This window comes from Paenibacillus sp. JCM 10914 (assembly GCF_001315105.1).
GTDB lineage: Bacteria > Bacillota > Bacilli > Paenibacillales > Paenibacillaceae > Paenibacillus_AQ.
This window is the reverse complement of the sequence record NZ_BAZR01000001.1, coordinates 57,672-115,342: the sequence shown is the minus strand read 5'-3', so window position 1 is coordinate 115,342 and position 57,671 is coordinate 57,672. Positions and strand designations below refer to the sequence as shown.

Annotated in this window: 48 protein-coding genes and 6 pseudogenes (2 of these 54 cut by a window edge); 14 read left to right on the top strand and 40 right to left on the bottom strand. The window is 49.4% G+C overall.

Annotated features, from left to right (window positions below):
- The 10 genes and pseudogenes from JCM10914_RS00565 to JCM10914_RS00520 all read right to left on the bottom strand — a co-directional run.
- Window positions 1-1,499, bottom strand: the 5' portion of a protein-coding gene (locus JCM10914_RS00565; RefSeq protein ID WP_023956143.1) for an extracellular solute-binding protein. 19 nt of this gene lie to the left of the window's left edge; 1,499 of the gene's 1,518 nt are visible here — the first part of the coding sequence; it begins with the start codon at window positions 1,497-1,499; its stop codon lies off the left edge, out of view.
- 112 nt (window positions 1,500-1,611) lie between these two features.
- The gene (locus JCM10914_RS00560; RefSeq protein ID WP_023956141.1) at window positions 1,612-2,529 is read right to left on the bottom strand and encodes a carbohydrate ABC transporter permease; all 918 of its coding nucleotides are present in this window, start codon (window positions 2,527-2,529) and stop codon (window positions 1,612-1,614) included.
- 16 nt (window positions 2,530-2,545) lie between these two features.
- A pseudogene (locus JCM10914_RS00555) lies at window positions 2,546-3,510 on the bottom strand (ABC transporter permease).
- A gap of 1,269 nt (window positions 3,511-4,779) precedes the next feature.
- A complete protein-coding gene (locus JCM10914_RS00550; RefSeq protein ID WP_023956135.1) occupies window positions 4,780-4,971 on the bottom strand; it encodes a hypothetical protein in 192 nt (63 codons plus the stop codon).
- 23 nt (window positions 4,972-4,994) lie between these two features.
- Window positions 4,995-5,207, bottom strand: coding sequence for a hypothetical protein (locus tag JCM10914_RS00545; RefSeq protein ID WP_023956133.1), 213 nt, complete (start codon window positions 5,205-5,207; stop codon window positions 4,995-4,997).
- A 7-nt stretch (window positions 5,208-5,214) separates the two neighbouring features.
- Entirely contained in the window at window positions 5,215-5,469 is a 255-nt protein-coding gene (locus tag JCM10914_RS00540) for a hypothetical protein (protein WP_148300167.1), read from the bottom strand.
- Between the two features lie 120 nt (window positions 5,470-5,589).
- A pseudogene (locus JCM10914_RS00535) lies at window positions 5,590-7,199 on the bottom strand (response regulator).
- A gap of 25 nt (window positions 7,200-7,224) precedes the next feature.
- Window positions 7,225-9,027: a sensor histidine kinase gene (locus JCM10914_RS00530; protein WP_023956127.1), complete on the bottom strand. Its 1,803-nt coding sequence runs from the start codon at window positions 9,025-9,027 to the stop codon at window positions 7,225-7,227.
- 28 nt (window positions 9,028-9,055) lie between these two features.
- Window positions 9,056-10,594, bottom strand: a complete 1,539-nt coding sequence (locus JCM10914_RS00525; protein ID WP_023956125.1) for an extracellular solute-binding protein — start codon at window positions 10,592-10,594, stop codon at window positions 9,056-9,058.
- Between the two features lie 200 nt (window positions 10,595-10,794).
- Entirely contained in the window at window positions 10,795-11,235 is a 441-nt protein-coding gene (locus JCM10914_RS00520) for a zinc ribbon domain-containing protein (RefSeq protein ID WP_023956123.1), read from the bottom strand.
- A 162-nt stretch (window positions 11,236-11,397) separates the two neighbouring features.
- On the opposite strand from JCM10914_RS00520, the gene JCM10914_RS00515 reads away from it, so the two are divergent.
- The 5 genes and pseudogenes from JCM10914_RS00515 (at window position 11,398) to JCM10914_RS00495 (ending at window position 15,012) form a co-directional block, all read left to right on the top strand.
- Complete coding sequence (locus JCM10914_RS00515) at window positions 11,398-11,589, top strand: hypothetical protein (RefSeq protein WP_023956121.1); 192 nt, start codon at window positions 11,398-11,400, stop codon at window positions 11,587-11,589.
- 195 nt (window positions 11,590-11,784) lie between these two features.
- A complete protein-coding gene (locus JCM10914_RS00510) occupies window positions 11,785-12,129 on the top strand; it encodes a hypothetical protein (protein ID WP_036716696.1) in 345 nt (114 codons plus the stop codon).
- 250 nt (window positions 12,130-12,379) lie between these two features.
- Window positions 12,380-12,871: a cation:proton antiporter regulatory subunit gene (locus JCM10914_RS00505; RefSeq protein WP_023956119.1), complete on the top strand. Its 492-nt coding sequence runs from the start codon at window positions 12,380-12,382 to the stop codon at window positions 12,869-12,871.
- Between the two features lie 4 nt (window positions 12,872-12,875).
- Window positions 12,876-14,119: pseudogene (locus JCM10914_RS00500) on the top strand (cation:proton antiporter).
- A 17-nt stretch (window positions 14,120-14,136) separates the two neighbouring features.
- Window positions 14,137-15,012 (top strand): YitT family protein, encoded by an 876-nt coding sequence (locus JCM10914_RS00495; protein WP_023956113.1) that lies wholly within the window; start codon window positions 14,137-14,139, stop codon window positions 15,010-15,012.
- A 72-nt stretch (window positions 15,013-15,084) separates the two neighbouring features.
- Here JCM10914_RS00495 and JCM10914_RS00490 read toward each other — a convergent pair whose 3' ends face one another.
- Both JCM10914_RS00490 and JCM10914_RS00485 read right to left on the bottom strand, forming a co-directional pair.
- Window positions 15,085-15,300, bottom strand: a complete 216-nt coding sequence (locus JCM10914_RS00490; protein ID WP_023956111.1) for a DUF2905 domain-containing protein — start codon at window positions 15,298-15,300, stop codon at window positions 15,085-15,087.
- A gap of 98 nt (window positions 15,301-15,398) precedes the next feature.
- The gene (locus JCM10914_RS00485) at window positions 15,399-16,886 is read right to left on the bottom strand and encodes an alpha-N-arabinofuranosidase (protein WP_036716839.1); all 1,488 of its coding nucleotides are present in this window, start codon (window positions 16,884-16,886) and stop codon (window positions 15,399-15,401) included.
- Window positions 16,887-17,245: 359 nt separating this feature from the next.
- On the opposite strand from JCM10914_RS00485, the gene JCM10914_RS00480 reads away from it, so the two are divergent.
- Window positions 17,246-18,163 carry a transcriptional regulator gene (locus JCM10914_RS00480; protein ID WP_023956107.1) on the top strand — a complete coding sequence of 306 codons (918 nt, stop codon included), beginning with the start codon at window positions 17,246-17,248 and terminating at the stop codon, window positions 18,161-18,163.
- Between the two features lie 76 nt (window positions 18,164-18,239).
- Here JCM10914_RS00480 and JCM10914_RS00475 read toward each other — a convergent pair whose 3' ends face one another.
- The 11 genes and pseudogenes from JCM10914_RS00475 to JCM10914_RS00425 all read right to left on the bottom strand — a co-directional run bounded on the left by JCM10914_RS00475 (window position 18,240) and on the right by JCM10914_RS00425 (window position 30,934).
- A complete protein-coding gene (locus JCM10914_RS00475; protein WP_023956105.1) occupies window positions 18,240-19,418 on the bottom strand; it encodes a sn-glycerol-1-phosphate dehydrogenase in 1,179 nt (392 codons plus the stop codon).
- Between the two features lie 58 nt (window positions 19,419-19,476).
- Window positions 19,477-21,147, bottom strand: coding sequence for a ribulokinase (locus JCM10914_RS00470; protein WP_023956103.1), 1,671 nt, complete (start codon window positions 21,145-21,147; stop codon window positions 19,477-19,479).
- A gap of 52 nt (window positions 21,148-21,199) precedes the next feature.
- Complete coding sequence (gene araD / locus JCM10914_RS00465) at window positions 21,200-21,889, bottom strand: L-ribulose-5-phosphate 4-epimerase (RefSeq protein WP_023956101.1); 690 nt, start codon at window positions 21,887-21,889, stop codon at window positions 21,200-21,202.
- Window positions 21,890-21,997: 108 nt separating this feature from the next.
- The gene (locus tag JCM10914_RS00460) at window positions 21,998-23,089 is read right to left on the bottom strand and encodes a GntR family transcriptional regulator (RefSeq protein ID WP_023956099.1); all 1,092 of its coding nucleotides are present in this window, start codon (window positions 23,087-23,089) and stop codon (window positions 21,998-22,000) included.
- A gap of 104 nt (window positions 23,090-23,193) precedes the next feature.
- Window positions 23,194-24,680, bottom strand: a pseudogene (gene araA, locus JCM10914_RS00455) (L-arabinose isomerase).
- Window positions 24,681-24,897: 217 nt separating this feature from the next.
- A pseudogene (gene urtE / locus JCM10914_RS00450) lies at window positions 24,898-25,592 on the bottom strand (urea ABC transporter ATP-binding subunit UrtE).
- On the bottom strand, window positions 25,570-26,409 hold the full coding sequence (urtD, locus tag JCM10914_RS00445) for an urea ABC transporter ATP-binding protein UrtD (protein ID WP_036716693.1): 840 nt from the start codon (window positions 26,407-26,409) through the stop codon (window positions 25,570-25,572). Before urtD ends, urtE begins: the two are co-directional and overlap by 23 nt.
- Window positions 26,384-27,472, bottom strand: coding sequence for an urea ABC transporter permease subunit UrtC (gene urtC, locus JCM10914_RS00440; RefSeq protein ID WP_036716690.1), 1,089 nt, complete (start codon window positions 27,470-27,472; stop codon window positions 26,384-26,386). The genes urtD and urtC overlap by 26 nt, the downstream gene beginning before the upstream one ends.
- 13 nt (window positions 27,473-27,485) lie before the next feature.
- Window positions 27,486-28,391 carry an urea ABC transporter permease subunit UrtB gene (gene urtB, locus JCM10914_RS00435; protein ID WP_023956087.1) on the bottom strand — a complete coding sequence of 302 codons (906 nt, stop codon included), beginning with the start codon at window positions 28,389-28,391 and terminating at the stop codon, window positions 27,486-27,488.
- Window positions 28,392-28,444: 53 nt separating this feature from the next.
- Window positions 28,445-29,704 (bottom strand): urea ABC transporter substrate-binding protein, encoded by a 1,260-nt coding sequence (gene urtA, locus JCM10914_RS00430; RefSeq protein WP_023956085.1) that lies wholly within the window; start codon window positions 29,702-29,704, stop codon window positions 28,445-28,447.
- A 360-nt stretch (window positions 29,705-30,064) separates the two neighbouring features.
- Complete coding sequence (locus JCM10914_RS00425; RefSeq protein WP_023956083.1) at window positions 30,065-30,934, bottom strand: glycerophosphodiester phosphodiesterase family protein; 870 nt, start codon at window positions 30,932-30,934, stop codon at window positions 30,065-30,067.
- A gap of 195 nt (window positions 30,935-31,129) precedes the next feature.
- Here JCM10914_RS00425 and kduI point away from each other — a divergent pair, with 195 nt between their 5' ends.
- The 4 genes from kduI to JCM10914_RS00405 all read left to right on the top strand — a co-directional run bounded on the left by kduI (window position 31,130) and on the right by JCM10914_RS00405 (window position 34,646).
- Window positions 31,130-31,963: a 5-dehydro-4-deoxy-D-glucuronate isomerase gene (gene kduI / locus JCM10914_RS00420; protein ID WP_023956081.1), complete on the top strand. Its 834-nt coding sequence runs from the start codon at window positions 31,130-31,132 to the stop codon at window positions 31,961-31,963.
- A gap of 38 nt (window positions 31,964-32,001) precedes the next feature.
- The gene (locus JCM10914_RS00415) at window positions 32,002-32,751 is read left to right on the top strand and encodes a DeoR/GlpR family DNA-binding transcription regulator (RefSeq protein ID WP_036716686.1); all 750 of its coding nucleotides are present in this window, start codon (window positions 32,002-32,004) and stop codon (window positions 32,749-32,751) included.
- A 55-nt stretch (window positions 32,752-32,806) separates the two neighbouring features.
- A complete protein-coding gene (kduD, locus tag JCM10914_RS00410) occupies window positions 32,807-33,559 on the top strand; it encodes a 2-dehydro-3-deoxy-D-gluconate 5-dehydrogenase KduD (RefSeq protein WP_023956077.1) in 753 nt (250 codons plus the stop codon).
- Between the two features lie 205 nt (window positions 33,560-33,764).
- Window positions 33,765-34,646, top strand: a complete 882-nt coding sequence (locus JCM10914_RS00405) for a transporter substrate-binding domain-containing protein (protein WP_023956075.1) — start codon at window positions 33,765-33,767, stop codon at window positions 34,644-34,646.
- Window positions 34,647-34,721: 75 nt separating this feature from the next.
- Here the strand turns inward: JCM10914_RS00405 and JCM10914_RS00400 are convergent, their stop codons facing one another.
- From JCM10914_RS00400 to JCM10914_RS00345, 13 genes are all read right to left on the bottom strand, one after another.
- Window positions 34,722-35,351: a 50S ribosomal protein L25 gene (locus tag JCM10914_RS00400; protein ID WP_023956073.1), complete on the bottom strand. Its 630-nt coding sequence runs from the start codon at window positions 35,349-35,351 to the stop codon at window positions 34,722-34,724.
- 212 nt (window positions 35,352-35,563) lie between these two features.
- On the bottom strand, window positions 35,564-35,734 hold the full coding sequence (locus JCM10914_RS29515; protein WP_023956071.1) for a hypothetical protein: 171 nt from the start codon (window positions 35,732-35,734) through the stop codon (window positions 35,564-35,566).
- A gap of 17 nt (window positions 35,735-35,751) precedes the next feature.
- Window positions 35,752-37,926, bottom strand: a complete 2,175-nt coding sequence (gene pulA, locus JCM10914_RS00395; protein WP_231638435.1) for a type I pullulanase — start codon at window positions 37,924-37,926, stop codon at window positions 35,752-35,754.
- Between the two features lie 263 nt (window positions 37,927-38,189).
- Entirely contained in the window at window positions 38,190-39,911 is a 1,722-nt protein-coding gene (gene ptsP, locus JCM10914_RS00390; RefSeq protein WP_023956067.1) for a phosphoenolpyruvate--protein phosphotransferase, read from the bottom strand.
- Window positions 39,904-40,179 (bottom strand): HPr family phosphocarrier protein, encoded by a 276-nt coding sequence (locus tag JCM10914_RS00385; RefSeq protein WP_023956065.1) that lies wholly within the window; start codon window positions 40,177-40,179, stop codon window positions 39,904-39,906. Before JCM10914_RS00385 ends, ptsP begins: the two co-directional genes overlap by 8 nt.
- Before the next feature lie 81 nt (window positions 40,180-40,260).
- On the bottom strand, window positions 40,261-40,986 hold the full coding sequence (locus JCM10914_RS00380) for a glucose PTS transporter subunit IIA (RefSeq protein ID WP_023956063.1): 726 nt from the start codon (window positions 40,984-40,986) through the stop codon (window positions 40,261-40,263).
- Between the two features lie 282 nt (window positions 40,987-41,268).
- Window positions 41,269-42,120 carry a glucose PTS transporter transcription antiterminator GlcT gene (glcT, locus tag JCM10914_RS00375; RefSeq protein ID WP_036716682.1) on the bottom strand — a complete coding sequence of 284 codons (852 nt, stop codon included), beginning with the start codon at window positions 42,118-42,120 and terminating at the stop codon, window positions 41,269-41,271.
- A gap of 174 nt (window positions 42,121-42,294) precedes the next feature.
- On the bottom strand, window positions 42,295-43,815 hold the full coding sequence (locus JCM10914_RS00370; protein WP_023956059.1) for a flotillin family protein: 1,521 nt from the start codon (window positions 43,813-43,815) through the stop codon (window positions 42,295-42,297).
- A 5-nt stretch (window positions 43,816-43,820) separates the two neighbouring features.
- Window positions 43,821-44,354, bottom strand: a complete 534-nt coding sequence (locus JCM10914_RS00365; RefSeq protein WP_023956057.1) for a hypothetical protein — start codon at window positions 44,352-44,354, stop codon at window positions 43,821-43,823.
- Window positions 44,355-44,556: 202 nt separating this feature from the next.
- Window positions 44,557-45,720, bottom strand: a complete 1,164-nt coding sequence (locus JCM10914_RS00360) for an iron-containing alcohol dehydrogenase (RefSeq protein WP_023956055.1) — start codon at window positions 45,718-45,720, stop codon at window positions 44,557-44,559.
- A 151-nt stretch (window positions 45,721-45,871) separates the two neighbouring features.
- Entirely contained in the window at window positions 45,872-47,461 is a 1,590-nt protein-coding gene (locus JCM10914_RS00355; protein WP_023956053.1) for a UDP-glucose--hexose-1-phosphate uridylyltransferase, read from the bottom strand.
- 20 nt (window positions 47,462-47,481) lie between these two features.
- On the bottom strand, window positions 47,482-48,468 hold the full coding sequence (gene galE / locus JCM10914_RS00350) for a UDP-glucose 4-epimerase GalE (protein WP_023956051.1): 987 nt from the start codon (window positions 48,466-48,468) through the stop codon (window positions 47,482-47,484).
- Window position 48,469: 1 nt separating this feature from the next.
- Entirely contained in the window at window positions 48,470-49,618 is a 1,149-nt protein-coding gene (locus JCM10914_RS00345) for a galactokinase (RefSeq protein WP_036716838.1), read from the bottom strand.
- A gap of 194 nt (window positions 49,619-49,812) precedes the next feature.
- Between JCM10914_RS00345 and JCM10914_RS00340 the strand changes: the two genes are divergently transcribed.
- A complete protein-coding gene (locus JCM10914_RS00340) occupies window positions 49,813-50,691 on the top strand; it encodes an AraC family transcriptional regulator (protein ID WP_023956047.1) in 879 nt (292 codons plus the stop codon).
- 123 nt (window positions 50,692-50,814) lie between these two features.
- Here the strand turns inward: JCM10914_RS00340 and mgrA are convergent, their stop codons facing one another.
- From mgrA to JCM10914_RS00325, 3 genes are all read right to left on the bottom strand, one after another.
- Window positions 50,815-51,825, bottom strand: a complete 1,011-nt coding sequence (gene mgrA / locus JCM10914_RS00335; protein ID WP_023956045.1) for an L-glyceraldehyde 3-phosphate reductase — start codon at window positions 51,823-51,825, stop codon at window positions 50,815-50,817.
- Window positions 51,826-51,965: 140 nt separating this feature from the next.
- Complete coding sequence (locus JCM10914_RS00330) at window positions 51,966-52,718, bottom strand: NAD-dependent protein deacylase (RefSeq protein WP_023956043.1); 753 nt, start codon at window positions 52,716-52,718, stop codon at window positions 51,966-51,968.
- Between the two features lie 36 nt (window positions 52,719-52,754).
- Entirely contained in the window at window positions 52,755-53,522 is a 768-nt protein-coding gene (locus JCM10914_RS00325) for an HAD family hydrolase (protein ID WP_023956041.1), read from the bottom strand.
- A gap of 206 nt (window positions 53,523-53,728) precedes the next feature.
- On the opposite strand from JCM10914_RS00325, the pseudogene JCM10914_RS00320 reads away from it, so the two are divergent.
- Window positions 53,729-53,968, top strand: a pseudogene (locus JCM10914_RS00320) (KGG domain-containing protein); the annotation flags it as partial.
- Window positions 53,969-54,210: 242 nt separating this feature from the next.
- On the top strand, window positions 54,211-55,899 hold the full coding sequence (gene ilvD / locus JCM10914_RS00315) for a dihydroxy-acid dehydratase (protein WP_023956037.1): 1,689 nt from the start codon (window positions 54,211-54,213) through the stop codon (window positions 55,897-55,899).
- A 124-nt stretch (window positions 55,900-56,023) separates the two neighbouring features.
- Here ilvD and JCM10914_RS00310 read toward each other — a convergent pair whose 3' ends face one another.
- The gene (locus tag JCM10914_RS00310; protein ID WP_023956035.1) at window positions 56,024-57,412 is read right to left on the bottom strand and encodes a polysaccharide deacetylase family protein; all 1,389 of its coding nucleotides are present in this window, start codon (window positions 57,410-57,412) and stop codon (window positions 56,024-56,026) included.
- 147 nt (window positions 57,413-57,559) lie between these two features.
- Between JCM10914_RS00310 and ytvI the strand changes: the two genes are divergently transcribed.
- Window positions 57,560-57,671: the start of a sporulation integral membrane protein YtvI gene (ytvI, locus tag JCM10914_RS00305; protein WP_023956033.1), read on the top strand. Its footprint extends 1,073 nt past the window's final position; 112 of the gene's 1,185 nt are visible here — the first part of the coding sequence; its start codon is at window positions 57,560-57,562; its stop codon lies off the right edge, out of view.

The following is a 57,671-nucleotide window of genomic DNA, read 5'->3' as shown; positions in this document are numbered from 1 at the left end:
CATTCATTGGCGGCGGTCACCATATCCGTTCCGCCTTCTGCTCTCCATTGGGCCAAGAATTGATCGTAGGCGTCAATCGGCTTGGCACCAGAGATGAATTGCAGTACATTATCATCAAGCAACGTCGTCAATTTCAGCAGATTTTTGGATACGGCTTCAATTGGAGGGGCGGTTGACATCGGATCTACAACGATAATGCCTTCCGCATTTTTCTGGAACGCTTCAAAATGCGCTTGCAGCACGGGTTCCTTACGAACACGCGCCTGCCAGTAGATCGGATACTTCTCTTCGTCGACCCCGGTCAAAAACGCGCTTGCGTTGTTCAACTCATCATTGAAAATCGGAAGAATCGGGTAGTACTTCCCGTCTTTCATTTCATAATGCACACCTTCTTCACCAATGGCGATGCCTTTGAACGTCTCTGGTTCCAGCTTCGCGTTCAGGAAGTCCATGGCGGCTTCTTTGTTCTTGGAGGACTTCAGGATTGCCACATACCAGGTCGTGTTAGCTTTGGCTCCGACGGCCGCCTTTCCGTCCTTGTCTTTCAGGTATGGAATGATGGATGTTTGGGCTTCCGGGAAGTTCTTTTGCAAGGCAGCGATTGTAGTTCCCGCATTCCACCAAGCCAGCTTATACATAGCCGCATTGCCGCCTGAGAATTTCTCGATCGATTTCTGTGCCGTATTGATTGGTGTTTCGGTATCTAGTAGGCCTTCCTTATACAGTTTGTTCATATACTTAATAAATTCTTTCATCTCTGGAAGCTCGGCACGATGCATAATCTTACCGTCCACTTCCTTCCAATCTGTAAAAATACCGAACGTCGTAGCGATATCTCCATAGACGGAGTCTTTGCTTAGTGTGAGCGGTATGACGTTCTTCTTCTCTTTAATTGTCTTCAAGACTGTGTAGAGCTCATCCGTATTCGTCGGCACAGCCAGATCCAACTCATCCAGCCAATCCTGTCTTACCACAAGCTCCTCACCGATGCTAACTCCAGCGCCAGTCTCCGGTATCCCGAAAATCTTACCGTCGATCGTCGCACTACCGAAAGATTCGGCTTTGATGGATTGCTTAATATAACTGCCATGGGATTCGATCAGTTCATCAAGCGGCTCCAGCGCACCGGCAGAAGCCAGGTTATAGAATTGTGCTGCATTCAGCTTCAGGATGTCATAGTTTTCTTTGCTGGATACAAGCAGGTTCAGTTTCTCATCAGCATTTTCCGCAGGCAGCAGCTCATAGTTGACCTCATATCCCGTTCTCTCCTGGATATATTTCGCTACGTACTCCGTCTTCGGATCAAATAATCCATACTGCATGATCATGCGCAGACTCGGCTTATCCTCCGTCTTCCCCTCACTTGCGTTATTAGATGGCGTCGTTGCTGGCGGATTGGCTGACGGTGTATCTGTTGTTCCGCCTCCCCCGCAACCGGATATGGCTAGCGCGAGGCCTAGTACCCCGGCCAACACGGCCGATTTTTTCATTTTGATCATGGATAACCCTCCTTGTAATTGAATCGTTCAATACATCCAGCTACCAGAAACAAATGAAACGCATCACCACCTTTAGAGAGTGAATTCAATCCGAAGAAGTCCGATTGTCCCGTCACCCTTTTACTGATCCTACCAGCACTCCTTTGACAAAGTACTTCTGCAAGAATGGATATACCATCAAGATTGGTATTGTAGCGAGCAATATGGATGAAGCCTGAATGGACTGAGGGGTCGTGTTAATGGCTGCATCGATGTTGTCCTTCAGGAAATCGCCACTGGATGATACGAGCAATTCCTTCAGATATAGCTGCATCGGCTTGATTGCCGGATCGGTAATATAAATCATGGCTGCGAAATAGTCGTTCCAGAAAGCGACGGCAAAAAACAATCCGATTGTGGCCATCACTGGCAGTGACAGCGGCACAATGACCGATATCAGAATCCGGATGTTGCCTGCGCCATCCAGTTTGGCCGATTCCTCCAACTCATCCGGTAAGCCTTCGAAATAGTTTTTAATGATGAGCATGTTATACACATTCACCATGGCTGGCAGAAAGAGCACCGGGAACGAGTTCACCAGATTCAAGTTCTGCATTAACAGGTATGTCGGAATCAGACCACCGCTGAACAGCATGGTGAACACGAAGATCAGCAGCAATCCCTTCCGGCCGCGCAGACGGTATTTGGACAACGGATAGGCTGTCAGCGTCGTCAGAAGCAGGCTGCACGCCGTTCCGATCACCGTCAGAAAAATCGATACTTTCAAAGAATTCAAGAACATCGAGTCTTGAAGCACATACTTATACGTCTCAAACTGGACGCCCACCGGGAACAATCCGACCCTGCCAGATATAACGGCACCTTCGCTGCTCAGCGATTTGGCGATCAGGTTTACAAAGGGAAGCAATGTGGTCAATCCCATGACGATGAAGAAGGTATAATTGAATACCGCGAAGCATTTTTCCGAGAACGATTGTTTGATGACTCCTTGGGTGGTTCTCGTTCCTTCCAGAGCTCTTTTGTGATCCATATATGCCACCCTTCCTTTACCAGATCCCGCGTTGCAAGTATTTTCTGCTCATGGCGTTGCCCACGATGACCAGCGTGAATGATATAACGGCTTCAAATAGTCCGACTGCTGTGGAGAAGCTGTAGTCTTGATTGCCTAAACCTTGTCGGTATACAAAAGTTCCTATCACGTCCGAAACTTGGTAAACCACCGGGTTATACATGACGAGAATCTGCTCCGTCCCTGCCTCCAGCACATTGCCGAGGCGAAGGATGAACATCAGCACAATGATGGGGGCGATGCCTGGCAACGTAATATGCCACAGCTGCTTCCATCTCCCGGCACCGTCGATCTTGGCCGCTTCATACAACATCGGGTCAATCATCGTGAACGCCGCCAGGTATACGATGGTACTCCACCCGGTTTCCTTCCAGCCCGCCGAAGTGATCAGCACGCTCCGGAACACACTGTTATCGAGGAAGAACGCAATCGGCTCCATGCCCATGGATACCAGGCTTTATTGATAATCCCGCCATTGGTCGAGAGGATATCGATGAACAATCCGCCTACGATAACCCAAGACAAGAAGTGCGGTAAATAAATGACGGTCTGCACCGTCCGCTTGAAGATCATATTCCTTAACTCATTGAGCATCAGCGCGATCATAATGGGGAGGGGAAACAAAATAACGATTTTCAGGAAGCTGATAATGACCGTATTTTTAAATACCTGAGCAAAGTCAGGCGACGTGAAAAGCTTCGCGAAATGCTTCCATCCCACCCACGGGCTATCTGCAAAACCGGTGAAGATGTTGAAATCTTTGAAGGCAATCGTGATCCCGTACATCGGCGTATACTTAAACAACAGAATGAACAATATGCCCGGTACCAGCAGAATATAAAGATCCCATTCTTTCCAAATGTCCGATCCCAGCCGCCCCCAATACCCTCGTTTTGGCTTCAATTGTGGATGCGGTGTCGGTGATTCTATCGTGGGTTTCATCGACTCGTCTCCCCCTTTCTATCTAATTAATCTCCTTGGTTATCTAAAATTGTAATTCCGGGCGCGCAGACTGAGTAGGCGAGGATGATTACTATTTATGGTAATCTGATGTTGTGTTGGGGGAGGCATGTAAGCGATTGTGTCATGATGCTGCGGCGATTGTTTCGTGGGTATGTTAGTTGTTAGTCTTCATGTAAATTGAGGTCTTCTTGTATGCTGTTACTGCACTCCGCATGCGGATTGTCCTTCCGATCCCTCTTACCCCCGGATTTCTTCTGAATTAACGGGAATGGTGGGGGAATCCGGGGGTAAAGGGGCACGCTTCGCTTCTACAGCACAATTCCGCCTTCTCCGTTGAAGTAGTTTTACCTACTGCGAGTCCTACTTCGTCGAGTCCTCTTGAGCTAAGCAAGCCCCTAACTTTCAAATCAATTAGTAGGAGGAAACTGGTTAGCTCATTCTGCACTCCGCTTGCGGATTGTCCTTCCGATCCCTCTTACCCCCGGATTTCTTCTGAATTGACGGGAATGGTGAGGACATCCAGGGATAAAGGGGCACGCTTCGCTTCTACAGTACAATTCCGCCTTCTTCGTTGAAGTAGTTTCACCTACTGCGAGTCCTACTTCGTCTAGTCTTCTTAACTAAGCAAGCCTCTAACTTTCAAATCAATTAGTAGGAGGAAACTGGTTAGCTCATTCTGCACTCCGCTTGCGGATTGTCCTTCCGATCCCTCTTACCCCCGGATTTCTTCTGAATTGAAGGGAATGGTGAGGAAATCCGGGGATAAAGGGGCACGCTTCGCTTCTACAGTACAATTCCGCCTTCTCCGTTGAAGTAGTTTTACCTTCTGCGAGTCCTACTTCGTCGAGTCCTTTTGAATTAAGCAAGCCCCTAACTTTCAAATCATTGACTGTTAGTAGGAGGAAATTGGTTAGCTCATTCTGCACTCCGCATGCGGATTGTCCTTCCGATCCCTCTTACCCCCAGATTTCTTCTGAATTGAAGGGAACGATGTGGAAATCCGGGGATAAAGGGGCGCGCTTCGCTTCTACAGTACAATTCCGCCTTCTTCGTTGAAGGTAGAACTTTTGCGGGCTAGATTCTCATGCTTTCTACCCTACTCAAGAGGCAAGGATACTCCCCTCCTACTAGGATGAGAATGTAAAAAAACAAGCCTCTCAGGATTCATCTCCTGAGCAGCTTGCCTGTCTTCCAATCGTGTTCTTTTACGGCTATTTAATATAAGAATTAGCAGCAAGCCTTGCTGCGTTACATTCCCTCCCCCACACCTAATGGGGAAGAACGCACTGAACACTCAATAGCACGCACCAGCGGAGCGAACGAAACGATTCCGGAAAAGCGATAGCGCTTGCCTTTGGAGCCGCGTTTCTTCCTCACATTCCGATCCTGAAATTCGGCGACAACAGCGATTGCAGGAACGGTTCGTTGGCGGTGCGCCACGGCGTGCTCGCCCATCTTGGGTTCTACATAGCAGCAAGCTCTGCTGCGCTCCCCTCCCCCGCACCTAATGGGGAAGAACGCACTGAACACTCAGCAGCACGCACCAGCGGAGCGAACGAAACGATTCCGGAAAAGCGATAGCGGTCGCCTTTGGAGCCGAATTTCTTCCTCGCATTCCAATCCTGAAATTCGGCGACAACAGCGATTGCAGGAACGGTTCGTGGGCGGTGCGCCACGGCGTGCTCACCCATCTTGGGTTCTATATAGCAGCAAGCTCTGCTGCGCTGCGATCTTCCCCTCCCACATACCCAATGGGGAAGAACGCACTGAACATTCAGCAGCACGCACCAGCGGAGCAAACGAAGCGATTCCGGAAAAGCGATAGCGGTCGCCTTTGGAGCCGAATTTCTCCCTCACATTCCAATCCTGAAATTCGGCGACAACAGCGATTGGAGGAACGGTTCGTTGGCGGAGCGCCACCACGTGCCGAAAACCCAAGCTGCTTTCCTTCCCCTCATTCCAATCCCCGAAATTCGGCGACAACAGCGATTGGAGGAACGATTCGTTGGCGGAGCGCCTCCGCGTGCCGAAACAGAGATGTTTGCTGCATTACACCATCTACCCCTTAAATTCCCCCGGGTTCAACCCCCAGTACTTCCTGAATACCTTCGTGAAATAACTGACATCCCGATATCCGACAAGCCGCGCGGCATCGTATACCTTCTGGCCCTCCTGCAGGGCGACTTGGCCCGCTCCATCTTGCGCTCCAGCACATAAGTAGAGAACGCGACACCCATCTCCTGTTTGAAGAGCCGACTGAGATAAGACGAATTCACGTACAGACGATCAGCAACCGTATGCAGCGTAATCTCCTGATCCATCTCAGCTTCCAGCAGGTTCAAGATATCTTTCACGACCTGGTTGCTGGTCGTCTTCCGTTGCTCACTCATGAAGGCGATGATATGCTTGACCGTTCGCTCCAAGAGCGACCACGTTTGCAATTTGGTGTTAAGCAGCTTTACGTTATGAAAATAGGAGATGTCCTCGCCGACGACCTTCTTCACGCTCCAGCCCTGCTTCTGGATCATGCGCGTGAAGAAGCTGTTCATGTAAAGGACCGCCTCCTGAAAATCATCCGACGACTCCGGCCTAGTGAACGCCTCCTCCCACAACCCTTGCAGTGCTTCCAGCGCCTTGCGTTCATCCGCGGTTTCAAGTGCAATCTCCAGCGATTTCTCCAAATTCTGCTGCACGATGACGGCTTGAATATCAAGCCGGGGCAGTTCCCGGTACGGAATAGCGAGATCATGGCCGTACACCACCCGCTCCTGGAGCGCGCGACAAGCTTGAGCATAGAGTAGGCTCATATCTTCAATCGAGCCGGTCGCGCCGCATATTCCCGCACTCGCCGTCAGCTTCAAGACCTCCCGTGTCTGCGAGAGCAGCTTGGATACATCAGCATTCAAATGCAGCATCGCATCGTTCGTATCCTCGGTTTCGTTCAGAACGTACACCAACATCAACATGTTCGCTGAATCTGAGGTGATCCACAGATTAGGATGGGAGAGCAATTCCTTCGCCAGACACTGCATCGTGAATTGCAACAGTTCGGAGTCCCCTTGTTGAAAGCGAGTCTCCTCTTCGGAGAGCGGGTCCAGATCTACCACGGCAATGGCAAGACGATCATCCGTTTCCAGCGGTATGTAGAGCTCCCGGCTCTTGCTCAGGATTTCATCGCGCGTATACCTGCCGTTCACCCACTGAATGAAGAAGAGGTTTTGCAAATGTGGCAGGTTATCCTTCCATTTCTGTTCGAGCAACGCCTTGCGCTGCCATTGCTCCAGATCTGAGCGCAGTTGCTGGCGCGCCTCCAATACGGCTTCCAGGATTTCCTCGTCGCCGGCTGGCTTGAGCAAATACCTCGATACCCCGAACTCCAGCGCAAGCTGCGCGAATTCGAACGTATCGTGACCGCTCAGTATAATCATTTTGGTCAATTGGCTGATATCCTTGCGGCTTCGAAGTTCCCCCAACAAAGTCAGACCATCCATCTCCGGCATCTGGATATCAATTAACATGATATCAGGCTTCTTTCTCCCGACCAGTTCCAACGCCTCGACACCGTTCGAAGCCGTGCCCACCACCTCCAAACCATGTTGTTCCCAAGGAATATTATGGGCTAGCGCATGACGCAGCCTTGGTTCATCCTCAACGATAATCAGATTCATCTCGATTTCCCCTTTTGGCCATTATCTATGAACTTCTTGACGTCTCCAGATTAACTTCCCTACACTTTTCCAACGGAAGATAGATGGTCACGGTTGTGCCCACTCCCACTACACTATCTACCGCCAGCTTCGCCTCATGCCCATAATAGAGCTTCATTCTGCCAAGCACATTGCGCAGGCCAAACAGATCCTTCACATGCTCATCATCCTGTGTGGAGTTTGGCACCCGCCGCGCATCCATCAACTCAAGCTCATGCTGCATATAACGCAGCCGTTCCTCTCCGATACCGGGTCCGTTATCCTTCACGCTGATCACCACCGTTTTCTCTTTCTCGATGTGACTGGAGATCACGACACGGCCTCCCGAGGATTTGCCCTCCATCCCGTGTATTATCGCATTCTCCACCAATGGCTGGAGTAGAAGTTTCAGTATGGGAACGGCTCGACTATCTTCCGAAATCTCATAATTCACTTCGAAGTTATCCATGAAACGAAGCTGCTGTATTCGCAAATAATAGTGAAGATGGACGATGCTTTCTTCGATCGTGAACATTTCCCGGCCTTTGTTCAAGCTCAAGCGGAAAAACTTAGACAGGTTTATGACCATCTCGCTGATCTCATCCGCATCATAATTTTTGGCCATCCAGTAGATGGAATCGAGTGTATTGTACAAGAAATGCGGGTTGATCTGGGATTGCAAAAATTTCAGCTCAGTTGTGGTTAGTCTCAATTGCTGCTCATAATGATCTTCGATTAAGTGCTTCTGCATCACCGCCATCTTGTTGAACGATTGAATCAGAAAGCCGAATTCATCCTTCCGCTTCGTATCTACGTGAATGTTGAGTTCGCCGCTGCTTAGTCGCTTCATGCCTCGGGACAATTTCAGTACAGGCGCAGCAATCCCGCTGTAGACGACCCACGAAATGATGATGGCCAGCAAGATGCTAAGACCAATGATCGCCACCGTGAATAACCGCAGTTGATCCGTCTCCGTATAAAGTTCGCTCTTGGCTTGAACCATTTCCAGACTCCACTTGGAATAATCCGAATCAATCATAACCTTCATATCCTTGTCGGAGATTTCGGTGTCAACACTTCCCGTTTCTACAACGACCTCACCCCTATCATTCAACAGTGAGATCCGGCTGCTCTCGGAAGGCAGCAAGGTCTTCATAATGTTCAGCAGCTTACTCTTGCTGAATGACACCACCAGGAGGTTAGACTGTCGCTCGCTGTTATATAGATCCATCGCCCGAATAAGGGAAATGCTGTCGGTGTTCGTTATCTGACCAAACGTAACCGTGTCCGTGACTGGTGATTCCGACATGACATAAGAAATGCCAGTGCCATTACGCCGTGCTGCTTCAACAAGCCACTCTTGTTCGAGTTCGCCCTCGAGTTTTTTGCCGCCATAGTGCGTGGATATAAACCTATTGGACGCTTGATGATAGATCGTGATTTGGGAAACGAATCGATTAACCGAGACAAAAAGGGGCAACTGATCCAAGATATACGAGAAATCAACAATCGATTGAGCGGAGAAATTCACGCTGTTCTTGTTCAGCAATTCATTTATACCCGAGTCCCCCGAGATTAAAGTGGAGATTTCCTCTACATTCTGCAGTGCCAGATCAAAGTGATTCATCGCCGAGGACAACGCCATTTCCGTACGTTCCACCGCTTGATGATAGAGTATGTCTCTGGAGCGTTCGATGGCAAATAAGCTGATAATGACAAGTGGCAATAGGATCAGCAAAAAATACCCGGTCAATCTGGCTTGAATGTTTTGCGAGAACCGATCCACAATCCAGCGCAACATCGCACTCATGCTGCACCTCCCCTAAGCCATAACACCATCATCGCTTGGCATACCATGCATTCACTTCCTTTGTCATTTCGTCTCCCCCCTCTTCCTTCCACCTCTTCACGAAATCATCAAATGCATCCAGGGGTTCCAAGCCCATGATGATCTTCGTAAACACATCCTCCATATTGCTCAGCTTCTTAGTGTATTTCGTCATGGCAGGTGTAGGAATCCCATAGAAGGCATTCGGTATAATGTTCTGGTTAATTTGCTGCAAATTGTTGTACAGATTGAAATCCCCGAGAGAATCAAGTCGTTCCTTAAACAACAATTGATCCGGCACATCGACCAGAGACTGATAAATCCCACGGTATAAATGCTTATCATGAAGTGCAAAATCCGTTACAATCTTTCCGTCCTTCCAGCGCCATATATCATTCTCGAATCCGAGTTTCAGTGTCTTGTAATCACTAGCGATAAAGTCCAGCATCTGAATAACCGCGGCAGCCTTCTCAGAGCTTGCAGGAATTACGTTATACCCACGGATGATGTCTTTGCCCTCCACGCCCTTCTGTCCATCCGGTCCGGTCGGATATTCAAGCGGAATCCATTCCGCGTTAGGATCCTTGCTCATATTGGCAGCAATCGGTCCTCGTGTATCATACCAGGCAGCAGAGAACAAACCGACCTTGCCGTTCTCCACTTTTTCAAACAGATTGTTCTGCAGGTTAAGCGGAAACTCACGGTCTAGCAGATTCTCCTGGTACAGCCGGGCAAAAAAAGCCAAGGCTTCCTTCGTCTCCGGCATGATGCTGCCATGTATCAATTGTCCATCACGTTCAAACCACGTATTTCGCTGGGTTCCGAATGCACCAAAGAATGGTGAAGTTCTTCCCAGCCCTACCGTAAAGGTTAGACCGATTGTATCATTCAGTCCATTCCCGTCAGGGTCATCTTGCGTAAAGGCGCGAATCACCTCATAATATTCTGCCAAGGTTTTAGGAGGTTCCAAGCCAAGTCGGTCAAGCCAATCCTTTCTGACATACATCAGCTCCGCCCCGGTAACTTCATTCAGGCTCGGCACAGCATAGATGCTACCGCCGTATGTGACCCTGTCCCATACCTCGGCTGGAATCTTCTCTTTCAGATGGGGACCATACTCATCAATCAGTTCATCCAGCGGCATGAACGCTTTCTGCTTGACATAATTGTCGAACCAGAACGGTTCATACGTATGCAGCATATCCGGTAAATTTCCGGAAGACATAATCACATCCAGCTTTTCGTTGTACACTTCAGGCGGCGGTGTGTTGACCTTGATCTCTAACCCGATGCTATCTTCGATGTAATTCAAATACGGGTTGTCATTCTCATCATTGCCGGCGGGAAATGTCATGCCTAAATTAGAGATCACAATATGGATTGACGAATGCTTGGGCGACGGCTCTAATTCTTCGTCTGCAGAGTCTAATCCGGTGCAACCTGCCAACAAAAGCATACTTATGAGAAGCAACAGAACGCCACGTTGTAACAGCCTTACATGTTTTCCTTGGACTCGCTGTTCATCCTCACAGGCCTTGTGCTTGGGCATATGTTCCCCTACTCCTTCCATTTGGTAGACTATGATTACTACATAACGACGGCATCTCGTGATTAAGATCAACCTTTGTAATCATTCTTGACTTATAGCCAGCTTCCTTCATGAGAACAAAAAAGAGTCGCATTTTGAGCAACCAGCCCAAAGCGCGACTCTTATAATGCAACCAAGCAACCAAATCATTTCAGCTACAACTACTTCCGTTCTTCCGGTTCATTCCCATCTGGAAGAAACCTCGCCTCTTTTGTCTCCTCATCATTCGGTTCCGCTGTCACTTGAATGACCTGAAAAACATGGCCGCAATGGGAGCAAGTCGTGGCGTTGACCGCCGCATGATGGCCGCATTCCCTGCACACCTTCTCTTCTGTCAGGTTCAGGATCTGCAATTGATTCTGTTCAATCTCTTGCTTCAATTGACGTATCTGACGGACATAAGGCTGAATGCTCTCTTGATCTGGCGGCCACTGATCGGCCTCGTTCACGGTATAGACCGCCCTCCCAATCTCAAGCAGCTGCTTATCGATCTCATTCTTCTTGTTGTGATTCTGCAGCTTTAACTTATTAATCTCAACCAATGTCTTTGCTTTGTTGCCGGCATCGTTCATGCCCGCCTTGAATTTATCAAAGAAACTCATGTAGATTCGCCTCCATTCACACCAACTTATATATGTATTATAAAACCAAATCTTGCTCACTGCACTCTCTGAGCGTTTGTTTCAGTTTCTTGCCATCGGTTTATTCGTTACATATAACGCATGCTTTTGTGCCAAAATAGGCCAGAAAGGAATGAGACCAGAATGAGCAAAAAGAAAACCGATCACGATGGGCAGTTTCCAGGCGTAGATCCGATTCCTGAATCGGATGCTTCGGATCAAGCAGCCACAGATAAACTGGATGATCTTGTCCTGGGTATTTTGGAAGATAAAGATGTGGACAAATTAGACATGGATCCTGACACTGAAAACTACGACAAGCTCCGTGACGAATGATATAAGGCAACTTTTTTCATTATCAAATCAGGGCTGAGAAGCAGGTTATTAAGCTTCTCAGCCTGATTTGTAGAATATGTAAAAAATTCAATCGTTCTGTAAAATCGTTCAAAAATAATTTATCGTTCTCATTTTGAGAACGATTATTTTTATGTTATAATTAACATAGAAGCTTGGGACGAAGGAGGAGTAACCGTGAAGGGTTTTTCTAAGACAGCAAGAAGCCTTTGGATTATGATGCTTGTATTAATCACGGCTTTCGCTCTCTATATTCCCGTCCAAGAGTATTACGGCAGTGAATCAATGGATGAAAGGTACCTCCACAAGGGTTACCTTCATTTCAATGTTGCTGTTCTAAAAAACACTCAAAACCACTCCAAACCTAAGTCTGCCGGCACTTCCGTGCCGTTGTACTTAATGATGTCGGTCGTTGTTTTACAGCAGATCCCCAGAAAACGTCTGCCGTATCGACCGATCATTCCGCTTCGACTCCGGCTTTTACTTTTATACCCCATTAAATACACGTCAAAGTTTGTTTAGTACGCCCCATTTTTGTGCATTCAAACCAACTGCGGTTTCTTAAATTCGCCATTGTCCCATCTATTTGTCATCCATAGGGCGGTTATATATGATCTTTCGCACCATTCATATACTTGGGCTTACCGAGTCATGTGTGTGATCTTATGAATGAGTATGATTGATTTATTTTGCAATGCAAATTTATGACATCCGTGTGAAATTGGGTTTACAAAAAAACAACTATAAGTGTATCTTAGGAGGATTCTAATCTATGCATGTACGTGAAACAGATCTACCCGGCATTGGCAAGAAATTTGTGATTGATACTCGTGGCGGCGAAAAGTTGGTCATTATTATTCATGACGACGGTCGACGTGAGATGTACCATTACGATTACGAGGATCCGGATGATAGCATCTCCATGATTTCCGTAGACGACGACGAGGCTCGTCAAATTGCTGCTATCGTTGGCGGACTCACTTATAAGCCTAAAGCGCTTGAGACGATTGATATGGCACTTGATGAGTTGATCATCGAATGGTACCGAATCGAGCCACATTATTATGGGGCAGGTAAATCGATCGGCGATCTCGGCGTTCGTCAAGCCTCAGGTGCAACAATCATTGCTACTGTAGATAAGAACAACAAGCAAATCAATCCCGGTCCTGACGTTGTCATAACTCCGGACTCCACCCTGGTTGTCGTCGGCGAACGTCAGCAGCAGCGGCTATTTAAACAAATCTTGATGAACGGACGTGGTTGATGACATGGATCACATGGTTTTAGAAGTAGGACTGGCGATTGGCCTAATCGCCATTGCGGGATTGCTATCGGCTAAACTCCGATTCTCCGTCGTCCCATTTTACATTCTCGTCGGGATGGCGGTAGGGCCACACGCATTTCATTGGGGACCTTTCGATTTCAGGTTTATCGAGAGTGCTCCGCTCATAGAGTTTATGGGTCGGATTGGCGTATTGTTTCTCCTGTTCTACCTCGGTTTAGAGTTTTCTGTCGGTCGTTTGATTAAATCAGGTAAGTCCATCGTTGTCGGTGGCAGTATTTATATTGCAATTAACTTTACGCTGGGATTGTCGATCGGTATTCTCTCCGGCTTTCCAATCGCAGAAACGCTTATTGTTGCGGGAATTGTCACGATCTCCTCGAGTGCGATCGTCGCCAAGGTGCTGGTCGACTTAAGGAGAACGGCCAATCCAGAAACCGAGATGATTCTCGGCATCATTATGTTTGAGGATGTATTCCTCGCCGTCTATATCTCGATCCTCTCGGGTCTTGTATTGAGTGGATCTTCATCCTCGGCGGTGTATTAGTATCTGCACTTATTGCACTAGGCTTCATGCTGCTTGTCATTATCATTGGACGAAAAATTGTGCCCCTGCTTAATCGTGCGCTGAATATTCGCTCCAACGAACTATTCTGCTTAGTTGTATTCGGAGCGTTGTTCCTACTTGCTGGTTTTGCAGAGACCATTCACGTTGCGGAGGCAATTGGTGCGCTGCTGGTCGGACTAGTCTTAGCTGAAACCGACCATCGTGAGAGAATTGAGCATTTGATTTTGCCGTTCCGTGATTTCTTTGGTGCTATATTCTTCTTTAGTTTCGGTTTAACGATTGTACCGTCCGAACTCGGCGGAGCTGTGTGGTTATCACTGATCGCTGTAATTATTACGTTGTTTGGTAACTTCCTTGCGGGTATGCTTGCAGGTCGCAGTGCTGGATTGTCTTCAAAAGCATCATCCAACATCGGCTTGACCATTGTATCCCGTGGTGAATTCTCCATCATTCTTGCCAACATGGGTAAAGCAGGCGGCTTGGCGGCCTTTATTCAACCGTTTGCTGCGCTGTACGTACTAATTCTTGCGATCCTTGGACCTTTGTTAACCAAAGAATCCAAGCATGTGTATAACTTCTTAAACAAAATCTTTAAATTTAAAGATCATAAAGAGAAGAAACCGGTTAAACCGAAGCATAAAGATGAAAGCGCTGGTGTTTAAAGGAGGGTACATTGCCTATGGTTCAAGCCCCGGGTCGGGTAACGAACAGTACACAAGGCTCTTCAGAGCAGGCAAGTACACGAAGACGAATATTCATGGCTGCCATCGGAGGATTGATTGCAGCGTTCGGACTGGATTTATTTCTTGTTCCTAGCGGAATGATTGCAGGAGGAATGACCGGGATATCAGCATTGGCATCGCATGTGACAGGGCTCCATACAGGCATGTTCCTATTCGCGCTGAATATGCCGCTGCTGTTCATCGCCTATCGTCATTCCGACCGGGAGAAGGCGCTCATCGCTACGATCGGGCTGTTGTCCTTCTCCATCTGTTCCGTCTTGTTCTTTCCACTTCCAGCACTAATCGACAGTACGATTGGCAGTGCAGCCATTGGCGGTATATTCGTAGGCGTTGGCATCGGGATCGGGCTTCGTTATGGCATTGTGCTCGATTCGTTGCAGCTTCCCAAAATACCGCAGCCATTGTCGCATTTATTAAGTCGTCTAAAGCCCTCTCATATCCCCATCATCATCAACCTGGTCGTATTAACACTCGCTGGGTTAATTCTGGGTTGGGAGGGGGCAATGTATTCTGCAATTGCTTGTCTGATGGCGCTGGAGGCTGGACGTATTATAACCTCTCGCCTGCCGCTTAAGCGTGAAGTTCAGGTCCATAGCGTAAGCGGACGTGAAATTAGGCATAGCGTTAAGGCCATTATGGGCTATGAACCTCGGCACACCAAGCCGAATGATGAAGCGAGCGCCGAGCGTGCCACTGACGATTCAGGTCCGGAACCAATAGTGTACCAGGTGCATGTTCTGGAAATGCCAAGATTCAAGTCCATTATCAAAAGTTTGGATCCTGAAGCAAGGATCACCACCATTCAGAAATAGGTTTGAACACATGAATCAGCCAGCGAGGGATTTCCCTTGCTGGCCTGATTTTTTTCTATAAAGAATTCGCGATCATTTACGAAACTGTTGGATCAGAAACAATATAAGCGAACCCACTACACTTATGACAAGACAAGTAACGATCGGAAAATATATCTTCATATGGGGTCGATCAACTACGATATCCCCCGGTAGCCTTCCAACAAAACGCCCAATCACAGGCCACAACAATCCAATCACAATCAGAATCCCGCCGATCCACAAGAGAGCCTTGGTTACAGGATGCACAATACCTCACCTCTTATCCTTCATGAACACTTATCTTTGTATCATAAAGGATAGTTAGCTCTGACTGCAATTATACAGAAGAGACGGCAGAACGAAAATTATTGTTTCTTCAATCGGATCACGTTCCAGGATGCCTTGGATATTCTGGCTGTCACTATCCCATCATCAAGCTTGGCCCTGTTAGAATATTGAGGTTTGACTCGCTCCACCTCAGCAGTATTGACTGCCTTCAAATCCTCGTTCTCCAGTACGATAAACTCCAAGAGTCGATACCCCTCGAAGCTCCGTACATCGCACACCAGATCCAACGCTTCCTCAAGGTGACGATTGACTGCAAAGATCGTTATCTCTTCAACCTCTTCGTTATGGACCACCGCACTATCCAAATATGGAACATCGGTAAAATCCTTGGAATCATATTTAGGAGATTCGACGATCGGCAGTAGAGAGACTCCCCGTCCGTATTGCGATGCATGAAGATAAGGATAAAAGATCGTCTGTTTCCAGGCATGTCCGCCATTCTCGGTCATGATTGGGGCAATAACATTAACGAGCTGTGCCATACAAGCGATTTTGACGCGGTCTGCATGTCGCAGGAATGTGATCAGCATACTGCCGACTAGCAGGGCATCCTCAAAGTTATATATATCCTCCAGTTGTGGCGGGGCCACGCTCCAAGGCTCGATTATACGATCCGCATCGTTGGAGTGATACCACACGTTCCATTCATCGAAACTCAGATGCATTGTTTTTTTGCTGCGTTTCTTCGCTTTGATATAATCACATGTCGATTTGACGGTATGAATAAAGTGATCCATATCCAGCGTCAACGCCAAATAATTAGCCGTATCATGATTACGGTTGCCGTAATATTGATGCAGCGATATGTAATCGACAGCTTCATAGGTATGCTCAAGTGTAACAGCTTCCCACTCGGGGAACGTGGCCATGCTTGAACTGGAGCTTCCGCAAGCAACCAATTCAATGGTTGGATCCACCAACCGCATGGCTCTCGCCGTTTCAAGTGCCAAGCGACCGTACTCTTCCGAAGTTTTGTGGCCGATCTGCCACGGTCCGTCCATCTCATTGCCCAAGCACCACGTCTTGATCGCATGCGGCTGCTCGTGACCATGACTGCGACGCAGATCGCTCCAGTACGTACCTCCCGGGTGGTTTGTATACTCCAACAGATTTCTGGCGGCATCAATCCCGCGTGTTCCGAGATTGACAGCCATCATCACCTCTGAGCCAACCTCCTTGGCCCAGGAGAAGAACTCGTTCGTCCCAACCTCGTTCAGCTCCAACGTCCGCCAAGCCAACTCTAACCGTCTCGGACGTTCGGCAACCGGTCCAACACCATCTTCCCAATTGTAACCGGATACGAAATTGCCACCCGGATAACGAATAATGGGAACATTCAGTTCTTGAATCAAGGCTTTCACATCATTCCGAAATCCGGCAGCGTCCGCTGTGTCATGACCAGGTTCATATATACCGCCATATACGGCACGACCCAAGTGCTCAATAAAGGAGCCATACATCCGCTTATCGACTTCCCCAATACGAAACGACCGATCCACAATCATTCGTGCTTTCAAATCTACAGCTGTCAATCTACTCACCTTCACCTTCCGTCTGAAATAATGTTAAACTGTTTTAAATATCCTTGAATGAATTCGATTTCAAGTATAAATTATCATAGGAATTTGGATATGTAAACACATAAATATAAATCAATTTATATAAATAAGAAATAAATAAAATACGAATAACTTATTTAACTTGCCTTGATTTCTGTCGACTATTTATCTCATAAAGATTATGCTACGGTAGGTTGAATCTTTATTTCACGAGTAGATTGATTTATAATAACCTAAAATAAATAGCTTGTTTTATGGAACAACCACGTAAACAATCTCGAATTGGAAGAAGGTTTAAATATCATATGATATATATTAAGGATTTAATGAGTGGACTTGATATTTTCAAAGCGCTTAGCTCGGAGATCCGCATTCAGATTCTGGAATTACTCTCAAAGAACGAAAGCCTGAATCTGAATGAGATTGCTAGCCGACTCAATTTGAGCAATGGCGCAATTACGATGCATATCAGAAAGCTGGAAGAGAGCGGCCTCATCGAGATCAACACCACCGGCGGCAAGCACGGAATTCAGAAGATCTGTTACTTGAACAAAGATAAATTGATGGTCGATCTGCGCAGCAAGGATACAGATAATCTATATGAGGTTGATATTAAGGTTGGACACTACAGTGACTATCAGGTTACTCCGACGTGCGGACTGGCCACGAAAGATAGCATCATCGGTGACTTTGACGATCCGCGCTATTTCGCGGACCCGAATCGTATTCATGCAGAGATCGTCTGGCTCACCGAGGGGTTTCTTGAATATCGAATTCCGAATTATTTGAAATCCAATCAGAATTTCCGTGAAATCCAGTTCTCCCTGGAACTTGGTTCGGAAGCGCCGGGATACAATAACAACTACCCTTCCGATATCTTCTTCTACCTGAACGGGGTTGAACTCGGCAGTTGGACGAGTCCAGGGGACTTCGGTGATACACGTGGTACGTTTAACCCGGATTGGTGGCCCCCGCACCTGAATCAGTACGGCATGCTGAAGCTCATTCGGATCAATCGCGAAGGATGTTTTATTGATGGCTACCGCATTTCAAACGTCAGTCTGGATCAGATCCAGCTTGATTACAAGAGTGAGCTTACGTTCCGAGTTGCGGTGAATGAACGCTCCGTTAACAAGCGCGGCTTAACGCTGTACGGCAAGCACTTCGGTAACTACAGTCAGGACTTGCTGGCTCGTATCCTGTACGATGTAAGGGAAGGGTAACACCGTCCACGTATATACGACATAAATTGAAGAGCGAGACAGGCTGGATACCTGCTCGCTCTTGTTCTCTACTCTGTTAATGATTGTCCTCATTCAAAGCCTTTAAGATTGTATGGCGATTTCGAAGGGCATGGGCTTCCCGCAGGCTCTGTGCGAATAGCTCCTCATCCACTCCGAGATCACGAAGATTAGCAGGTCCTCCTGCTTGGCGCAGCAGCGAAGCCATCGCTTCCCTAGAGGGAACTTGCCGCAACCATTCCTGCACCTGCTGCCTGTGCTGTTTCCAATCCTGGGGCTCTGCATAAGGATATTCGCCTCTCTCTGCCGCGTCATGATACAGCTGAGAAATTTCGCTGGATGCCACGCCTACCTTGGCCCCGTGCAGCAGCGCCTTTCGCCCTTTCTGCAAATAGGCCATCTCCCAATAATGAGACAGATGGTGCTCTGCTCCGGAGGCCGGGTGGGATTGACCGAACAACAGCATCGCGATCCCTGATTCGATCAATGCGGTCATGAGAATTTGGATCCCCGTTTCCGTCCGCTTACCGATATCTTCTACATGTTGGACGCAGGACTCCAGCGCCCTCTGGGTAATACCAGCTACCTGTTCATCATATGGTTCGCGTGCCGTATGTGAAGAGAATCTCCAATCGAGCAATGAGGTATACTTGCCGAGCATGTCACCGAATCCGGCGGCTACCAGCAACTGCGGCGCCTTAACCAGGATGTCCAGATCCGCGAAGAGCGCGATCGGTGCCGAGGCTTGGAAAGTCTCTTTCACTCCACGTACAACGATTGGCGCGCCGGCCGAAGTGAATCCGTCCACCGAGGGTGCAGTCGGCACGGATATGAAGGGCTTGCCTGACCGGTGCGCGGCAAATCGCGTGATGTCATGAATCGTGCCGGAACCAACGGCGATCAGACATCCTGTACGCTCAGGTTTCACCTCAATCAGAAGCTGTAGAATAGATTCCGCGTCAGCCACAACATTACCGATTGTATCCGGCTGTATGATGCACAAGTTCGGTTCCAGTCCCTCATCCACCAACGCGTCCATCAAGCGGGTACCCGCAGCCTCGAACGTGTTGGCATCCGCCACAATGATCGGTGAGGATAATGACCGTCGTTTCAAAAATGCCGGAATATCGTCTAAAGCACCCGACTCAAGCTGCATATGCAATAGTTCTGAGAAAGTTGGCTGATTCTCCCTCAACTGGCTCATTAGACGTCTAGCATAACTCAATGAATCCGTCATAGATATTCCTCCCATCAACCCTGCTTAACTTCATCCACCTCTGGTGAAGTTCATGGTTCTATTCGGCTGACTGCTTGATCCGCTTCAATCGCTTCATTACGTCGTTATCTCCGCGGCCAAAATAGTCGTGCAGTTTGCCGTATTCCTGATACAATTGCTCGTATATGGCGACATGCGCGGGAATCGGTTGAAAGCTCTCTTCCTTTACCCGGGCCATCTTCGCTGCAGCATCGATGATCGAATCGTACCCGCCTTTGTCTTGGCCGGCAGCTACAGCAGCAAACATAGCGGCACCTAGCGCTGGCGTCTGCTTCGAGTCTGCGATCTTGATCTCCCGATTGGTCACATCAGCATAAATCTGCATCAAGAGCCGGTTCTTCTGCGGCAATCCGCCACATGCATACAATACATCGACCTTCACCCCGTTATGGTGAAAGGCATCAACGATCTTCCGGGTACCGAAAGCCGTTGCTTCCAGCAACGCGCGATAAATCTCTTGAGGCTTCGTCAGCAGCGTCATTCCGAGCAGCATGCCCGTAAGATCGGTATCCACCAGCACGGAGCGATTGCCGTTCCACCAGTCGAGCGCTAGCAAACCGGTCTGTCCCGGCTTATATGCAGCCGCCTCTCGCTCAAGCCACTGATGCACGCTGATCCCTGCTTCGGTTGCAGCTTGTTGGACGTACGCTGGAAGCGCTTCTTCCACATACCATTCGAATATATCCCCTACGGCCGATTGCCCCGCTTCATAGCCGTACAGCCCTGGGATAATGCCATCCTCCACTACACCGCACATTCCCTCAACCTGCTTCTCTTCGGTACCGAGCACCATATGGCAGATGGAGGTCCCCATCGCCATCACCAGCTTGCCGGGCGTTACGACACCCACAGCCGGTACAGCTGCATGAGCATCTACGTTACCAACCGCAACGGCAATGCCCGGAGACAGTCCCATCTTCGCAGCCATTTCCTCGGTAAGGCCACCGGCGGTGCTGCCAAGCGGAATAACATCTCCACGCAGCTTGGTTTCCGTTAATTTCTCCAAACGAGGATCAAGCGCCTTGAAATAATCCGTGCTCGGATAACCGTCGCCCTTGTGCCAGATAGCTTTGTAACCTGCGGTACAGCTGTTCCGTACGATGTTCCCGGTCAATTGGGAGATGACCCAGTCGGCAGCTTCAAGAAACCGATCCGTACGTTCATAAATAGCAGGTGCTTCATCTAGAATTTGCCACACCTTGGCGATCATCCATTCCGAGGAGATCTTCCCCCCATATCGCGGCAAAAAAGCTTCTCCCCGTTCAGCTGCAATCGCGTTAATTCGATCAGCTTCCGGTTGAGCGGCATGATGCTTCCATAGCTTCACCCAGCTGTGCGGTTGCTCAGCAAGCTCGGGATGAAAACAAAGCGGCTCTCCTGCTCCATCGATGGGCAGCATCGTGCAGGCCGTAAAATCAATACCGATGCCGATCACATCGGCCGGATGGATTCCTGACTCGGCAATTACGGCTGGCACCGACTGCGTTAGGACCTCCAGATAATCCCCAGGATGCTGGAGCGCCCAGTCCTGCTCCAGCTTTTGGCCGGAACCGGGCAGAAACTCATCGATAACATGATGACGATACGGTGTGACGTGATCGGCGACCTCTTCTCCATTGGACAGATCCACCAATACCGCTCGCCCGGACTGCGTTCCGTAGTCAATGCCAATGGCATACTTATTCCCCATTTCATTTTCCCTCCATAATGAACTATAGAATGATGATGACTACAGTGAATTATTACTTCTGGCCATAGTAAGCGCTAGCTCCGTGCTTCCTCAGAAAGTGGCGATCCAACAGCGACTGGTCCATCGGTTCCGCATCCGGATTGATCTGCTGCATCCGGGCAGCAATCTTGGCGCATTCCTCCAGCACAACGGCGTTATGAACTGCATGGTGAGCATCCTTGCCCCACGCAAACGGTGCATGGGCATGAACGAGGATACCCGGCACCATCATCGGATCGAGTGTTGCAAAGCGTTCAACGATGACTTTACCGGTCTCTTGTTCATAAGCCCCTTCGATTTCGGCACGATTCATCGGGCGTGTTATCGGAATTTCACCGTAGAAGTAATCCGCATGCGTTGTGCCATAGGCGGGAAGTGCGCGCCCGGCTTGAGCCCAGCTTGTTCCCCAAGGCGAATGGGTATGGACAATCCCGCCGATATCCTGAAACTGCTGGTACAGAACAAGATGCGTCGGTGTATCGGAAGATGGCCTCAACCCACCTTCGACCACATTTCCCTGCAGATCCAATACAACCATATCCTCGGCCTTCAAGTCCTCGTACGGCACTCCGCTAGGCTTAATGACAACTAGTCCGCGCTCACGATCGATCCCGCTGACATTCCCCCACGTAAACGTGACCAAGCCGTAGCGGGGAAGCTCCAGATTGGCTTCCAGCACCTGCTGCTTCAGATTCTCCAACATGAGCAACCGCTCCTCTCCATATTTTGTAGCGTGTGGAGTAACAACCTTGTACGTACAAGTTAGATCGGTAAAGGTCCGATATCTTCAGACCTCTCTTACATGCATATATCACTTCAACTTTGTTACCGATTCTCTCTCAACCAGCGTCGGCTGGTAGATCGTATCCTCAATCACCGTTTGCTCCTCAATCATGCTAATCAACTGTCTGGCCGCTAATACGCCCATCTCTGTCTTCGGATGGGTCATCGACGTCAGTTTGACGCCTGACGCAACCGCTAGCGTCGAATCATCAAATCCTACCACCGACACGTCTTGCGGAATATTCAGGCCACATTGCCCGGTTGCCTCAATGAGCGATACAGCCAGCTCATCGTTATAACAGACTAATCCCGTCGGTCTTAGTTCATAAGGAAGATGAAGCAGCGTTAACGCCTGGCTATAGGGTAATTCGCCCTTCTGTTCCGTTGTATACGTAATAACGCGATCCGGAGAAACTGTAAGGCCTGCTTCCCGATGAGCGCGCAGAAACCCCTTCAATCGATTCACCCCTTGCAAATCGTCCCGTTTGAAAAAGCCCGCAATCGTGGTATGTCCGCTTGCAATCAGATGACGCGTAGCCAAATAGCCGCCAAGTTCATCATCCACCTTAAGACATGGGCACTCGAGCTCGCGATACTTCTCATTGATCATGAGGAACGGGATTCCCTTCTCCTGCAAAGATAGAAAGTACCCTAGGTTCGGATTGCCTTCCGCACTCTTGGTCGGCTCGATAATTAGCCCGCTCAGCGGCTGACTGGTCATCAGCCTTAGGCTTTCCATCTCCTTCTCCTTATGATTATCGGTGCTGGAGAGCAGCAGGCGATAGCCCTTGCTCCGCAACTCCGCCTCAGCCCCGCGGACAATATGGGGGAAGATGTAGTCCGAAATATACGTTGTAATGATGCCGATCGTCTTGACTTGCTCACTTTCCCGCCGCTGTGGATTTCGGGCGAAGGTTCCCTTGCCCTGGATTCGCGTGAGCCAACCCTCCTTCTCCAGTTCGCCAAAAGTCTGACGCACCGTCTGGCGGCTAACACCGAATTGATCGGCAATTTCATGCTCCGAAGGTACTTGTCTTCCGGGCTGTAGTCTCCCTGATTCGAACCAGGAGAGCAATTCATTTTTTAAAACCATATATTTGGGTATCCGTCTATTATTCATTCTTCACCTCTGGCCTCACGCACTCATTATGCTAGGATTTGCAAGAATCCTGCTCTTCCCGCTATTGTAACACAGCCCGGTGAAAAATCAGACAACCTGCGGGATCAGCGGTAACGGTAAGCCGCTTCACTCCAGCGAAGTTCGTTCTTGAAGCGCTGTAAACTCGTATCTTTATCAATGATGACAGCTTCAATCCCCGCCATCTCAGCCCAATCGCTTAGATGCTCTGATGTCATCGCATACGACAGAACGGTATGATGGGCACCGCCAGCCACAATCCATGCTTCTGCGGATTCACGCAAGGACGGTTGCGGCTTCCACAGCACGCGTGCTACCGGCAGCTTCGGCATCGCCTGCTCTACCTTAACTCCGTCCACCACGTTGACAAGTAGCCGGAACCGATGACCGAGATCGATAAGTGATGCATTAACCGCAGGTCCGTCTTGGCCGTTAAATACGAGCCGCGCCGGATCGCCCTTCCCTCCGATTCCGAGCGGGTGTACCTCCACTGTCGGCTTATCCATAGCAATGGTTGGACAAACCTCCAGCATATGCGATCCTAGAACCATATGGTTGCCCGGCTCGAAATGATACGTATAATCCTCCATAAACGAGGTGCTCTGATTGTTAGCCAGCACTTTAAGCACGCGTGTCAGCGCGGCGGTCTTCCAATCGCCTTCTCCACCGAAACCGTAACCCGATGCCATCAAGCGCTGTACAGCAAGCCCCGGAAGCTGGTTCATGCCATGCAAGTCCTCGAACGTAGTCGTGAATGCGCCGAATCCGCCTGCTTCAAGGAAATGACGAAGCGCAATCTCAATTCGCGCCTGATATGCAATCGAGTCTCGTACATGCCCCTCATTAAGTCCGTCTCTTGTTATCGTATATTCCTCTGCGTATTCCTTAAGCAATCCCTTTACTTCATCGTCACTGACTTCGTTCATCGCGTGAACGAGCTCACCAATCCCGTAACCGTTGACCGACCAGCCGAGTCGAATCTGCGCCTCGACCTTATCTCCTTCGGTAACAGCAACCTGGCGCATATTATCGCCGAATCGCGCGACTTTCAGCCTGCGGCTCTCCGCATATGCCGCCGCCGTCCGCATCCAGCCGGCAATGCCGCCTCGCACCTCCGGGTCCTCCCAATGGCCGACAATGACCTTGCGAGCCATGCCTAGACGAGCACCGATATGTCCGTATTCACGGTCACCATGAGCGGATTGATTCAAATTCATAAAGTCCATGTCGATCGTCTCCCATGGAATGTCTCGGTTGAATTGCGTATGGAAATGCAGCAGTGGTTTTTGTAGCTGAGACAAGCTGCAATCCACATTTTTGCGGGAGAGAACGTATGCATCCAGGTGATAATTCCTGCACAAGTTGTATCATTGTTTGCTTCAAGAATCAGCTGATAAATTTCATCCGCTGTCGTTACGATTGGCTTGAATACGACGGGATAAGTGAATTCAGAATCTTGATCAAGGTCGTTGGCCACGATCCGTGAATGCTCAGCCACCTGCTCCAGCGTCTCAGGGCCGTACAAATGCTGGCTCCCGGTAACAAACCAGAAAGAATGCGGTTTCAATTCCATGTTCTAACGCCTCCTAGATATACAATGCTTCCTACCTAATTTGTACATACCACATGATGTATAGTCCTAATTAAATATAAATGTACGTACAAGTAATACACACATTCTACCCCCGCCTCCCCAAAATTTCAATACCGAATGTGAATATATAGAAAAAGACTGTCCCTGGTAGCAAACGACCCAGAGTACAGTCTCAATATTATGATATGAGCCATATTCACACCGATAAATAATGCTCGAATTGTTCCATATCGATAAGTTCCGGAACGCCCTCTGCCATCATGCTGCCCTTATCCATCACATAAATGTAATCCGCTACACTGCGAACAAATTCGATGCTCTGCTCCACCAGAATGACTGATGTATCTCCTCTGGCCTTAATTCCGCGGATGACTTCCTGAATCTCCTCCACAATCGAAGGCTGAATTCCTTCCGTTGGTTCATCCAACAGGATCAGTTTGGGACGGGAAGCCAAAGCTCTGGCGATTGCCAACTGCTGCTGCTGTCCACCGCTCAGATCCCCGCCTTGACGATGATACATCTGCGGCAGTACCGGAAACAAGGATAAGACATCTTCAGGAAAATCTTTCACTCTCGGCACACACGGCTCAAGTCCAAGTAGCAGGTTCTCCTTTACCGTAAGCTGCGGAAAAATTTCACGCCCTTGCGGGACATAGCCGATGCCACCTCTCGCCCGCTTCACAGAATCCCAACCAGTCACATCCTGTTCTTCCAAGTTCATTCGTCCTTGCCGGATTTTTAGCTGGCCGGTTAGGGTACGCATCAACGTTGTCTTCCCGACACCGTTACGTCCCATCAAACACACGACCTGGGCCGTATCCACCACCATGGATACACCGCGCAGAACGACGCTCTCCCATACCCGGATTCAATGCCCTGAAGCTTGAGCATTAGCCTCCCTCCTCTTACCCAGATAGACCTCAGCTACGACCGGGTCTCGCTGTATCTCTGCCATCGAGCCTTCCTTGAGCAGCTTTCCTTCATGCATCACCGTGACCTTGGCCGCATAGGAACGGACAAACTCCATATCATGTTCCACAACAACGACCGAGCATTCCGCAGCAATATCCCGCAGCAATTCACCCGTCTTAATCGTCTCCTCATCGGTCATTCCCGCTACCGGCTCATCCAGCAGCAGAAGCCGCGGCTTCTGTAGTAGCAGCATGCCGATCTCGAGCCACTGCTTCTCACCATGGGAGAGCGAGCCTGCGCGCATATGCAGCCGATTCGACAGACCGATTCGCTCAAGCAATTTTTTCATCTCGAAGGTCGTGCAGCGATCTCTTTTCACCCTAAGAGCACGGATAACACTTCGGTCGGGGTCAACGGTCAGCTCAAGGTTCTCTTTCACGCTGAGATTCGGGAATATGGACGGAGCCTGGAATTTACGCCCGACCCCAAGCCCGGCAATCTCGAACTCCCGCTTGCGCGTAATATCCAGTCCGTCACCCAGCATAACGCGACCGGCTATAGGATTGGTCTTGCCACAAATCACATCGAGCATCGTTGTCTTGCCCGCTCCGTTCGGACCGATCAGAAAATGCAGTTCATTTTTGCGCAGTGCCAAGCTCATTCCATTAACGGCCACGAATCCTCCAAAGGTAACCGTTATATCCTCAGCGGACAAGACAACTTGGGGGCGGCCAATCTCTCTGATTTCTCCGCGAACCCGCGTGGATACATCAACCTTCTTTGCGTACGGCTGCATGGGCCGTCCCTCCTCTTCGGGATAATGATGTGACTACCTTCTCCCATATTCCAGTTAACCCTTTGGGCATCAACACGACCACGATAACAAACAACGCGCCTAACACCAGCAGCCACCCTTCCGGATAAGCCTCGCTGATTCCCGTCTTGGCTGCATTCAGGAGAACAGCTCCGATGATTGCACCAATCAACGTTCCCCGTCCTCCAAGCGCCACCCAGAGTACCATTTCAATTGATGGCACGATTCCCATCATTGACGGTGAGATGATTCCTACTTGAAGCACGAACAACATCCCGGCAAGACCTGCCAAGCCGCCCGAAACCGCAAAGGCAAACGTTTTATAACGGGACGGATCATAACCCAGAAACCTGACCCGGTTCTCCCCGTCTCTTGCCGCTTCCAGCACCTGACCTACTCGACTGTTGACGATCCTTCTGCATAAAATATAGGCTCCCACCAGAACAGCGAGTGTGATGAAATATAAGCCAATCTTGGTGGAAGGGGTATTCAGATTAAAACCAAGGATCGAACTATAACCGGTCAGACCGTTCGTTCCACCCGTCCATTCCTGCTTGCCGACAAACAGTGTGACGACGATCATCACGAGCGCTTGCGTCAATATCGTAAAGTAAACCCCGACGATCCGATTCCGGAAGGTAAAAAAGCCAAGAATTAGCGCGAGCAGCGCGGGGATCAAAATCCCGAGTAGCAGCGCAACGGGGAACGAGCGAAAGGGCTCCCAGAACCAGGGCAGCTGCGTTATGCCGCTCCAGCTCATGAAATCAGGTAGCGACTGACCGCTCGCATCCAGTTTTAAATACATGGCCATCGCATAGGCGCCAAGACCAAAAAACACGCCATGGCCCAAGCTTAAAATTCCGCCATACCCCCAGATCAGGTCGAGCCCAACCGCCAGAATCGCCAGTGCCAGAAATTTCGTCAGCAGACCGAGGCGGAACGAGGTCATAAACAACGGGGCCATACACATGGCCAGAAGAACTAGGCTCCACAAGATTCGTTTGGTTCGGCTGCCCGGGGTCCCTGTTAACCATCTCAGTATCAAATCTAACCCCTCCCTAATCCAGACTACGCGATCTCAATGCAACAAGGCCGCGTGGTTTCCATTGCAGAAACGCAACGATACAGGCAAACACCAGCACTTTACCAATCGAAGCCGATGTGTAAGTCTCAAATAGCGTATTAAACATCCCAATGCCAAGCGCACCTGCAACAGTGCCAATCAATTTGCCCACACCGCCGAGCACCACCACCATGAATGCATCCACGATATAATAGGTACCAATAGATGGACCGATCGGTCCGAGCAGCGTCAGCGCACAACCGGCAATACCAGCAATACCCGATCCGATCGCGAAAGTGAGGCCATCAACACGACGGGTGGATATACCAAGACACCCGGCCATGTTCCTGTTCTGCATAACGGCACGCATTCTTCTTCCTTGAACGGTTCGGTAGATGTACATATACATTGCCGTTAACACGGCTGCCACAAGTACTATAATGAATATCCGTTTATAAGGAAGTACGATGCTCGAGGTTATTACGAGCCCCCCGTTCAGCCACGATGGGCTCGTCACCGCTACGTTCGGTGCGCCAAAGATGAACCGCGCGATCTGCTGCAGCATCATCCCTACGCCCCAGGTAGCCAGCAAACTATCGAGCGGTCTGCCGTACAGATGGCGGATCAATACGGCCTCAAGCAGCCAGCCTATTCCGGCTGCAACCACGAATGATATGAGCAGCGCAGCAATGAAATAAGTATCCATCCAGGACTTTGGCATATAAGCATTGAATAAATTTTGCGTGACGTAAGTTGAGTATGCTCCGATCATAATCAGTTCGCCATGTGCCATATTAATAACGTTCATCAGCCCGAACGTAACAGCCAGACCAAGCGCAATTAATAACAGAATCGAACTGATACTAAGCCCATTGAACAACTGCAGAATAGCCATTTCCATTCGGTGTCCCTCCTTATGTGGAAGGCCACTATAGGCCTCCACAGCTCGCCGCATTATTCTCCGCTTAACCCTGCCGCCCAATCATACGTCTTCAGATACGGGTCTGGCTTCACCGGTTCACCTGAATTCCATAGCTCCTTGAATTGTCCATCTGCTTGAACTTCCCCGATTCGAACGGTCTTATAGATATGCTGATTATCACCATCGAGCGTCACTTTCCCCTCTGGTGCAGCGATCTCAATTCCCTTGGCCGCTTCCTTCACTTTCGCTACATCCGTGGACCCCGCTTTCTCAACAGCCGCTTTCCATAAGTACACCGCGGTATAACCAGCTTCTATCGGATCAGCCGTAACACGGTCTGCGCCGTATTTGGCTTTGTATTTCTCCACGAAGGCTTTGTTCTCCGGAGTATCCGTCGTCTGATAGTAGTTCCACGCGGCCAGATGGCCTTCGAGAATATCGGCGCCAATGCCGCGAATCTCCTCTTCTGCTACACTGACCGACAGCGTGGTCAGATCCTTGGACGTAATGCCTGCATCCTTCAATTGCTTGAAGAAAGCGACATTACTGTCCCCGTTCAATGTGTTGTATACGATATCGGGCTTCGCTTCTTTGATCTTCGATATGATGGTGCTGTAATCGGTATGTCCCAGCGGCGTGTATTCTTCGCCTGCAAGTTCACCGCCTTCGGCAGCTAGTTGAGCTTTAATGATCTTGTTAGCCGTCCTAGGAAATACATAGTCCGAACCGAGCAGGAACATCTTCTTGCCCCGATTCTCAAGCAGCCAGGAGACTGATGGCACGATCTGCTGATTCGTTGTTGCACCTGTATAGAAAATGTTAGGGGATGACTCCAGCCCTTCGTACTGTACCGGATAGAATAAGAGACCATTGTTTTGTTCGAATACAGGAAGCATGGCTTTGCGGCTGGCCGATGTCCAGCCACCGAATACGGCGGCGACCTTATCCTGCTGAAGCAATTTGCCTGCTTTCTCCGCGAAAGTCGGCCAATCCGATGCACCGTCCTCAATCACGGGTTCAATCTGCTTGCCCAGCACTCCGCCTGCCGCATTAATCTCCTCGATGGCCAGCATTTCAGCGTCTTTGACAGAGACCTCGCTGATAGCCATCGTACCGCTGAGAGAGTGAAGTATGCCAACCTTGATCGAGTCGCCCTTGGCTTCAACAGCCGGAGTCTCACCACTTGCCCCGGTATTGGGTGCCGCATCCTTTTCCGGAACACAGCCCGACATCAAAATAGCGCATAATACAAATGAAGCCCATCCTTTAACGATAACGCTTTGTTTCTTCATACGCTCCAACTCCCTTTTTTCTGTTTCCGAACGTTCTGTCTCTAATACCTCTTCTCTGTTCGTTATTCCACATTATAGTTGCCTGATATTTCCTGTGTCAATAATTCTTACATAAATTTATTTCATTTTTTCATTTTTAGTAAAAATGTCTCATATTTCTTGCGTTATCGTTATGAAACATAACAACTAATACGTAAATTTACTTATTTACATTAATTTTATGATTATAAACTTTATTTATATGTTAGATATAATAACATTCATTAAAATTCAAATGTAAAAACAGCAGCCCTCGAGATACCATCCCGAAGACTGCTGCACAAATTCGCATTCACACGATCATGCGTAAACATTGTAATTTTATAATACGGGTACACGATCCGGATAATCCGTGATGATCCCATCCGCTTTCATATGCAGCAGATACGGAATTTGATGCATATCACGAATCGTCCAAATGAAACTCTTCATCCCGGATTGATGAATTTTCTGGATCAGTCCCCGGGAAACTAGTCGCATGGAGATATTCACGTAATCCGCATAGGTACACACTTCATTCATCCGCAGCTTCGACAGTTGGCTTGAACTCGTAATCACGATCCCGAGCGGAATTTCTGGCATCAACTTATGAAGCCGCTGCAGTGAGTCTGCATTAGCGGATTGTACGATAACAGGTGGAATCAATGACGAATGTCTATCTACTGCGTGTAATTGGGAATGAAGCTGTAAACAGGCAACCAAATCTTGCTCAATGCCGGGGTAGAACTCTGGCGATTTCAGCTCGATCAGCAGTCCCGTTCGTTCCCCGAATCGCATAAGTACCTCTTGCAAAGTAGGAATGACCTCATCTTTAAAATCCGCGCTGTACCATGACCCCACATCCAATCGTCGTAGCTCGGATAACGTCATGTTGCCGACCTTGCCTTTGCCGTTACTTGTGCGATCGACCGTCATATCATGGATGACCACAAGCTGACCGTCACTTGAACGCTGCACATCCAGCTCCAGCATATCCGCCCCCATCTCATCGGCTTTGGCAAAGGCAGCCAGCGTATTTTCCGGAGCGTAACCCGACGCCCCCCTGTGCGCGATATGAATCCAGTTGCCGTTGCCTGTATCCGAAACTTCGATTCTTGTCTGATACGGATAATGGGCGGTATCCTCAGATGCCCGATAACCGAGTAAGGCAAACCATGCCATCATGGTGATAAAGGCTACTGCTTTTTTCATACGCTACTCTGCTCCTTTCCAACCGATCACGATTAGTTCTTCCCCTACCTTTCCCTTTTCAATCGACAACAGAAGCCGCAAATTTATATCTTTGATTACTTTTAACTCTTGTAATATGAACTTAAATGGAGTAATTTGTACTTAAGTGAACTTTATGAAACCATTATAAATTTACCTTAAGGAGATGAATGTTCTATGGAAAGACGCTATGCCTCCCATCCCAATGAAGTGAAACAATTCGACACCGATCGGCTTCGCCAGGAATTCCATATTCCGACCTTGTTTAGTCCTGACAAGCTTGAGCTTGTCTTAACGCACGAAGATCGCTTGATCATTGGTGGCGCTAACCCTGTTAAAGAGCAAGTAAGACTGGAAACTGACCTGAAGGAGCTTGGTGTAACTTCTTTTCTTGAACGCCGGGAGCTGGGCATCATCAATATTGGCGGCCAAGGAACGGTTCTTGTGGATGGCACGGAACACGAGCTAAGTAACAAGGAGTGTCTCTATGTTGGCATGGGAGCGGGAGAGGTTGTCTTTAAGAGCACAGATTCTGCGAACCCTGCAAAATTCTATCTCAATTCTGCGCCTGCGCACCAGACGTTCCCAACGGCCAAGGCAACACTTGAAGAAGCCGATTCCAGCGCACTCGGAGATATTAAAAATTCCAATGACCGTGTCATCTATCGCTTCATTCATCAGAAAGGCATTCAAAGCGCCCAACTCGTCATGGGAATGACTCTACTCAAGGAAGGAAATATGTGGAACACCATGCCTGCGCACACACATCCGCGTCGCATGGAAGCCTATCTCTATTTTGATCTGCCGGAAGACTCCGTTGTATTTCACTTCATGGGCCAACCGTCTGAAACCCGTCATCTGGTAATGCGCAATGAGCAAGCGGCTATTTCACCTAGCTGGTCGATTCATAGCGGCGTTGGCACAAGCAATTATACTTTTATTTGGGGGATGGCCGGAGACAACAAGCGTTATGACGATATGGACCCTGTATCCATGAAGGAGTTAAAATAGAGGGAGTTATTCAAATCCCCACGGAAGAGTTGAGATATATGAACCCGTTACGTCGCTATGAGAAAATCATGGAGTATCTACTCACACATAAAGAGGTGACCGTCGCTGATCTGAGCCAGCAGCTTCAGGTAACCGGAAAGACCATACGTGAGGATCTCACCAAGCTGGAGGAGCAAGGACTTATCGTCCGCGTTCACGGCGGGGCCGTGCTTGCGCAAACCGATCATTTCGGCATCCTTCCATCCAAGGAACCGCTGGTCAAACATAATGATGAGAAGAGTGAGATCGCCCATAAGGCGCTGGACCATATTCATAGTGGAGATATAATTGCATTAGATGGGGGAAGCACGACGCTGCAGATCGCACGTGGTCTGGAAGATCGTTCCCTCACGGTTATTACCAATGATGTGCATATTATCGGCGAACTTGCTTCCAAGACAAACATCCGGCTCGTTGTTCCCGGTGGATACCGCGTGCGCAACATGTTGGCCGGTCCCGAAGGCGTCGCGTATGTCAAAGAGTTGAATATCCAAAAAGCCTTTATATCTGCAACCGGCGTCCATCTTGATCATGGCCTGACCATTTATACCGGTGAGCTGATTCCGTTTAAACGGGCATTAATCGAAACTTCACGAACCGTATACGCTGTCGCAGACCATCATAAATTCGGACAAACGGCCCTGCGCACCTTCTCTTCGCTGCAAGAGGTCAGTGGCATCATTACCGATACCAAGCTGGCACGTGAAATGATGGAACAATATCAAGCCGCAGGAGTCACATTAATTTGATGTTATAAAGACGATAAGTTAAGTAGCCTGATAGAACCTGAAAGGGGAAACGAGCATGAGCAAGTTTGATCTCTCTGGAAAGACAGCACTCGTTACCGGCTCTGCCCGTGGCATGGGCCAGGGCATAGCCATCGCCTTGGCAGAGGCGGGTGCTGACATTGTTGCCGTATCCATGAACACAAGCGCCGATACGATTGATGCGATCTCCTCGCTTGGAAGACAGGCCGCCGAAATTAGGGTGGACCTGAGCGACCAGTCGAAGCTGCAAACCACGTTCGACCAAGCGCTGGAACTTACCGGTCATGTTGATATACTCGTCAATAACGCTGGTATTATTCGCCGTACCCCAGCCAAGGACCATGCGGTGCAGGACTGGCTCGATGTCATCGATCTAAACCTCAATACGGTGTTCTTGTTATCTCAGATCGCAGGCAGACATATGATCGATCGAGGCAGCGGCAAAATCATCAATATTTGCTCGATGCTGACATACCAGGGCGGCATCAATGTGCCTGGTTATACCGCCAGCAAGCATGGTGTGGCCGGATTAACCAAAGCCTTGGCGAATGAATGGGCGGCAAGCGGTGTTCAAGTCAACGGCATTGCTCCGGGTTATATCGAAACCGACAATACGGCGGCCATTCGCGAGGATAAAGAACGCCGAGCATCGATAACCGAACGGATCCCGGCAGGCCGTTGGGGCAAGCCTGAGGATATCGGCGGACCTGCCGTGTTCCTTGCCTCTTCTGCCTCCGATTACATGAACGGCCATGTATTATGTGTAGACGGAGGATGGATGGCCCGTTAAGTCATTACCTCCCCCCTTAATCGCGATAAGCTCCCGTTGGTTTCGCTAGTTCTGCTGCGGAACAACAGGAGCTTTTTCATATGCTATTCGATGAAGTAACATAGTACCTACCTGACGAATACACTTACCATCCTTTGGGACATGCTAACTTTAACCAAGTCGACCTTCTTAGGACCTTGAATGAAGAAAGGATGGTATTAACATCATGCGCAGAACAACCAACCGCTGGATCAGCCTCACGATTCTGCTTGCCATAGCCTGCATGGGTATACTCGGGGGCTGCGCAGGCAGTAAACAAGCAAGCCGCGTCCCCGGACAGAATATGGGCATTAATCCATACAGAGTGAACACGGGCTATTTGCTTCGTCATGCAATTGATCGGGGTACACTGCGAATCGGAACTGAACGAGATTATCCTCCCTTCAGTTATATTGGAATCGGAGGAAGACTCACCGGGTTCGACGTAGAGATTGCGCAAGAGGTAGCCCGCCATATGGAGCTAAAGGCTGAGTTTATAGAAACGGATTGGAAGAGTCTGCTTCCCGGCCTGACCGAGGGGAAATATGATGCTGTATTCAATGAGATTGAGGATCGACACGACCGGAGAGCACTCTACGATTTCTCCGTTGCCTATCTCTCAACTTCCCCGGTACTCCTTACATCTTCTGACAAGGATGCGATCCATTCTTTTGAGGATATCCGTGGCAAAACAATCGGGGTGAACCCCATTGGCAACTACGCCAATATCGCCGATAAGTATGACGCGGACATCAAACCGGTCAAATACATTCATGACGCGGCTTCGCAACTCGTAGACGGTAAGCTGGATGCTGTTATCACCGATCAGTTCTCCGTCACAAATCTGATACAGCAGTTCCCGGATATGGCTGTCAAAACAGTCGAAATCTCAAGCGCGGTTTACGAAGTATCAGCCGCTTTCGTGAAAGGAAATCCCGATCTCGTGGCAGCTGTGGATAACGCACTGGCTACCATGCAAGAAGACGGATCGTATTTGGCTATTTGGAACAAATATTTCGGCGATTCTCCATTAAGCTATAAGGGGATTCTGGATCGAAAGAATCAGTAAAGGGCGGATTACAGACCCAAATACGCATGCTCCAGCAGCGGAGCATGCGTATTTGGGTCTATATGCCTCTTAAGATTATTCTGTCTCCGTAGCGTTTCCATCCTCCGTAACATTCTCGGCAGCTTCGTCATCCGTTTGCGATTCTTCCACGATCCGCGGTACCATGACAGTCGCCAGAATCTCTTCTTCCGAAGCGTGAAGCGTAATGCCCTCCGGCACGTTCAGATCTGCTACGGTGAGCCTGTCCCCAACTTCGAGCGCCGATACATCGGCAACAAGGTTCGACGGCAGTTTACCAGGTAAGCCCTCTACTTCAAGCTCCGTCAACTGCGTCTGCAGAATTCCACCCGTTTTCGTTCCGGCGGCGGTTCCTTGATAATCGATCGCTACCGTTACCCGTACAGGTTTGTTCATCGATATCCGCAGAAAGTCCACATGAGATACGTTACCGCGTCTCTTCTGAACGTCTTTGATCAAAACGGGAATCTCACCTGAACCAGGGATGTCCAACCTGAATACCTCCGAACGTCCGGTATGGAACAGTTTGGATGTGTCCTTAAAATCGACAGCTACCGCGATGCTCTCCTCGCCCCCACCGTATACAACACCAGGAAGTCCACCGTTTTCGCGAAGCTCTCGGCGCGAAGCCCGGGTAAATTCATTACGAACATCTGCTTTAAGTTTAACGTTGTTTCCTTTTGACATGAGTAACGTCCTCCTTTATCGAAAACAAAGTCTATCTCATTATTACCCTTTTTACCTGCTAACTAATCATGCATGTTCAATTGTTTCATCAGCCACTTGGCAGGTTAATAACTTGTACCCCTTTTTAATAACATATAAGGAGCTCTCTTTAGGTGACCTAAAGAGAGCTCCTTTTTTTTCGTACGAAATACATATATTTGTCCTTCAGGGATTCAGCTGGCCACGTCTTGACCGTCCGAATTGCCGGACCATGCCCCGTCATTTCCGCACCTAATCAACACGCTTACATAGGTCTGACCCTCCGGGATTTCAATGAAGCGGTCCGCCTCGCCTTCACGCTGCTCCCAATCTCTTAACCTGAGAATGCAGCCGACTCGCTTCACTCCGGCGGCAGCGTAAATTAACGCGCGGGCTTTACCGTCATCTCCCGTGTATAGATGGACGCTGCCGTCCTGAACGCCGCTCCCCCACACCCAGGCATTCCAGCATCGTAAGCCTGGTCCTTGCGCTCATACTCCAATTCGATGGCAACCATTCCTTTTTTCAATTCCGTTTGATCTTCATACAGGACCATCATCGACAGTGCTGGCACGGTCACAGATGCTCCATCCGTCGAGCCAATCGGTTCGGTGCCAGCTGCGCGGTCGTTCACAATGATGTTCCAGCGGTACGGCGTGGGTGGGAGGTCTACAGCCACATCATGTTCGTTGGCATTGATGATGACCATCAATTGCCTCGCATCGTGGTGATCGTCCCGATGCCACAATCGGCAAGCCACGATCCGGTCGCTGCAACGCAAAAATTCCATCTGCCGTTCGATCTCATCTCGTTTGCTCAAGCGAAACACGGAATATGCTTTACGAAGTGCAATCAACCCTTTGTAATAATCAAACACTGGCTTGAATCGATGTTTGCCAGCCCAGCGAATCGCATTGACGGCATCTCCGCTGCGATAGCTGTTATGATCCCCGTATTTGGTTCGAAGCAGTTCATCTCCGGCGTGCAGCAGCGGAATTCCTTGGGAGAGCAGTACGATTCCGTTAGCGATCAGACTCCGGCGAAGAATGGGCGAGCTCATGATATCGACTTCATTCATGCTGCCATAAGGATCGGAAGCCGCTACCGCCTCTCCAACGTTCCCTCCGTACTTTAATTGACCATCCTGCATCTCAAGAAAACCGGCTTCCTCACGCAATCCCTGCGAGACGATCACTTTATCCCATAGATTTAAATTATCGTGCACGGTCACATAGTTCACCGTCTCGCTCGCATGGTAAGCAAAATCATGGATCGACCCCATCATGCCTTCAACCACAGCGTTCTCACACCAGGATTCCCCTGTGGCAAAACCTCTCCCGCTACCATCGTTATCTCCCTTAATGGCATGACGGAAATGATCGTTGAATACGGCAAAAGCCTGATTCTGTTGGCTCCCCTTAACCGTTTGCTCCGCAAGCGGGCTGTTCCCCCCCGTCCATGGCTCTCCATAGAACAGTAACGTCGGCTCCACCTCATCCCGAAGCTCGGTGACAATCTCTCTCATCGTCGTCGTATCGATCAGCGCCATCAAATCGAAGCGGAACCCGTCAATACGGTATTCCTTCGCCCAATATTTCAAGGAGTCCTTAATGAATTTGCGTACCATCGGTCTTTCTGTCGCCAGCTCATTGCCAACCCCCGAACCGTTGGAGAGTTGTCCACGCTCATCCTTACGGTAGAAGTAGCCGGGCGCTAAAGTCTCGAATGGTCCATCTTCGACAGTATACGTATGGTTATAAACCACGTCCATGATGACGCGAATTCCATGGGCATGCAGCGCCTGAATCATCTCCTTCACCTCGCGTATGCGGGCGATCGGATTCGCGGGATCGGTAGCATAAGACCCCTCAGGCACATTATAATGCTGCGGATCATAGCCCCAATTATATTCGGAACTTGATGGGCTCGAAGTCATCCCGCTCAGTTCGTTTACGGTTTTGAAATCAAAAATGGGCAGGAGATGAACATGGGTAATGCCCAGCTCAACAAGATGATTCAGCCCAACCGAGTTACCGTATGGATCACGCAAGCCGGTCTCCGTGAATGCCTTATACTTGCCTTTATATTTCATTCCCGAATCCTCATGGATCGAGAAATCACGTACGTGTAACTCATACAGAATCGCATCCGTTGCTTTTGGCAGAGACGGTCTGATATCGGAGTCCCACCCTTCCGGATCACTCTTCCTCAGATTCATGATGACACCGCGGCAGCCGTTGGCTGATACAGCCACAGCATACGGATCGACTGTATATCGAACAGCGCCTTGAGCGGATTCCACTTTATACATATAGTAGATTCCGTGCATATCGCCAGATACATACGTTGACCATACGCCATCGGAGCTCCTGATCATCGAGTGTAGATTCCCACCTTCGTGTTCAGTTACCTGACCGTCCTCATTATAATCGCCCGCCGTCTCATACAGAGCCAAACTCACTTTTACAACATCCGGAGCCCAGACTTGAAAAGACGTTCCCCGTTGATTATAGATCGCTCCTAGTTTTATGCTCGTACAACTCTTGATCATGTCCATACTCATCATCACCGTCACTTTTAAGTAGATTTACTTCCTAGTATGGGCGTCAGAATCATAAGACAGACCTCTAGCATGTGAAATAGAACGCTTTCATATCATATTTATATGCCAAAAGCCTTGATTTGGCTTGGGTTTTAAGCCATTTATCCATATATTTAGGCTATTATACTAGCAATTATGCCTAGTGTCTTTCATTTTGAACAAAAAAAGCATCTGCCCAACAGGACAGATGCTATCAATATCAATGCGCAGTAACAAACTTATACCGAATCCGTTCCGATCGATTGTACAAGTGCAACGACTTCTTCCGCAGTGGCAAGATTCAGTGCTTTCTCCGCAAGCGCCTGCATATCACTGCGTGACAGCTTGCTGATCTGACTGCGAGCAGGCAGGATTGAAGTAGCACTCATACTAAATTCGTCTAAACCAAGGCCCAGTAAAATCGGAATAGCGGTCTGGTCGCCCGCCATCTCCCCGCACATGCCGACCCAGCGGCCTTCGCGATGTGCAGCGCTGATCACCATGTGGATCAGTTTCAGAATCGCCGGATTATACGGCTGATATAGATAAGACACTTGTTCATTCATGCGATCAGCTGCCATCGTATATTGAATCAGATCATTCGTACCGATGCTGAAGAAATCCACCTCTTTGGCGAATTGATCCGCCATGACCGCGGTGGAAGGTATTTCAACCATAATGCCAAGCTGAATATGTTCTGATACCGCAGTCCCTGCAGCCAGCAATCCAGCCTTCTCCTCTTCCAGGATCGACTTCGCTTCACGGAACTCAGTCAGCGTTGCGATCATGGGGAACATGATCCGCAAATTGCCGTGAACGCTTGCACGGAGCAGCGCCCGCAATTGCGTGCGGAAAATATCCTGGCGGTCCAGGCAAAGCCTGATCGCTCGATACCCAAGAAACGGATTCATCTCCTTCGGCAGATCTAGGTAAGGCAGCTCCTTGTCTCCGCCGATATCAAGCGTGCGGACGACGACCGGCTTGCCTTCCATTTTTTCGAGTACTGATTTATAAGACACGTACTGAACTTCTTCAGAGGGGAGTTTATCCCTGCCCATATACAAAAACTCGGTTCGATACAAGCCTACCGCTTCCCCGCCGTTCTCGAGCACGCCAGTCACATCGTTCGGAGTCCCGATATTCGCCGCCAGTTCAACGTGTACGCCGTCTCTGGTCATCGTCGGCTCCAGTCGCAGCCTGCTCCACTCTTCCACTTGCTTAGCATAGACCTGCTGTTTGTTGCGATATGTCGCCACGATCTCATCACTCGGATTAATGATAACTTCGCCATCGATGCCGTCAACGATCATTAAATCACCGTTCTGAACGGCACCAAGCACATTTCTCGTTCCCACCACAGCGGGAATTTCCAGCGAACGCGCCATAATTGCCGAGTGAGAAGTACGTCCCCCGATATTCGTCGTAAACCCTTTAACGTAATTTCGGTTCAATTGTGCCGTATCGGAAGGGGTTAGATCCTCCGCTACTACGATGACTTCCTCATTAATCTCAGAGGGGCTGACATAGTCGAGCCCAAGCAGAAACTTAAGAATGCGCTTAGTCACATCTCGCATGTCGGCGGCCCGCTCCTGCAAGTAGGCGCTCTTCATATTCTCGAACATCTCGATGAATTGGGTTGCCGTCTCATTCAATGCGAACTCTGCGTTGACGGATTCCGATGTGATTCTAGCTTTAACCGGATCAATCAATTCAGGATCACCCAGGATAAGCAGGTGGGATTCAAAAATCTCCGCTTTCTTCTCCCCCAATTCCTCATGCGTGCGTGCTTTGATATCCTCAAGCTCCGACCTGGACTGAGCCAGTGCCGCATTCAGCTTGTTGATTTCGGCTTCGACATCGTCAACTTGCTTGCGAATCACCGCAAAATCCGGATGCTCTACGATAAAAGCCCTTGCTATCGCGATTCCGGCAGAAGCCGCGATTCCTTTCACATTATTCATAGAGCTCTCCTAGCCCTTCCCCAATCATCACTTCTTGAAGAGCAGCTAAAGCTTCGGCTTCATTGCCGCCTTCGGCAATCAAAGTCAGCATATTTCCTTCCTCCAAGCCAAGGGAGAGAACGCCTAATATCGATTTCAATGTTACTTTCTTGCCGTTCGCCTCTGCATAAGCCTCGGTATCCTGATATTTATTCGCCGTATTCACCAAAGCCGTCGCTGGCCGTGCATGGATTCCGTCCTCGTCAATAATTCTGAATGTCTGTTGCATGTGTATCAGCTCTCTTTCATTAAATTTGGATAGTAACGATACCGGATTCACGTTGTCTGACTGCTCCGGATGTATTCAATTTCACCACAGCCCCTTCGGGCAGGTTGGAGAAAATAACGGGCGATATGATCGAATGAGCCTCTCCTTGACTAATTGCAAATCTACTTGCATGATCGGCTGGCCGGCTTTCACCGCTTCGCCTTCTTGGACCAGCACGTCAAATCCAAGTCCCCTTAGTTTGACTGTATTCACCCCAACATGCAGCAGCACTTCCATGCCACCATCCGACATGACGGCAACTGCATGTTGGGTAGGGGCAATATGAACGATCTTACCCTTTACCGGAGACACAAATAAACCGTGGCTGGGGAAAACCGCGAAGCCGTCCCCCGTCATACGCTGCGCAAAGACTGGATCAGGTACTTGCGATATGTCGATCAATTCGCCGGCAACAGGGCATACGATGTTCTCCGCAACTACGCTGGGGCTATCCAATGAAGTATGCCGTCCTCGGGCAGGTTCCATCTTCTGTTCCACGATCGTTTGATTGATCAGGCTCTGAATCTCGGACTTGAGTTTGCCGGATTGAAAACCGAATACGGCATGAATCTGATCCCCCGTTTCAATCACACCCACAGCCCCAAGCTGTTCTAGCCGAGCATCGTCCACGATGGCTCGATCTCTTACCTTCACCCGTAGACGAGAAAGACAAGCATCCAGAAAGGCAATGTTCGTCTCACCTCCAAGCGCAGCCATAATGTGGCTTGACAGCTGACTAAGACTGCCATGGTTTGTTACCCTATTCATGAATTCCCTGCACCTCCGTCGCTGGTGTTCATGACGTCGATTTGGTCAGACAATCAAAAAAGGCATGAGTACCTAAGGAAATCCAGCTGTCCTAATCTTAATAATTAGATTACCCCTTAAAGGGTAAAAACAACCAATTTTCCTGCGTTACTCATGCCTGATCGAATCAGTTACACGTGTCCATATTCAGTTGTGCCCTCACTTTATTACAGACCGTATTGTAACACCGTTTCAGTTGCCTTGCAACCACACCGCATCGATTATCCAATTGTTCCTTCTGCGCTAATCGCCATGCTCATTGCGCTCAATAATCCGCTCCAGATGGACGGTCAAATAACTAACCTCTGCCGGGTATACCGGCTTCTTCAGCCGCTGCTCCATCATCTTGGTCAGCTTCCACGCAAGCGAATATGTCTCCGGATATTCCCGCTTCAGCAATTCATCCAATGAGCTGGTCTCCGTCACATTCTCACCTCGCCGAATGCGCTCAAGCGCAAATCGGAGATGAGTCAACAGACGGGAGTAGTCCAACGTGTCTTTTGCGATGACCAAATTCAGTTGTGACTCAATCGTATGGATCAGATCCGCGATCAACTCGGAATGTTTACGCACCTCCGACACATGCTGGTTCGTCAGGGCCCCGTGAAAATGAAGCGTGATCAAACCAGCCTCCTCCTCACCGAGATCGATCCCCAGCCGCTCATGGATGGTTTTGACCGCATACTCGGCCATTCTGTATTCCTCCGGATAGAGCTCACGTGTCTCATATAAAAAAGGATTATGAATAAATAATCCCTGACGATGACGCTTCATTGCAAACGCAATATGATCGGTTAGCGCAACGTGAATATGCTCATTGAGGTTCGTACCACTGGCTCTGGCTGCATGCATTACGATATCGTTCATCGCTTCGATCAATCGCTCATCCACATGGGAAACGAGTTGCTTATATTGCTCTTGCTCCTCAGGCTTCGTGAGTATGAACATTTTCTCTGCAGCAGAAGCAGGAATCATATCCCTCGCCTTTCTGTTAAACCCGATGCCCTTCCCGATAACAACAACCTCGCCATGATGAGGATGACTTGCAATAATGACGTTATTATTCAGCACTTTGGCCACTTGTAAGCTGCTCACATTCGCACCTCTTTATTCATCATCACATGTACCCGGATATCTTATCAAAAAATAACGCCCTGGGCAAAAACAATGGCGGTGCAGGAAACATCCCAAGCACCGCCATTGCCTTACTGTGAACCGTCATGATCCCGTATTTGATGCTGTCATTCCCTCTTAATGGAGGTTGTGAACCTAATCTTCTTTCGTTACACTTGTTTCCACTGTAGCCAGCTCCGGCTCTACCACGACCGGTTTATGGGCCGCAGCAGGCTTCTTCGTCAGTCCCTGAATCAATGCCTCCAGATCTACCCCGGATACACTCTTCAGCATCTCCGGCGCGGTAGCCATCAGTTCCGTAACATAATTGCTTACGCGAGCAGCGCCTTCGCCTTTACCGGTATCCACAACCGTAAGCTTATCGATGGAAGACATCGGCTCAGCAATTTTGCCAGCAAGCTCAGGCAGCATTTTGACAATAATATCGAGTACCGCCGCTTCTCCAAATTTGGAGAATGCTTCAGCCAGCTTCTCTTTCGCTTCCGCCTCGGCAAGACCGCGCAGACGTATAACCTCTGCTTCCGCCGTACCTTTCGCACGTTCTGCGTCTGCAACCGCCATACCGTCCAGACGCTTCTGCTCGGCAGAAGCTTTCGCTTGCGTCTCAATCGAGTATTGCAGCGCATCAGCCTCACGCATCTTACGAGCCTTGTCAGCTTCTGCCGCTTGTTCAACCGCATAACGATCGGCTTCCGCTTTCTTCTTCACGTCGGCATCATATTGCTTCTCACGTACCATGATTTCCTTGGCTTGCAGGTCGATCTCACGCTCTTTACGTACGAGTTCTACCTTCATCTGCTCTTCTACCATCGTTTGCTTCGCACGCGCTTCCTGGATATGATAGGCTTGGTCCGCCTCAGCCTTCGCTGTATCCTGCTCCTTCTTAAAGGAAGCAACCTTCAGTTCCTTTTCCTTCTCAGCTTCAGCGATATTCGTATCACGGATAACCTCAGCCTTCTGCCCTTCTTCTTCCGCACGAGCTTTCTGGATACGTGCATCCCGCACAGCCTCCGCTTCAGCGATCTCCGCATCCCGCTTAACCGTTGCGATCCGCGGCTTACCAAGGGCTTCCAGATATCCATGTTTATCGCGAACATCTTTGATCGTGAAAGAAACGATCTGCAAACCCATCTTCTTCAGGTCTCTTGCTGCCACCCCTTGTACTTCCTGAGCGAACTTGTCGCGATTACGATAGACTTCCTCAACGGTCATGGAGCCCAGAATCGCACGAAGATGGCCTTCGAGCACTTCTTGTGCTTCGCCCTTCAGCGCTTCAATCGGCTTACCCATGAATTGCTCAGCTGCAGTCGCTACATCTTCGATTGAGCTGCCTACCTTGATGATAGCAACTCCATCGGCCATAACCGGAACGCCTTGCTCCGTATATACTTCAGGGGTCATAACGTCTAGTTTATGAGATAAGAGCGATACGAATTCTGAGCGCTGAAATACGGGTAATATAAAAGCGCCGCCACCACGAACAATTTTGATTCTTCGACCCGTTTCATCCTCCGATAAGTTCTTGCTCCCGAGGAATGACCCAGTAACGATCATGGCTTCATCTGGACTCACCGTTTTGTAACGAGCCCAGAACGCTAGCCCCAATACGACAATAACAGCTACAACAATGGACGGTACAACTAAATACTCTGGCATGCTAATCAATCATCTCCTTTTCGTTCTTCCAGTTCGGACACTCTCAGGACACCGTCTACCACATCGATGACGACCACACGATCACCGGCAGCTATCTTCTTACGATCAAAGCTGGATGCCGTGTGCAAGGTATTACTCGCCCCGACCTTCACCATAACTTCGCCGAAGCCCTCGGTTGGAAGCGGTACGGTTACGACTCCGATCTTGCCACCAAGCTCTTTCATGGAGAAGCCTGTCGAATTCTCGCTGTTCTCCATCGGCTTCACATAACCGAAGTAGACAATAATCGATATGACGATGGCTGATAAGACGGACAGCGTTACATGAGCGCCTGTAGTCATGTCAGTGTACTTAGTTAGCATAATACCGGTACCGCCAAAGACGGTGATTCCCCCGGCAATGACCACCGGATTGAAGAAGTCCACGGATAAAAAATCAAGTAATCCGTCAAGCGCCGAACTTAAAATATCTCCCAGTATAACCGATACGATAGCGAACAGTACACCACCAATCAGACAGCCCAAGTATATCGCTTCCATGTGAAATGCCCCCTCTGAAAATCCTTACTGTGTATAACAAGTAATACGGCAAAAGATTTACTAAAGTTTCAATTATTTGCCTCAATCGTATGAAAATCTCTCCATATCTTTATTTCTGCTTCAAAATGAAAATACCTGCCGAGCTTCCAACGCCTCGGCAGGCTACCATAGTGATGTTCTGTTTCAACCAAATTATCCTGTTTTAAAGGGACATCTTGTAGATTTCGACCACATCTTCACGCTTAAGTTTGCGGAAGTTGCCGAAGGGTCCGAAGCGCATGGCTTTGTCAGCCATGGCTTCGATCTCACTGTCGTCGATGTTGTAAGCACTGAGAGTGCTAGGAGCACCGATGGAGTTCCAGAAATCTCGCAACGCCTGAATCCCTTCCAACCCCGTTTCCTCATCGCTCTTCCCTGCCGGATCGATCCCGAATACATTCACCGCCAGCGATTTGAAGCGTGCCGGGTCTGCACTTACGTTGTGTTTCATCCAGTTCGGGAACAGAATCGCCAGCCCGCCGCCATGTGGAATGTCATACACCGCCGATACGGCGTGCTCAATATTGTGCGTAGCCCAATCACCGGCCAAGCCCATGCTGATCATTCCATTCAGTGCCATCGTACCGCAGTACATCGTCGTCTCGCGCAGCTCGTAGTTATCCAGCTCTTCAATCAGACGCGGAGCGGTGTCGATCATCGTTCGAAGAATCGTCTCACAGAACCCGTCCTGCACCTGCGTATTGGTGTCTTGATGGAAGTAATGTTCAAGCACATGAGACATGATATCAACGACGCCATACACCGTCTGGTCACGTGGCAGCGAGAATGTATGGACAGGATCCAGAATTGAGAAGGCAGGATAAGCGTGCGGGCTTCCCCAGCCCATCTTTTCCTTCGTTGCCTCGTTCGAGATCACCGAGCCGCCATTCATTTCGGACCCGGTTGCTGCCATCGTCAAGATTGTGCCAAGGGGCAGCCCCGCTTGGGGAACGGCTTTCCGCTCAACGAAATCCCACATATCGCCATCATATTTAGCACCAACAGCGATGGCTTTCGAGCAATCAAGCACACTGCCTCCGCCAACCGCCAAGATGAGATCGATGTTATGTTCTTTGCATAGCGCTACGCCTTTATGAACCGTGGAGAGACGGGGATTAGGCTCAACGCCGCTGAGCTCGGTAACCAGGCTTCCTGCCTCCTGAAGAATGGAAATCACTTGATCATACAACCCACTGCGTTTGATGCTGCCTCCACCATAGACTAGCAATATATTACGGCCATACTGGGACAATTCTTGCTGCAACGCACTCAGCTTGCCTTTGCCGAAGATGAGCCGCGTCGGATTCTGAAATGCAAAAGGTCTCATATTGATCCATGCCTCCTCGAGTGTATATCCGTTTATGAACACATGCTTTATTATTTTATACTATTCCGCCCTGATATCACAAACAGCCTCGCCTTTTCATATCGAAAAGACGAGGCTGTTATCACGGCTTTAAAGACGATCCATTCCTCGTTTAATCCCGCTCGGTTCTGAATCCGATCTGATGGAGGAAGCGCTCAAAGGCCTCTTGGCCAACGAAAGACTGTTTAAATACACCGGCATGCTCCAAGATCGTAGTGAATTTATGGCCTACTTCTTCGCGAATCATATCGACCGCTTCCGATTTACTCTTGGCTTCACTACCGCGGCTTCGCAGTTCTTCAATCCATTCCTTGTGTACTGCAAGGGCATGACCCGGGTCATCACTCGCTGCAAGCAAGGCTTGGTCCCCGGCTAGAATATCGGCGATCTGATCAAGCTCAGCCTTCAGTCTTCCTGGAAGGATCGCAAGACCCATCACCTCAATCAAACCGATATTTTCCTTCTTAATGTGGAACATCTCGCGGTGGGGATGAAAAATTCCTTCAGGGTGCTCTGCATTCGTGCGATTGTTACGCAGCACCAAATCCAGCTCATACCCTCCTGCTTCATCCCGACGTGCGATGGGAGTAACGGTATTATGGCGAACTTGCTCGCCGTCAACCTCGCTATAAGCCTCGATGTCAACGGACGGATCACTGTACGACTTCCAGCTCTCATAAATGCTGCTCGCGCATTCCAGCAGGATCTCCCGGTTCGCGGCGGAGAGGCGAATGACCGACATCGGCCACTTCACGATGCTTGCCGATACGCCTGGATACTGAGCATGCCCGAACTTCTTTATCTTAGGTGCCTTTTGAATCGGGAAGGTGTGGCGTCCGCCTTGAAAATGATCGTGTGTCAGAATCGAGCCGCCGACGATGGGGAGATCGGCATTCGATCCCAGAAAATAATGCGGGTACGCATCCACGAACCCAAGCAGACGATTCAGCGTCTCCCGAGTCAGCTTCATCGGCACGTGATCACGATGGAAGACGATACAGTGCTCGTTATAATAAACATACGGCGAATACTGAAAATACCACGGCTCTCCATTAAGATCTAGTGGTATAATCCGAAGATTCTGCCTGGCCGGATGATTGATTCTACCTGCATAACCTACGTTTTCGCGGCAGAGCTGGCATTTCGGATACACTGGCGGAGGCAGCAGCTTCGCCATCGCGATTTCCTTCGGATTCTTCTCCGGTTTGGACAGATTGATCGTAATCTCGATATCGCCATACGGGCTGGAATGCTGCCAATATTCATTTTTGGCTACGCGATCCATTCGAATATAATTGGAGTCCACGCAGAGCTGGTAGAACTTGGTGGTTGCGACTTCAATCCCGTGTTCCTGCTGGATTCGCACGAACTCCGCTGTCACCTCGGATGGTCTGGCCATCAATCTGCCCATGATTTTGGCATCGAGTAGATCCCTGTACGTATCCGTATTCTCAGTTATAAAACCCTGCGCGGCAGCATAATCGATCAGTACGTCCAGCATCGGCTGGGCTTCGTCAGGAATATCGGTTACGATTTCCTCCAAATAAGGCTCGCTGAACCCGAAATCCTCAAGCAGTAAGTTGCGGCTGTAATCGATATCCGCCTCATGGATCATACCTTTGACATGAGCAAATTTCACGAGCAACTCAATGGCCAAGAGAACCTGCTTCGAATCTGGGGTATCTGATGGTGCGTATATCATCGTCTCAATACCTCCTCGATTCATTTGCCGTATCCGTTCGGATGGCTGCTGTGCCACTTCCAGGCGCTTCCGATAATCTCTTCCAGCGTTACTTTCGACGGCGTCCAACCGAGTACGGAGCGTGCCTTATCGGAGGAAGCAACGAGAATGGCTGGATCACCGGCTCGCCGCGGCTCCGTTACGACCGGAATGTCGACTCCCGTTACCCTGATCGCTGTCTCAATGACTTCCTTAACCGAGAATCCTTGCCCATTTCCGAGATTGAACACGTTGCTGTCCTTACCGCTTCGCAGGTAATCAACGGCCCTTAGATGAGCGTCCGCCAGATCACTGACATGAATATAATCACGGATACAAGTTCCATCTGCTGTCGAATAATCATCACCGAATACCGATATGCTCGGTCGTTGTTTGAGGGCAGTCTGAAGTACGAGCGGAATCAGATGACTCTCCGGACGATGATCCTCACCGATTACGCCACTTGCATGGGAACCCGCCGCATTGAAATAACGCAGGGATACATATTTGATTCCCAGCACAGTATCGAACCAGGACATCATCCGTTCCATGGTTAGCTTCGTTTCGCCATAGACGTTCGTCGGAAGCGTCCGATCCGCTTCTTCAATCGGCACCTTCTCAGGCTCACCGTAGGTAGCCGCGGTTGAAGAGAACACGATCCGCTTCACCCCTGCCTCCTCCATCGCCTCAAGCAGGCAAAGCGTACCATATACATTGTTATCATAGTATTTCACCGGGTTCTTCATACTCTCTCCGACCAAGGAGTTAGCAGCAAAATGAATGACGGCGTCGATATCGTTCTCCGAGAACAACTGCTTGAGCAGCCCCTTGTCACGTAAATCTCCCTCATACAGCTTACCGCCTAATAAGGCTGCGCGGTGCCCTGTCTCCAGGCTGTCAATCACAACTACCTCTTCACCTTGATCCAGCAGTTCTGCCACCGTATGCGAACCGATATAACCTGCGCCGCCCGTTACCAAGATCGCCATGTTATTTCCCTCCCTTAACTTCGTGCACACCGTGTCCTACTCCGCATACATAGAAGTCTGACTTCAGACCGGTCCTTGCTTCATAATTCTCTCCCACTTCGGCGATAAAACGCTCTACTGAATCCTGGTGAACCAAAGAAACCGTACAGCCGCCGAATCCCGCGCCGGTCATTCTGGAGCCGAGCGTGCCGGGAATCCGCTGCGCTTCTTCCACCAATGCGTCAAGTTCATCACCGGTAACCTCGTACAAATAACGTAAGGAATTATGAGATTGAGTCATATATTGACCGAACGCTTCAAGATCCCCAGCTCTCAAGGACTTCACAGAGTCAAGAACGCGCTGGTTCTCTTCCACGACATGCTTAGCACGTCTTCTCACCGTTTCATCCTGAATCGTGTCCTGCAAAGAGGCGAATTGCTCAGGATTCAACTGCGCCAGATACGTCAGCGCCGGAATTTCCTGTTGTAAAATCTCAAGCGCGCGATCGCATTCGCTTCGGCGCTCATTGTATTTCGAATCGACAAGCCCCCGGCGTTTGTTCGTATTCGCGATCACGATTTGATAAGCCCCGGTTTGGAATGGAACCAACTCATACTCCAGCGTGTCGCACATTAACAAAATGGCATGGTCCGCTTTGCCATTCGCGACAGCAAATTGATCCATAATACCAGAGTTGACGCCGATAAACAGGTTCTCCGCCTTCTGTGAGAGCTTCGCAATCTCCACGGTGTCCGTTTCTTTCCCTTCCATGGACAGTAGAGCAAAGGCGGTCACGACTTCAAGCGATGCCGAAGATGATAGACCCGCTCCGTTCGGAATATCTCCCTGATACAGCAGGTCATACCCGCAGCTCAGGCGATATCCGAGTTTGTTCAGCTCTGAGATAACGCCAATCGGATAATCCGTCCACTGATCCGTTCTATTCAGAGCTTCCCCATTAATGCTGATCGTACGAGTATCATCCATGTTGGTGGATGTGAAGGATATTTGGTCATCATCACGTCTGCGAATAATCAGCGTCGTACCGAACTCCAGCGCCGCCGGCAGGACGTAACCCCCATTGTAATCCAGATGCTCACCTATCAGATTGACGCGTCCTGGGGCGTTGAACACGCGAGCTGGATGCTCGCTCTCTCCATACCTGTCCATAAATCGTTCCCATAGCTGCTCTTTCAACACGTTCCTCACTCCATCCTGTACATTTGGTAGATTTGATACTTTCATTATATAAAAAACCTAGGACTGTCGTAATGAAATCTTGTGTGTTACATATGGATTTATGTGACTTTAAATTGTAGAATTATGTAGTACGTATCGTTATAACCAAAGGAGAAACATCCCATATGGAGTCTTACTATTATTCCGTTGCTTCTAACCCGGCGCAGCCTATTCACGGAAGACTGCATGTCTGGTTCGCCGGCGAAAGTCAGACCAAACCTGAACATGCGCTTGGACCCAAAATCTATGACCACTATCTGCTACATGCCGTTGAATCCGGTCACGGGATATTTAGAACCGAATCCGAAGTATACGATCTTAGGCCTGGAGACTGCTTTCTCATTCATCCCGGTGAAATCGTAAGTTATACATCGGATCAACATGATCCATGGCGTTACCGCTGGGTCGCCTTTAACGGAGACCATGTCGGCGAAGAACTTAATCGTATCGGCTTAATTCCAGAGAAACCGGTTGCGCACATCTCGACGGAAAGCCAGGTATCCGGCTGGATCCAGCAGATCATTCAGCTATTTCATTCTAAAGAAGTCAGCGCGCCGATCGCCGCTGCCGGATACCTTCATCTTATATGGGCGGATATTATGAGCCGCAGCGAACAACCATCACATATCACCTTCGCGGAACCGCAAGTTCAACGAATGGTGAAGCAAATGATGAGTTATATGTCTGCTCAATACGCCCATCCGATCTCCATCGAACAAATGTCCATCAGCCTGGGCTATAATCGTGCCTACTTGTCGCGCGTGTTCAAGCAGGAGACGGGCATGACCCCCGTCACCTATCTGCTCAAGCTGCGCATCGATCAGTCCAAGCGGATCTTGCGGGAACGCCCCGATCTGTCGATAGAGCAAGTTGCCGCATCCGTTGGCCTTGCCGATCCTCTGTACTTCTCCCGGCAGTTCAAACGTGAGGTTGGTGAGTCTCCGAGCCGATATCGTATCGCGACTGGCGCCGCTTCGCAGATCAAGGGGAAAGACCACACGTAATGACAGGTCGCCAGATTCAAAAAAATGACGGTGCAGGATCAATATCCTAAACACCGCCATTACTTCACGAGATTTTATTATAGCCAGCCAGCTTTTGCTCGCAGTTCCGACATGCTGGACATCCTATTCTTTCGGTTCGCTTTCTTTCTTAAGAATCGCCTCGATCCGATCCAGCTCTTCCTTGGAGAACTCCAGGTTGTTCAAGGCCGCTACATTGTCTTCCACTTGACTCACCTTGCTGGCACCGATCAGGGCCGAGGTTACCCTGCCTTCCCGAAGGACCCAAGCGAGCGCGAATTGAGCAAGACTCTGTCCACGTGCCTGCGCTATCTGATTCAAGGCCCTGATCTTGCGAAGCACATCGGGCGTGATGTTACTTTCATTCAAGAATACCGAGGCACTTGCTGCCCGAGAATCCACAGGCACACCGTTTAAGTATTTATTCGTCAGCAGTCCCTGTCCAAGCGGCGTAAAGGCAATACTGCCCACGCCGTTCTCCTCCAGCACGTCGAGCAAGCCATTCTCGACCCAGCGGTCCAGCATCGAATAGCTTGGCTGATGAATCAGCAGCGGCGTTCCAAGACTCTTCAAGATCGAGATCGCTTCCTTCGTCTTCTCCGGCGAATAGTTGGAGATGCCGACGTACTGCGCTTTACCGGAGCGCACCAGATGATCCAGAGCCATCATAGTCTCTTCCAGAGGCGTTTCCGGGTCCATGCGGTGATGATAGAAGATATCGACATAATCTACTCCAAGCCGCTTCAAGCTCTGATCCAGACTGGAGACGAGATATTTACGAGAACCCCAATCACCGTAGGGTCCAGGCCACATATAATAACCAGCTTTGGATGAGATCACGATCTCATCGCGATATGCCCGCAGATCACGGGAAAGTATTTTTCCGAACGTCTCTTCGGCTGATCCGGCAGGCGGGCCATAGTTGTTGGCCAGGTCGAAGTGGGTGATGCCCAGATCAAAAGCGCGTGTCACTAGATTGCGTCCGTTCTCATACGTATCGATACCGCCAAAGTTATGCCATAATCCAAGGGAGATTGCCGAAAGTTTAAGTCCCGATCGCCCAACACGGTTATACTTCATTGTTTCATAACGGTCCTCACTGGCCACATAAGTCACTTTATATCCCTGCCTCTCTATTTATAAAAAATGAATGTCCTCTTGTACAGATTCAATCTCATCTTATCGTGTTTGGTTTACCTTTGACAAGAAAACGTTTACCGTTTCCAATATGGTGAACGAAACGAGCAAAAGCCATATTAAATATGGATCAGTCGATCCACCTGGTTCATAACTTCGCCGATCCGATCCGCTATTAACAGCCCCGCCCGATGGTCATACGGCGTTGGGTCCGCGTTAAGAAGAGCAACTTTGCTGCCTTGAAAATACGAGATGAGTCCAGCCGCTGGGTGAACGGTTAGTGAGGTGCCGCCGATAATGAGTAAGTCCGCCGTTGATATTTCCTGAATCGAACGCAGGATGATATTCTGATCCAGTTCTTCCTCATATAGCACGACATCCGGCTTGATCAACCCGCCGCACGAGAGACAACGCGGAACGGTATCTTGAATGGCCTGAATATCGTGTAGTCCATAGAATCGTGAACAATCCATGCAGTAGTTACGGTGCACGGAGCCGTGCAATTCCATGACTTCCGTACAGCCTGCGCTTTGATGCAATCCGTCAATGTTCTGCGTGATTGTCGCCTTCAGCTTTCCGTCCGCTTCAAGCTTGGCTAATAGACGGTGACAGCCGTTTGGCTGGGCATCCGGATGCAGCATCTTGCTGCGATAGAAGTCGTAGAACACTTCCGGATGTTGCTTGAAGAAGGTATAACTCAGCATAACCTCCGGTGGATACGGAGACTGCTGCTCGTTCTGGTATAAACCGGCCGCCGATCGGAAGTCAGGAATCCCGCTTTCCGTCGAGGTACCGGCTCCTCCGAAAAAAACAATGTAATCACTTGCCTCGATCCACGTTGCCAATTGCTCAATCTTCTCTTTATTCCCCATGCTCCCACACCTCCGCACAGCCCATAAATAGTACCTCTAGCAATAAACCTTGAGTTCATTATAATGGGTGATGACGACGTCGGCATCAAACAGGTGAGTGGAATCCTTGGATTCTGCAGAGATTCCCACTGCCAACGATACGCCTGCTTGCTTCGCCATCTGCATATCTCCATTACTATCGCCGATAACAACAACTTCATCCGGCATGACACCCAGCCGCTGACAGGCCAATTCAGCCATTTCCGGATTCGGCTTGCCGTTCTTCACCTGATCTCTTCCGATCACTACTTGAAAAAAACCATCGAGTTCCATCCATCTCAACTGCTCCAATGTACCGGGGGTTTGATCTGATGTTACCACAGCCATCGGAACCGAAGCCAGACGGCACTGTTCAAGAAAATCCGCAAGCCCTGGCATCGGATAAGCGGGCCGTTGCTGGCGAACTTCGTACATGGCATTTTTGGTAATCTGGTTCACTTGTACGATCGCCTCATTCCACGGCATTCCTGCAGCATATAGCTGCCAGGCCAACAAGCCTGTCGTTTCTTCCACGGTGCCCATGGCCAATGGTCCTTGAACATCGTAACCGGATACCCGCCCGGTTGAATCATGCCGCGTCCCGAGTACTTGTTCCTTATAGCCTGCGAAATCAGCGCCCATCATCTCTAACCGTTCTTCCATGAAGGTAAGGACATAATCGGTCCAGCCTCCCCACATCGCCATAAAATGCACTAGCGTGCCGTCTTTATCGAACAGTATAGCTTTACATGAATAGGTACGACCCTCAATTTCCAGAACCGGCAATTCCCAACAACCCCCTGTTCAATCTAAATCATACTCCTATTAAACCATGAAATAAACTGTGATTTAACCTGCTGAATCAGATTTCTGTTAGATTGGAGTCATCACAATTAATTTACCAATCTTTAGTCGAAACCTTTGATTCATGACAAATTTGCGGGGTAAGTAAGTTATACGAAAAGCAAATACAACGGAAGGAGTGATTCATGATGGCTGCATCAAACAATCGCAAGATGACCCGTGAAGAAGCTGGACGTCTGGGTGGTGAAGCAACGGCGAAGAACCACAGTCGGGAATTTTATCAGGAAATCGGTAAAAAAGGCGGCAAGGCAACTTCCAAGAACCATAGCCGGGACTTCTATCAAGAGATTGGGCAAAAAGGCGGCGAAGCTACCTCTCGCAACCACAATCGTGAATTTTATCGAGAAATCGGCCGCAAGGGCGGCAAGAAGTAACATAAATCAGATGCTATAGAGCCTGCTCCATTTCTGATGGGACAGGTTCTTTTCATGCCGTAACCACAGGATTCCTTCCATTGCTTCCTAATTAATATCATGTAGAAAAACCTGCCTTTTTATGATAGACTCATTTAAAACCTATCGTTGTTATGGGGCACCCGGCTGCTTTGCCGGAAGAACGCGCTAAAGCGCAATACATTCATTATACAATAGATCTGGGGGGATTAGACATCATGGCTACTAATAAAATGCGTTCAGACATGATCAAGAAGGGCTTCGACCGGGCACCGCACCGCAGCCTTCTTCGTGCGGCAGGCGTCAAGGAAGAGGACTTCGGCAAGCCGTTTATTGCCGTGTGCAACTCCTATATTGACATCGTTCCAGGCCACGTTCATCTTCAGGAATTCGGCAAGATCGTTAAGGAAGCTATCCGCGAGGCAGGCGGGGTTCCTTTCGAATTTAACACGATTGGTGTAGATGACGGCATTGCAATGGGTCATATCGGCATGCGTTATTCCTTGCCGAGCCGCGAGATTATTGCAGACTCGCTGGAGACCGTTGTTGCTGCTCACTGGTTTGACGGCATGGTCTGCATTCCGAACTGCGACAAGATAACGCCAGGCATGCTCATGGGTGCGCTTCGGGTAAACATTCCGACCGTGTTCGTCAGTGGAGGACCAATGAAAGCCGGCGTCGACAGCAAAGGTAACAAATTGTCCCTCACTTCCGTGTTCGAGGGCGTTGGTGCTCATCAGGTCGGCAAGATCAATGATGCCGAGCTGTTAGAGCTAGAACAATTCGGATGTCCTACATGCGGCTCCTGTTCAGGTATGTTCACCGCGAACTCCATGAACTGTCTTGCCGAGGCGCTCGGCCTTGCTCTACCGGGTAACGGTACAATCCTGGCCGTCGCTGAAGAACGCAAAGAATTTGTAAAGCAATCAGCGAAGCAATTGATGGAACTGGTGAAGATGGATCTGAAACCGCGTGATATTGTTACCATTGAAGCCATTGATAACGCATTTGCGCTGGACATGGCGATGGGCGGATCCACCAATACAGTTCTTCATACACTGGCTCTGGCGCACGAAGCTGGTCTGGATTACCCGCTGGAGCGTATCAACGAAGTAGCTGATCGCGTTCCGCATATTTCCAAGCTCGCCCCTGCATCCAATTACTTTATCGAAGATGTTCATACCGCTGGAGGCGTAAGTGCCGTTATCCATGAACTGCTGAAGAAGCCGGGCGCCATTCATGGCGATCGCATCACCGTAACGGGTAAGACGCTGGCCGAGAACGTCGAGGGCTGCGAGATCCAGGATCATAATGTCATCCATGCGATCGACAACCCTTACTCGGAGCGCGGTGGACTCGCTGTTCTCTACGGAAACCTGGCTCCGGAAGGCTCCATCATCAAGGTCGGTGCCGTAGATCCTTCGGTTGGAGGTTATCATAAAGGACCTGCCATCTGCTTTAACTCTCAGGATGAAGCACTCTCTGGCATAGCGAATGGCAAGGTTAAGGAAGGCCATGTCGTTGTCATTCGTTACGAAGGTCCGAAAGGTGGACCAGGCATGCCGGAAATGCTGGCCCCTACTTCCCAGATTGCTGGCATGGGTCTCGGAGCCAAAGTCGGACTCATCACGGACGGACGTTTCTCAGGCGCTTCCCGTGGGATCAGCATCGGCCACATTTCTCCGGAGGCCGCTGAAGGTGGACCGATCGCATTCGTCGAGGATGGGGATACCATTGAGCTGGATCTGATCAATCGTACCATTCAGTTATTGGATGTTAGCGAGGAAGAAATGGCCATTCGCCGCAGCAAATGGGTAGAGTTTGAGCCGAAGGTGAAGACCGGTTACCTTGCCCGTTATTCCAAGCTCGTGACTAACGCAAGCTCTGGCGGCATATTGAAAATCTAATCTGGGATCATCCCAATAAACAAGGGTTATTCCCGCAGGTAGCGTTCGCGCCCTGTGTGGAATAACCCTTGTTTCGTTCATTTGATTAAAGAAAGTCATGATGGCTGTGTTCAATCTTGTTATATTATATACTCTGCGTAGCGCTCGCGACCGCCGCCAGATCGTTCATCTGTTCCTGGAGCACAGGCTGCGCCTCTTCCTTCGGAGGACTCGTCTTGGGCGGCTTCTTCTCGGCATAACGATCGACGAGAACATCAGTCGGCATCATCAGCATCTTCGGCTCCAACATCTGGCTGCCTTCCTTAAATCGAGCCTGCCCCTTCGGGTGGATGACGCTGAGCAGCAGTTTCAGATATAATCGGGTCGAACTCGCAAACCAGCCCGGCGGCAAATCCATGACATGGAATCCGAATTGCTCGGGACCTCGGGAAATCATGGTTACTGCATACAGCCCTTTGACTTCCCTATACTCAGGCTGATCCATGACCATGTTCGCCAGTGCGGGAAGATCTTTCTGAACGGCGCGGATCATCTGGATCGCCAGCTGCATTTCGGTTCGGGAGCGGCTGCCCATCTGAAACAGCTTCTTGTTGTCGAAATGCAATTCCAGCACCTCATCCCCTTTCTCGAGCCGGGTGCCATCCTCCATCATGACAGTCTTGCCGGTAAATGCCCGTTTGCGATAGTGAAGCATGGGATCTGCAGGCGTTACGGTTTTCAAGCCAAACAGTGCATGGAATCCTTTTTCCCATAAAAGCCATATGGAGACGATAAAGCGCTTGAATGGGGATAGCTTCTTGGCTTTCGCTTTGCCTTCCTTCGTCATCATATCGTCGATTCGGATACTACTCAGTCCCTTCTGTTGTGCGGCTTGCAGCACTCGCTCAAGTGCAATCAACATCTGCCCGGGCGCGTCAGGATTCGCTCCTTTCGTCGTTCCGCAATCATGCAGAAGCATGACCTCTCCACCACGAAGCTTGGCAAGCATGCGCTGAGCCAGCCGGTCAGCACCGATCTTGCTGCGCCAATCATTGAACATGGACGACCACAACACGATGCGGCAGCCGGTGTTCTTGGCGAAATCGAAGAGGTTCACGATCCCCCACGGAGGTCGATAATAAACAGTACGTTCACCCGTAATGGCGTAGATGACATCGTCAGTTCGTTTGATCTGTTTTCGCACAGTCACCGGCCTCATAAACCAATTACTCTTGTGAACATAGTTGTGGATCCCGATCAGATGCCCTTCATCATATATGCGCTTAACGATATCCGGATGCTGCTCCGCATGTGAACCAACGACAAAAAAAGTCGCCTTCATATTATATTGTTTCAATAAATCCAGCAGCTTCGGCGTATAAACCGGATCTGGACCATCATCAAAGGTTAGAGCAAATTCATGTGCACCACTTCCCTTTCGAAATACACGAAAACCAAAGATTCGGGTCAAGATACCGGGAATAAATGCATAAAAAGATGAAAGGTAAAACAACCATACTAGTAATTTTTCCATGCTTACTCCCCGCTTTTTAGTTCTGTTTCTAAATGATTGCACTAATATTAGTTTAGCATAGCACTTAAAGAAATAGGCTTTTTTTTCACAAATCGTGTACAATAGTATCTACTACCAAAGACATTGTAAAGGAGCCGATCTTCGAACATGCTTCCCTTGTATAAGAAGTACTGGAGAACCGCATTTGATATCGCCTTAATCGTATTAACTGTCTATTTGATCATGTTCATGTTCAGTAAGTTATATCAGATCGCCACGC

What these genes read in the sequence shown, in the direction of transcription:
- JCM10914_RS00560 (WP_023956141.1), bottom strand. Translation starts at nt 2,529, where the DNA reads ATGGATCACAAAAGAGCTCTGGAAGGAACGAGAACCACCCAAGGAGTC.
- JCM10914_RS00530 (WP_023956127.1), bottom strand. Translation starts at nt 9,027, where the DNA reads ATGAGTGCGATGTTGCGCTGGATTGTGGATCGGTTCTCGCAAAACATT.
- JCM10914_RS00525 (WP_023956125.1), bottom strand. Translation starts at nt 10,594, where the DNA reads ATGCCCAAGCACAAGGCCTGTGAGGATGAACAGCGAGTCCAAGGAAAA.
- JCM10914_RS00520 (WP_023956123.1), bottom strand. Translation starts at nt 11,235, where the DNA reads ATGAGTTTCTTTGATAAATTCAAGGCGGGCATGAACGATGCCGGCAAC.
- JCM10914_RS00515 (WP_023956121.1), top strand. Translation starts at nt 11,398, where the DNA reads ATGAGCAAAAAGAAAACCGATCACGATGGGCAGTTTCCAGGCGTAGAT.
- JCM10914_RS00505 (WP_023956119.1), top strand. Translation starts at nt 12,380, where the DNA reads ATGCATGTACGTGAAACAGATCTACCCGGCATTGGCAAGAAATTTGTG.
- JCM10914_RS00495 (WP_023956113.1), top strand. Translation starts at nt 14,137, where the DNA reads ATGGTTCAAGCCCCGGGTCGGGTAACGAACAGTACACAAGGCTCTTCA.
- JCM10914_RS00485 (WP_036716839.1), bottom strand. Translation starts at nt 16,886, where the DNA reads ATGATTGTGGATCGGTCGTTTCGTATTGGGGAAGTCGATAAGCGGATG.
- JCM10914_RS00480 (WP_023956107.1), top strand. Translation starts at nt 17,246, where the DNA reads ATGATATATATTAAGGATTTAATGAGTGGACTTGATATTTTCAAAGCG.
- JCM10914_RS00475 (WP_023956105.1), bottom strand. Translation starts at nt 19,418, where the DNA reads ATGACGGATTCATTGAGTTATGCTAGACGTCTAATGAGCCAGTTGAGG.
- JCM10914_RS00470 (WP_023956103.1), bottom strand. Translation starts at nt 21,147, where the DNA reads ATGGGGAATAAGTATGCCATTGGCATTGACTACGGAACGCAGTCCGGG.
- araD (WP_023956101.1), bottom strand. Translation starts at nt 21,889, where the DNA reads ATGTTGGAGAATCTGAAGCAGCAGGTGCTGGAAGCCAATCTGGAGCTT.
- JCM10914_RS00460 (WP_023956099.1), bottom strand. Translation starts at nt 23,089, where the DNA reads ATGAATAATAGACGGATACCCAAATATATGGTTTTAAAAAATGAATTG.
- urtD (WP_036716693.1), bottom strand. Translation starts at nt 26,409, where the DNA reads ATGCAGCCGTACGCAAAGAAGGTTGATGTATCCACGCGGGTTCGCGGA.
- urtB (WP_023956087.1), bottom strand. Translation starts at nt 28,391, where the DNA reads ATGGAAATGGCTATTCTGCAGTTGTTCAATGGGCTTAGTATCAGTTCG.
- urtA (WP_023956085.1), bottom strand. Translation starts at nt 29,704, where the DNA reads ATGAAGAAACAAAGCGTTATCGTTAAAGGATGGGCTTCATTTGTATTA.
- JCM10914_RS00425 (WP_023956083.1), bottom strand. Translation starts at nt 30,934, where the DNA reads ATGAAAAAAGCAGTAGCCTTTATCACCATGATGGCATGGTTTGCCTTA.
- kduI (WP_023956081.1), top strand. Translation starts at nt 31,130, where the DNA reads ATGGAAAGACGCTATGCCTCCCATCCCAATGAAGTGAAACAATTCGAC.
- JCM10914_RS00415 (WP_036716686.1), top strand. Translation starts at nt 32,002, where the DNA reads ATGAACCCGTTACGTCGCTATGAGAAAATCATGGAGTATCTACTCACA.
- kduD (WP_023956077.1), top strand. Translation starts at nt 32,807, where the DNA reads ATGAGCAAGTTTGATCTCTCTGGAAAGACAGCACTCGTTACCGGCTCT.
- JCM10914_RS00405 (WP_023956075.1), top strand. Translation starts at nt 33,765, where the DNA reads ATGCGCAGAACAACCAACCGCTGGATCAGCCTCACGATTCTGCTTGCC.
- JCM10914_RS00400 (WP_023956073.1), bottom strand. Translation starts at nt 35,351, where the DNA reads ATGTCAAAAGGAAACAACGTTAAACTTAAAGCAGATGTTCGTAATGAA.
- pulA (WP_231638435.1), bottom strand. Translation starts at nt 37,926, where the DNA reads ATGGACATGATCAAGAGTTGTACGAGCATAAAACTAGGAGCGATCTAT.
- ptsP (WP_023956067.1), bottom strand. Translation starts at nt 39,911, where the DNA reads ATGAATAATGTGAAAGGAATCGCGGCTTCTGCCGGAATCGCGATAGCA.
- JCM10914_RS00385 (WP_023956065.1), bottom strand. Translation starts at nt 40,179, where the DNA reads ATGCAACAGACATTCAGAATTATTGACGAGGACGGAATCCATGCACGG.
- JCM10914_RS00380 (WP_023956063.1), bottom strand. Translation starts at nt 40,986, where the DNA reads ATGAATAGGGTAACAAACCATGGCAGTCTTAGTCAGCTGTCAAGCCAC.
- JCM10914_RS00370 (WP_023956059.1), bottom strand. Translation starts at nt 43,815, where the DNA reads ATGCCAGAGTATTTAGTTGTACCGTCCATTGTTGTAGCTGTTATTGTC.
- JCM10914_RS00365 (WP_023956057.1), bottom strand. Translation starts at nt 44,354, where the DNA reads ATGGAAGCGATATACTTGGGCTGTCTGATTGGTGGTGTACTGTTCGCT.
- JCM10914_RS00360 (WP_023956055.1), bottom strand. Translation starts at nt 45,720, where the DNA reads ATGAGACCTTTTGCATTTCAGAATCCGACGCGGCTCATCTTCGGCAAA.
- JCM10914_RS00355 (WP_023956053.1), bottom strand. Translation starts at nt 47,461, where the DNA reads ATGATATACGCACCATCAGATACCCCAGATTCGAAGCAGGTTCTCTTG.
- galE (WP_023956051.1), bottom strand. Translation starts at nt 48,468, where the DNA reads ATGGCGATCTTGGTAACGGGCGGCGCAGGTTATATCGGTTCGCATACG.
- JCM10914_RS00345 (WP_036716838.1), bottom strand. Translation starts at nt 49,618, where the DNA reads ATGGACAGGTATGGAGAGAGCGAGCATCCAGCTCGCGTGTTCAACGCC.
- JCM10914_RS00340 (WP_023956047.1), top strand. Translation starts at nt 49,813, where the DNA reads ATGGAGTCTTACTATTATTCCGTTGCTTCTAACCCGGCGCAGCCTATT.
- JCM10914_RS00330 (WP_023956043.1), bottom strand. Translation starts at nt 52,718, where the DNA reads ATGGGGAATAAAGAGAAGATTGAGCAATTGGCAACGTGGATCGAGGCA.
- ilvD (WP_023956037.1), top strand. Translation starts at nt 54,211, where the DNA reads ATGGCTACTAATAAAATGCGTTCAGACATGATCAAGAAGGGCTTCGAC.
- JCM10914_RS00310 (WP_023956035.1), bottom strand. Translation starts at nt 57,412, where the DNA reads ATGGAAAAATTACTAGTATGGTTGTTTTACCTTTCATCTTTTTATGCA.